Here is a 41,838-nt window from a genome sequence, read left to right as displayed (position 1 = left end):
GACCCTACATCGGCGTCAGATCAAGGATCCGGGGCCAACGTGTACACACATTCTTGCCTATAACCCCACTTTGATAAGCGGGCAGCATTCTCCTCACAACGCCCGCGGAGGTTGGTGAGGCGGGATTATCACTGGTTTAACGACCTGACAATGCCGCGGAAACGGCAACAGGGCAGTGTTGGATGAACCACGCCCCGAATGTGAGGGGCTGCCTCCGTTAGAAAGAGACACTCATGTCCTATGTGAAACCGTCGGACCTGGCTCTCCGCATGATCGACGCAGGCGCGCAAAAGTCGTTCATGTCCACCAGAGACACCTTGATCCGCGCCTATATGGGTGGTGCGATCCTCGGGCTAGCAGCAGCATTCGCCATCACTATCACCGCGCAGACAGGCAGCGCCCTCGTGGGAGCCATGCTCTTCCCCGTGGGATTCGTCCTCCTGTATCTGATGGGTTTTGACCTGTTGACCGGGGTCTTCACCCTCGTACCACTAGCGCTGCTGGATAAGCGCCGCGGGGTGACCGTGAAATCCATGTTCCGCAACTGGGGCCTGGTATTTCTTGGGAACTTCTTCGGAGCCTTCACCGTTGCGGTGCTCATGGCCATCTACTTCACCACGGGTTTCGCCACCCCACCCGATGAAGTTGGGGTCGCTCTGATGGAAATTGGCCATGGTAGGACCGTCGGTTACGCCGAATACGGCGCGGCTGGCATGCTCACGTTGTTCGTCCGGGCGATCCTCTGCAACTGGATGGTCTCCACCGGAGTGGTCGCGGCCATGATGTCGGACAGCGTCCCAGGCAAAGTCATCGGCATGTGGCTCCCCATCATGCTGTTCTTCTACATGGGATTCGAACATTCCATTGTGAACATGTTTCTGTTTCCCGTAGCGCTGCTGATGGGTGGAGACTTCACCGTCATTGACTATCTTATCTGGAATGAGATCCCGACCGTTCTAGGCAACCTGCTGGGCGGACTCATGTTTGTGGGACTCACTATCTACATCACCCACCGGCGCACAGGACCCAGCCGCGAACTCCAGGTGGAGGCAGAGAAGGTTCCAGCTGGCGCGTAAGCTCCAGGTCTGGGACTGCGCTGATCGGCCTCATCTTTCCTTGCCGACACGGAAACCCACGTGTTCGAAGGCAAAGAGGGATGGGGCCATCAGTCTTTGCCTTGCGGCCGAGCGCCCGCTCGTCGAAAGCGAAAGTTCAGATAGCGAGCCGGTATCCGCGTTTGACCACGGTCTGAACCACCGAAGAGATCTGAAGCGACTTGCGCAACCGGGACACCAGCATCTCCAGAGCACGTTCACTGTCGCAATGCGGCAACACTGCCAGCAGCTCGTCCCTACTGAGCACCGCACCATTCGCCATCACCAGTTCGCGCAGGAGCGCCAGGGGTGCTGGGGGCAGCCGCACCGGGGCAGCTTCGCTCTGCGGGAATCGCACCTGGTGACCGCGGATCTCCATGGCACCGTGTGCGGTTTCCGCCCTGACGATGTGGTGGGACTCCAAATGGTCGCAGACCTTCTTGATCAGGGCACCAAGACGCCACCGGTCCGGAATGATGGCTTCAACGCCCGCGTCTGCTAAAGGATTCGCAGTGACCGCCCCGACCGCGGCCGTCAAGACATCTGATTGCAGAGCATCCACGAGGTCATCACGTTTGCCGTACTGCTGGGCTACCCCAAGAAAAGCCTCCACTGCCGGGGCTGCGGTGAAGGTGACCATGTCCAGCTGACGCTCGATCACGGCGTTGATCATCTTCAACAGATCAGAGTCTTCAGCGGGTTTGGTCCAGGTGTACGGCATGACCGTACAAACATTTGCCCCAGCGTCCTCTATGCGGTGTACCTGACGATGGTTCAGCATGCCGTGGAGCTGAAAGGCGACCGTTTTCCCACGAATGTCCTTCTGCAGAAGCATGTCCAGCATGGTGTCGGTGCGTTCATCCTCAGCAGCCCCGTCATCGTCCAGACCCGCGGCGCGGATCGCACCACGCGCTTTGGGCCCTCGCACCAAAATACTGGCACCACTGAGCGCCTCGTAGAGCTCTGGCCACACGCCGTAGGTCTCGGCCGCTTCCGCCCAGCGGCGCATACCATATGCGGTGGTGATGATGACGTAGTCCGGTGCCGAGGCAATTACTGCGTTGGTCTCCTGCTGAAGAGTGACCGATTCCGTCAGTGACGCAATACGGAGCGCAGGAGCGTGGGTCACCTCCGCTCCACGTCTTTGGAACGCGGCGATCAGCTCTTCGCTGCGCCGGTCCGAGGTCACCCCTATACGGAACCCGGACAGAGTCTGCGGTAGCGACGGCGCAGCGACAGCTTCCCGGGGAAGCGCATCAGGTTTCTGCTGACGGTCGGGGACAGGTTCTTCGGGGGAGTGTGAGCTCAACGTGGATGCGGCTCCTTCTGGGTCAGAGGGCGGCGGTCGGGAAAGCTGCTGCCGAAGCTGCCTGTAGTACCCGCCCATAGACTGCGGAAGCTTCTCCAGTCTCAGGTCCGTTGGAAGCCAGTTTAACGACTTCACCGATGACCAGGACCGCTGGAGAACGCAATCGCTGGGTGGCGGCAACCGTATGAACAGCGTCGAGCTGACTCAGTGTGACACGTTGGTCAGCACAATAGCCGTTCTCGACAGTGCCAACGGGGGTCTGTCTCGACAATCCGTGTCTCATCAGGCCCTCCACAGTGTGCCCGAGGGTCCCGATTCCCATCAGGATCACGATAGTCCCACCCAATGTGACCAGTCCGTTGAACTCATCTTCGGTCAAGGGATCGTGGGCTGAAATGACCGTGAACGCTCTGTTGATTCCGCGGGCGGTGACCGGTATGCCTGCTGCGGCGGGAACCGACACTGCTGAAGTCACTCCGGGAACGACGGTGACCGGCACGCCCGCCTCCCGGCATGCTGCGACCTCTTCGCAGCCGCGTCCGAACACAAATGGGTCGCCGCCTTTGAGCCGCACCACGTGTTTTCCCTCTAGCGCCCACCGCAGGATCATTTGGTGAATGTTCTCCTGCGACACCCGGTGGTGTCCGGGACGTTTCCCCACGTCAAAGAGCTCAGCATGCGGGGCCCAGGAACGCAGTTCCTCGGTCGGAGCCAACCTGTCGTAGAGCACAACATCGGCGGTGAGCAGCACGTCTCGGGCCCTGACTGTCATCAGATCGACGGCGCCTGGCCCGGCGCCCACTAAAGTTACGCGGCCCACACTCATATCCCAGTCTCCTTTAAAGCGACGGCCGTGGATGAGGAAACACCATGGCCTTGGTTCCTAAGCTCTTCGCGGACCGGAATCGTGGGGCCGATGAGCACAAGATCAGCTGAGTCCCGCTCCTGATCGGTCGCAGGTCGGATTTGCCCACGTTCGAGAACGTATTTCAGGTCCGTGTCCGGGGATTCGGGCGCGTTGACAAAGCTGCGGAACCGGCGGAGTTTCTCCGGATCCCGCAATGTGGCCGCCCACTCGTCCTCATATCGGTCTACATGCTCGGCGATGCTGTGTTCAAGGTCTGCGGCTACTCCCAAGGAATCGTGAACCACGACGTCTTTGACGTGGTCAACGCCCCCGGGGAGTTCTTCGATCCACCGTGCAGTGCGCTGGAGTCGGTCAGCGGTCCGGATGTAATACATGATGTACCGATCGATGTAGGCCACCAGGGTGTCATCGTCGAGGTCCTTAGCTAGGAGCTGCCCATGCACAGGGGTAGCGCCACCGTTACCGCCGACGTACATGTTCCAACCGTCCGAAGTGGCGATGACTCCCACATCCTTTGCGCGGGCCTCGGCGCATTCCCTGGCACATCCGGAGACGCCGAATTTCATCTTATGTGGGGACCGCAAGCCCTTATACCGGTTCTCGAGGAAGATGCCCATGGCAACTGAATCTTGAACACCGTAGCGGCACCAGGTGCTGCCCACGCAGGATTTCACGTTCCGCAATGCCTTGCCGTATGCCTGCCCCGATTCGAAACCGGCGTCCACCAGGCGCGCCCAGATGCTGGGAAGCTGTTCGAGTCGTGCTCCGAAAAGATCGATCCGTTGTGCAGCTGAGATTTTGGTGTATAAGCCGAAGTCGGTGGCAACCTGCGCGATGACCGCCAGTTTTGCTGGTGTGATCTCTCCAGCTGGAATGCGCGGCATCACAGAGTAGGTGCCGTTCTTCTGCATATTCGCCAGGGCGCGATCATTGGTGTCCTGGAGCCCACCATGGCCAGTGCCGAGGATGTATTCGTCGTGCATGGCGGCGAGCATCGACGCGACGGCAGGTTTGCACACATCGCATCCGAGGTTCTCAGAGGAGTCGGCCGGGGTGCCGAAGTGGTCGACGATTTCCGTGAATGAGCGCAGTTGAGCGGCGCGGACCCCCTCGAAAAGTTCAGAGCGCGACTGCGAGAAGTGCTCGCACATTGCCCGTGTGACTTCCACTCCCTGGGCGAGCATCTCCTTTTCCATGACCTTCTTGGCTAGCGGAATACAGGACCCGCATTGAGTGCCTACAGTCGTGCAGGCCTTGAGCGCTCCCATAGTTTTGCAGGGCGCCGCGCCATCTCTACCTGAGACGGCTTCACGCACGGTGCCAGCGGAGACGTCCTTGCATGAACAGATCTGGGCGTCATCAGGTAGCTCAAGGTCAATTTCTGCGCCGCTGGGTGCCGAAAGGAAAGCGGCCGGCTCGGCGGGCAGTTCACGGCCCAACAGTGGACGCAACGAGGTGTAGGGGCCGGCATCTCCCACGAAAACTCCGCCCAGCAAAGTCCTGGCGTCGTCAGTGACAACCAGTTTCTGGTAGAGCCCCTGTGCGGGGTCGGCGTAGACGACTTCTAGCGCGCCTGGGGTCCCTCCGAAGGTGTCTCCGAAACTTGCGACGTCCATTCCCGCAAGCTTCAACTTGGCTGCCGTGTCAAAACCTTCAAAACTCGCCTGTCCGCCGCAGAGCTGGTCAGCGACCACCTCCGCCATCGCATTGGCGGGCGCCACCAGCCCCATGCAGATATCTTCGAAGCAGGCCACCTCGCCGATTGCCCACACGTTCGGCGCTGATGTGAGGCAGGTGTCATTGATGACGACGCCGCCGCTGGGACCGACCGTTAGCCCTGCCTCCACTGCCAGCTCATCACGTGGAGTGATCCCTATGGCTGCTACGACCAGATCGCAGGGCACATGGCTGCTGCGTTCAAATTCGAGGGTGTACCCATAGCGTCCGCCGTGGTTGCTGGACAGTGCCTTCGGGCGCTCTCCCAGTTGCAGGTTGTAGCCCTCCTGGGCCAGAAGCCGGTTGAGTGCTCGGCCGCCACCTTCATCCAACTGGGCGTTCATGAGATGTCCGCGTGAGTGCACGATGCTCACGTCGGCGCCCTGCCCCGCAAGACCGCCGGCGGCCTCCAGGCCGAGCAGGCCTCCACCGATCACAGCGCAATGCGGGTCTCTGCCCAGTTGGCGCTTGAGTTCTTCCACTCTGCGGACCAACCAATCCACATCATCAATAGTGCGGTAGACGGCGATCTCATCCTGCCCCGGAATCCCAGGGCGGGGGGCCGATGAGCCGGTGGCGAGAACTACGTCGTCGTAGGCGACCTCTTCACCGTCGGCCAAAGTGACAGTCTTGGCAGATGGGTCCAATGCCACTACGGGTTGGCCTGTATGCAGAGCTACTCGAGGGTCGTCCCACAGGGCGGCGTCTCCCAGCAGCAGAGTATTCTCAGGCTCATCGAACCTCTTCGACAGCGCCACCCTGTCGTAGGGCGCTGAGGATTCTTCGCAGTAGACACTGACATGCAGGCCAGGGCGCTCGCGGGAGAGCAGTGCTTCTGTCAGGCGGTGGGCGGCAGGTCCGCCGCCGACCACGACCACGTGACGCGTGAACGGTGGGGCACCAGACATTGGACGACCTTTCCCAGGTGGATTACCGAGCGTTGACTCAACCTTAGGGAGAGCGCGTTTCCGCGCAGTGTCCTTCATGTGAGGCGTATGTGACGGTGCCCTCACCAGCCTCAACTAAGGATGTGAGGCCAGCTTCATGCGGACGTTACACCGCAGTGTTCCGGCAGAAATTAGGTGCCACTACTGTGAAACCTGCACACCCAGCGAAACGTCGTCCCGAAAGGACCCACTATGGCTACGCAGGTTCTAGATCAGGTGATCGCATCATCGGACCAAGACTTCAGCGGCCAATGGAGGACAGTGTGTCCTCTGGACGAGCTGGAACCCTTCTGGGGTGAAGCAGCCCTTCTGTCCGGGGTGCAGATCGCGCTGGTGCGTCTACCGAAAGACCATGTCTGCGCGGTGGACCACTGGGATCCCCGCGCGCAGGCGAACGTGATGGCCCGGGGGATCGTAGGGTCATCCAAGGGTAAGACCACGCTAGCCTCACCGATCTACAAGCAGGTCTACGACCTCAAAACCGGTGAATGTCTCTCCGAACCGGGGCCGGCGCTGACCTCCTACCCCACCAAAGTGGTCAACGGCCAGGTGCTGGTCTTCCTCTGAGATGCCTGTGTTTGCTGGAGCTAGGACTGCCGTACTGGCCGCGATTTCACATGGGACGAACTACCCCGCCGGGCAGGACGCCGTCAAAGGGCTAGTCGAACAAACCGTGATCAAGGCCGCCGGGTCAGAATCAGTCACCGATATCCAGCTCGGGCATGTGGACGTCCAGCAACCTGACCCCGAGTCGGTCCTCTCCGGATACGCCCCGAAAGAGCCAGCTGTGCTGGTGCCGCTTCTTCTGTCAGCAGGCTTCCACGTCAACGTTGACCTCCGGAAGGCTGCCGAAGCAGCTGGGGCTGGGCGGCCCGTGGTTGTTGCCGGGGCATTGGGGCCCGATGCGCGGCTTGTTGACGCCCTTGAACAACGACTCAGTGAGTCCGGGGCTGACCCCGCCACCGATGTTTTCATTCTGGGAGCAGCTGGCTCGTCCAACGCCGGAGCCGTCCAGGATGTGAAAACTACTGCCGACATGCTTGCCGAACGCCTCGGCTGCCCGGTGCAGGACTCGTACCTGTCATTCGCGCAACCCACCGTCCACGACGCTGTTTCCGCGGCCCGGGCGGCGAACCCGGACAAACGAGTGGTGATTGCCAGTTATCTCTTAGCGCCAGGCTACTTCCAGAACATGATGACCCGGCAGGGGGCAGATATCTCCACAGGGCCCCTTTTGGATGTCGTAGGAGGTAACGCTGATGTTCCGCCCGGCTTGCCGGATATCGTGTTGGACCGTTTCCACCAGGGGCTCGCGAGGCTCTGAAGGTTCAGCAGGGGCATCCCCAGGTAGGATATTCCCCACCATGACTGAGAAGCCGTTCGACCCGTGGAACTCCGGGACGCCCGCCTACCGTGCCGCGCTGATCGCGGGCATGGCCTGCAGTTTCTTGGGCATCCTCACGCTCATTTTCGCCGCAGTCGCAGATTCTGGCCCGGCCCGCACCACCGGAATCGTGCTCATCGCCGCTGGCATCATCAGTCACGTGACCGGCATTGGTCTGCGCAAACGCCAGGCAGTGCACATCATCCGCGAGAGAAAGAGCCAGGGTTGAGCATCAACACTGCCCGGGAAGGGCACACCTACCCCGCCATCACCTATCAGGTGGGCCGGGAGGCAGTCCGAGAATTCTCTATTGCCGTCAAGGCGGAGCATCCAGCACACCACAACCTGGAAGCCGCTGCCGACCTCGGGCACCAAGACCTGCTCGCTCCGCCGACCTTCGGCGTGGTGATCTCCCAGCGGGCAGAAGCGGCAGTGGTCGCCGACCCTGAGGCAGGGATCGATTTCTCCCGCGTAGTGCACGCCGATGAACGATTCGTCCACCACCACCCCATTACCGCTGGTGAAACCCTCAATGCGGCCACAACCCTGGAGCGGATTCGGCTCATGGGCGCCGGTGCCATGGTCACCACCGTCACAGAAATCACGCACGACGGCGACCCACGCGCCACGGTCACTTCCACACTGTTGGTCCGGACCGATGAAGGAGACGACTGATGCCGCAGCTTGCCGACCTTGAAAAGGGCCAGAGCATCGGCCACCGCACCGTGGAGCTCTCCCGCGCAGACCTCATTCGCTACGCGGCGGCCTCCGGAGACCACAACCCCATCCACTGGAACGACCGTTTCGCCACAGAAGTCGGACTCGATGGGGTGATCGCACACGGCATGCTCACCATGGGGGTCTCCGTTGAACTCGTAGCCCAGTGGGCCGGGGACCCAGCCAAGGTGGTGGACTACCAGACACGATTCACCAAACCCGTACCAGTTCCCGAACCTCCCCACGGCTCCCCGGAAACCCCTACCGCTCAGCTGGAAGTCTCCGGCAAGGTAGGCAAACTCGACGCAGAAGCGAAGACTGCGCGGATAGACCTCACCGTTGAACTGGCCTCCGGTGAGCAGAGAGACAAAGTGCTCACCAAGGCCCAAGCCGTCGTCGTGTTGGACTGAGGGACCGACACGAAGCCGAAACACTGAGCCTGCATATAATCACTCCAGCAGCACGCACCCCTAAGGGCGTGCGACGACCACCTGACAAGGGAGACATCACATGCCCAGCATGAGTGAACACACGGACAAGCCCTGGCTGAAGCCATTGGCGCTGGTCTCCATCGCGGCACTGGCACTCACCGCCTGCGGTGACGACGATGCAGCAGACGACGCCGAGCCGGAGGCGGAGGTGGAAGCCGATGTTGAGCTCGACACTGAAGTCGCGACGCTCGAAGAAGGCGTGTTGCAAATCTGCTCGGATGTGCCGTACCCACCGTTCGAGTACTACGACACCGACGGAAACGTCGTCGGCTTCGACATCGACATCGCTACAGCCATTTCGGATGCTTTAGGTCTAGAGCTGGAAATCATTGAATCCTCCTGGGACGGCATCGAATCGGGAGTGGCGCTCAACGCAGAGGACTGCGACCTGGCGATCTCCGGCATGACCATCACGGAGGAACGTTCCGGAAACATGCTCTTCAGCGAGCCGTACCTGGACGACAACCTGGGTCTCCTCGCGACTGCCGACTCCGGCATCTCCTCCACTGACGATCTGGACGGCGTTCCAGTGGGTGTTCAGGCTGCCACCACCGGTCACGACTACGCTGAAGACGAGCTAGGCCTCGACGTTACCCAGTATGAGGACTCCGGGCTGATGCTCCAGGGTCTCGATGCCGGTCAGGTCGACGCGATCGTAGGCAATATCTCCATCATCGGCTACCAGGCAGGTGACGACGAGCGCTTCGAGTTCGTTGAAGAGATCGACACGGGCGAGCAGTTGGGCATTGCCGCGCAGTTGGAGAATCAAGAGCTCATCGACGCCGTCAATGAAGTCCTCGCAGAGCTCGACGCCTCCGGCACCATGGAGGAGATTGAGGATTCATGGTTCCGCTCCGAGACTCCGGAAGAGGCCGAGGATGAGGACGAAGCCGACGAAGACGACGCTGATGAGGACTGAGCGCCGCTAGGCGCAGTTCACTATGGCGCTATCCAACCGGGACAGGGCTAGGCTCTCCCTAGGAATCCAGGCAGCGATCTTTGCTGGGGTCGTCGTCGTGCTCATCATCATCATTGACTGGGCGGCGGTACAGCGGAGCTTCTTCAACCTTGAGCCCGTGATGGCCATGTTCCCTGAGGTCATCACGGTCGGGCTCTGGAACACCGTGCGGTACACGTTCTTCGGGTTCATCTTTGGACTGATCGGCGGCACAGTTCTGGCGTTGATGCGCATAGCCTCATTCCCGGTCTACCGGTGGATCGCCACGATCTACATCGAGTTCTTCCGCGGTATCCCAGCGATCCTGGTGTTCATCGCCCTCGGGTTCGGGGCCTCCTTGGCCTTCGGCCTGAACCTCTCTACACTCCAGACTGCGTCCACCGCGCTAGCCATAGTGGGTGCGGCCTATATTGCCGAGACCATCCGGGCCGGACTCCAAGCTGTGCCCAAGGGCCAGATGGAGGCCGCCCGGGCCCTCGGAATGCCTGCCTGGCGAGCCATGGTGACGATCCAAATACCGCAAGCTTTCCGGATTGTCCTACCGCCGTTGACCAATGAGGCGATCCTTTTGACCAAGGACTCATCACTGATCTTCGTGGTCGGGATGGCCGGCTCCGCTGCGGAACTGACAAAAATGGGCCGCGACGGCATCACCATGTATCAAGCGGGAATGACCCCTCTAGTTGTCGCTGGCATCTGCTATCTGATCATCACGGTCCCGCTGTCCATCCTCGCCCGGCGCATGGAGGAAAGATCCCCAGCAAGGTCTTCGCGGAAGCGGCAGAAGAAGGCCACCGCCTCACCCGTCACGTCAGGGGTTGCATGAGCGAATTGGTAGGAACCCCAGAACAGGTAATCAGTGACCCCGCCGGCGTGGTGATTGATGACTTGCATAAATCCTTCGGGGACGTTGAAGTGCTTAAGGGCATCGACATGACTGTCAGCCCTGGGCAAGTGGTGTGCCTTATCGGAGCATCCGGATCCGGCAAGTCCACGCTGCTGCGCTGCGTGAACCGTCTAGAGGATCCGGATGCCGGTCGCATCACAGTCGGTGACTTCGAGGCAACAGATCTGGATGTGAACTTAGATGCCATGCGGCGGCAGATCGGCATGGTGTTCCAACAGTTCAACCTCTTCCCACACCTCAGTGTCCTGGAAAACTGCACAATCACCCCGCGCCGAGTGCTCAAGCAATCACGGGATGAAGCTGAGCGGGAAGCGCTGCATCAACTGGACCTGGTGGGTCTGAAGCACCTCGCTGATCGGCGCCCAGCACAGCTCTCGGGCGGCCAGCAGCAACGCGTGGCGATTGCCCGCGCGCTGACGATGAAGCCAAGTCTGATGCTCTTCGATGAGCCCACGTCTGCCTTGGACCCAGAGACTGTCGGCGAAGTTCTCGCCATCATGCGGGACCTGGCCCGAGCCGGCATGACCATGATCGTTGTCACCCACGAGATGGGCTTCGCTCGGGAAGTGGCGGACCGAGTGGTGTTCCTCGACAAGGGTGTGGTGGTGGAAGAGGGGACTGCGAAGCAGGTTATTGGTGCGCCGACTCAGCCCCGGACGCAGGACTTCCTGCGTCGGGTGCTCAACCCCTTAGGCGAGTAGCGCCCCCAGTGCCACATGGGGCCACTCAGGAGAACCACAGCATGAACATATGTGTCACTTTATGACGCGTGTTCACCAGCATATACGGGGTCCGGCGCTATGCTGGCAACTGCATCACGAGTTGCGGCTGGCACGATCCACTTCGAGCCGCACACCAACCCCATGTTCACGGGTGGTCTGGATTCAGATGCGGCCCGCTTCTGGCGCCTCTAGGCGTCACTGCCCGGGGCGGGCAAGAGCAGTACTTAGAGGATGACTTCTTACGATGCGACGAATGTGTTCGTCAACGAGCCCCCAGGTCACACTTCACTGGTGCTGACCCACTAAGCCCTTGTGGGGAGGGCAAGATTTCCCCACACTCTCATTCACGTGAGCGGCCGGCGACCCATGCCTGCCGATCTGCATGCCCACACAAGGAGACACCCCCATGATTACTCGCATCACCACATCAACGGCATTGATCGCCGCCCTGGCATTCAGCCTCACCGCATGCGGTCAGGAAGAAGGCGGTGACGCCATCCCAGAAGATCAGACCTCCTTCACCATCGGTGTCGCCAACGAGCATGAGGCACACCGGGAATTGGCAAGAATCGCTGAGGAGGAGTACGGCTACGAGATCGAGCTCGTCAACTTCTCCACCTACCCGGAAGTTAATCCCGCGTTGGCTGCTGGAGACCTGGATGCCAACTGGTTCCAGCACATTGCCTACCTCGCTGAGCACAACACAGGCACGGGCGACAACCTGTTGCCGATCGGGCCCACTGAGATTGTTCCCCTGACTCTCTACTCCAACGAATACAGCGATGTGAGTGAGTTCGAGCAGGGCGACACCATTGCGATTCCCAACGACGCGGTGAACCAAGGGCGTGCCATCAACGTCCTCGTCGCCGCTGACCTACTCGAACTGTCCGAGGAGACGTCTCAGCCTGAGCCGAGGCACATAGACGAGGAAGCCTCCACCGTGGAGGTGCAGCCGGTGGACGCGGCGCAGACCGTCAACGCTCTGCAGTCAGTCGAGGGTTCGGTCATCAACAACAACTTCGCCCAAGACGCTGATCTCGACCCGCTCAACGACGGCATCTTTTCCGATGACGCTTCCGACCCGGCCGCATTCCCGTATATCAACACCTTCGCAGTCCGCGAAGCAGACGTTGACAATGAAGCTCTCCAAGAGATCGCATCCCTCTACCACGACGAACGCGTCCTCGACATCATGGACGAGCGCTCCAACGGAACATCCGTTCCCGTGGATGATGTCACCGCAGAAGAGCTGCGTGAAGCACTCACGGACTATGAAGAAGCGTTGAGCAACGAGGACTAAGACCACGGACTGGGACTGCCCATCTCAGCCCATCACACCGGCACCAAGGAAAGGAAAGAAGTGAGCACAGACGGCACCACTGATGCTCGCGCCGGCGGAGACCCACTCATTGAGTTCCGCCATGTGACGCGCAGATTCAGCAGTGGAAGGGGATCCGCGGTCACCGCCGTAGATGATGTCTCCTTCACTGTCGACAAGGGGGAGGTCTACGGAGTCATCGGCTTCTCGGGGGCCGGAAAATCCACTCTGATTCGCCTGATCAACGGACTTGAACGGCCAACCTCCGGCATCATCACCGTGCTCGGCCATGAGGTGTCGGGCCTCTCCGAGTCTAAGCTGCGCCATGTGAGGTCACGCATCGGAATGGTCTTTCAGCAGTTCAACCTGTTTCAGTCACGCAACGTGGCTGGCAACGTCGCCTACCCGCTGCGAGTGGCGGGCTGGGGGAAAGCCGATCGTGAGCGCAGAGTCCACGAACTGCTGGAATTCGTCGGATTGGCAGATAAGGCCAAGGCTTTCCCCGAGCAGCTCTCCGGTGGTCAGAAGCAGAGGGTCGGCATCGCCCGCGCCTTGGCGGTCAAACCGGACGTTCTTCTCGCTGATGAGTCCACCTCAGCACTGGACCCCTCCACCACAGGGGAGGTGTTGCGACTGCTGCGCAGAGCCAATGAGGAACTTGGTATCACCATCGTGGCCATTACCCATGAGATGGAAGTCATCCGGTCTATTGCAGACCGGGTGGCTGTCATGGACAAAGGGAAGATCATCGAAGAAGGCCGGGTATACGACATTTTCTCCAACCCCCGCGACGACGGCGAGGTCACCTTTGTCGGTTCGGCGCTGAAGGATAGGCCGACGCCGGAGGACATCGGCCGGATTCGTCAGCACACCACAGGCAGGCTCGTCACGGTCTCACTGAAAGACTCGTCAGCGGTAGGCAGCGTGCTGGGTCGAGCAGCAGAACACGGCGTCGCATTCGAAATCGTCCACGGCGGCATGAACACCACCAAGAACGCGAGCTTCGGGCTGCTCACTCTCGCCCTGGAGGGAGAGCACCACGCAGTGCAGAGATTCGTGGAGACGATGAAAGCTGCCACTCCAGTCCAAGAGGTCAGAGACGGGGAAGAGGTGCCGCGATGATTGATACATACCGGAACCTCGACTGGGACTACTACGGTCCTGAGCTGTTTGACGCACTCGGTGAGACCATCCAGATGGTCGTCTTCGCCTTCGCAATTTCTGCTTGGATCGGCTTGACGCTGGGTCTGCTGCTCTACACCACACGGGCCGGCGGTCTATTGGCAAACGCCCCAGTGTTTTGGACGGTGAACTTCCTGGTCAACACCATCCGCCCGATACCGTTCATCATCCTCATTGCCGCCCTGCAACCGGTGACCATCAGCATGCTCGGGACCGGTATCGGAAATACTGCAGTGATCCACGCCATGGTGTGGGCCTCCAGCTTCGGTATTGCGCGGATCGTGGAGCAGAACTTGGTCACCATTGACCCCGGAGTGATAGAAGCAGCACGTGCCATGGGTGCTTCACGGACTCGGATTATCTTCACGGTCATTTTGCCGGAAGCTTTCGGGCCGTTGATCCTCGGCTTCACCTTCGTGATCATCGCCATGATCGATATGTCCGCCCTGGCTGGGATCGTCGGCGGAGGTGGACTGGGCAACTTCGCGATCGTGGAGGGCTACCAGCGGTTCCGTCCGGAAGTGACCTGGCTGGCTGTGGCCGCAGTGATCGTCATGGTGCATCTGTTGCAGATCCTCGGCAACCTTGCCGCACGAAAGGTCCTGCGGCGCTAAATACCTGCCCCTCGGTGATCACTGGGCATGTCCCGAGGGGTGGATGGGTGGAGGCCCGGCAGCACGGTGCAGCTGCCGGGCCTCCTGTACGTCCAGCTGCAGGGCATTCCACAGTTAGGCTTGGGTGGTGAGCACAGCGCAGATTTTCGCCGACCACACCACAGCACGGGTGGGTGGTCCAGCAGGTCAGTGGATCGTGGCCCGGAGCGAAGCCCAGGCCATCGATGTCCTCCAGTCACATCCGCTTCCGGACGAAGCGGTCCGGACTGCCGGGCAGGATTCACTCCTCGTCCTCGGAGGCGGGTCCAACCTTCTGGTCAGCGACCACGGATTTCCTGGGACAGTTCTTCAGCTCGCATTTACCGGGCTCACCGCAGAACCTGTAGGTGACGACGCCGTCGATGTCAGTGTTGCCGCAGGCCATGACTGGGACGCCGTGGTGGCGTGGACGGTGGAGCGTGGGCTGCGTGGGTTAGAGACCCTCTCTGGGATCCCTGGTGCCACGGGCGCAGTTCCGGTGCAGAATGTGGGTGCCTATGGGGCCGATGTTTCACAGACCATCGTGGAAGTGCGGGTCTGGGACCGGTCCGCCGGAGACATCCTGATGCTGAGGGACAAGGACCTTGAGTTCGGGTACCGCGACTCACTGCTCAAGCGCACCACCATCTCAGGTTCGCCTCGATACGTGGTTCTGTCTGTGACGTTCCGATTGACCCACCAAGCTGGTCCACCGCTCTCCGGACCGGTCCGCTATGCGGAGCTTGCGCATGCACTGGGACTGGATCACACTGCCGAAGAATCGGCCCGTCGTGCCCCTCTGCCCTATGTGCGGCACAAAGTCCTGGAGCTCCGGGGAAGCAAAGGGATGGTGCTCAACGCAGCCGACCATGACACATGGTCCACCGGGAGCTTCTTCACCAACCCCATCATCGCGGCCTCGCGCCTGTCTGAGCTGCCAGAACGCACTCCCCGGTTTTCTGCCGGCTACAGCGGGGATGGTCAGGCCTTGGTCAAACTCTCGGCCGCCTGGCTCATTGACCAGGCTGGCTGCGGAAAGGGATTCGGCCTCTCTGATGGGCCGGAACTGGGCCGTGGTGCAGATGGGACCGGTCTTGCGGAGGGGCGAGCAGCGTTGTCCACAAAGCACACCCTGGCGGTCACCAACCGCGGAAACGCCTCCACTGAGGACCTGCTTACGGTGGCCCGTGCCGCGCGAGACCAGGTGCAGCAAACCTTCGGCATCACCCTGCACCCCGAGCCTGTGCTGATCGGCTGCGAACTCTGACTCTCTTGAGGCCCTTGACCCAGCAGGCTATGGTTCACGGCCCGACCGCTGGGATATGATCAAGGGATCAAGGTCGCCCAGCAATGGTGGTGAGAGCGATGGAAAATCTTCCTGACCGGGCACACGTTGTTGTCATCGGGGCGGGTATTGTCGGCAGCTCTATTGTCCGTCACCTAGCCGAACTAGGGTGGCGGGATATCCTGTTGATCGACAAGGGGCCTCTGCCTGAACCCGGAGGCTCCACCGACCACGCGTCGAACTTTGTCTTCCCGGTGGACCACTCCAAGGAGATCACCGAACTCACTCTGGACTCGATCCGCCAGTACACCGCACTCGGAGTACTGACCCAATGCGGTGGCATCGAGGTTGCGCGCACGCCGGAGCGTCTCCAGGAGCTGCGCCGGCGAATGACCTCGGCGACCGCCTGGGGAATCGATGCCGAGGTGATCAGTCCGGCACAGGTGAAAAATCTCATGCCTTGGATCCGGGAGGATCTGCTGCTCGCCGGATTCCATACCCCCACCGGTGCGATCGTCGACGCTGTGCGTGCCGGTGAACTGATGAGAACCCGGGCTCTGGGCTTAGGCGCCCTGCAGGTCGCTGACTGCACCGAGGTCACTGGGCTTGAGGTCGATGCCGAGCCGCACGGTGGCCTCAGGGGCCGAATCCGTGCAGTAGAAACCGACCGCGGCAGGGTCGAGGCTGAATACGTCGTTATTGCCTGCGGCGTGTGGAGCCCACAGATTGCCGCCCTCGCAGGGGCGAACATCCCATTGGTGCCAGCCGTCCACCAGATGCTTGACCTTGGCCCAATCCCTGAGCTCGCAGCCACTGAGGAGTGGATCTCGGTGCCATTGGTCCGCGATATGGACGCCCGCATGTATGCCCGCCAGCGGGGACCCGACTTGGAGCTGGGCTCATACGCACACCGGCCGATCCTGCATGAGCCCACTGAGATCCCCCCGCTGGGGGCCCCGGGCCAGAACTCGCCGACTCAGATGCCCTTCACCGAGCAAGACTTCGCGACGCAGCTAGCCCACGCCCGGCAGCTCTACCCCGAACTACTCGGTCAACACAGCCGCGACGGCGTCGAGGTCACCCAAGCGATCAACGGACTGTTGTCCCTGACCGCCGACGGTGCTCCACTGGTGGGAGAAACTGCAGAAGTTCAGGGACTGTGGTCGGCGGCCGCTGTGTGGATCAAGGAAGGACCAGGCGTGGGGCGCGCGCTGGCCGAATGGATGACTGACGGCGCCCCCGAGGTGGACATCCACGGTGCCGACATCACCCGCGTCTCCCCACACGGGAGGACGCGACGCCATGTCCGTGCCCGCGCGGCAGAGGGCTTCCCCAAAGTCTATGGAATCGCGCACCCGCGAGAGCAGTGGACCAGTAGCCGCCCGATGCGCACCAGTCCGTTCCACCCACGCACGCATGCCCTCGGCGGGGAGTACTTCGAGGTCTCCGGTTGGGAACGCCCTCAGTGGTACGCGGCCAACGCGCCCCTGATCGCTGAGTACGCAGGACGCATCGATCACCGGGTCCACGAGTGGGACTCCCGCTGGTGGTCACCAATTATTGAAGCTGAGCATCTGGCCATGAGGGAAAGGGCTGCGATGTTCGATCTCAGCTCATTCACCGTCATCGACATCTACGGCGCCGGTGCCCTGGACGGAGTGCAGCGGCTGGCCATGGCCAATGTGGACCGTGCTGTGGGCCGGGTCATCTACACTCCGCTGCTTGATGTCCGAGGCGGGTTCCGTTCCGACCTGACCATTGTGCGGCTGGCACAGCAGCATTTCCGGGTCATCACGGGAGCAGCCGACGGCGCTCGCGACCTCGCCTGGTTCCGCCGCCATCTGGGGGCTGAACTCGATGAGGGTCGCGTGGTGATCCATGACATGACCTCGGCTACCTGCGCGATAGGACTCTGGGGGCCCCAGGCTCGCAGTATTGTGCAGAGACTGACCGACGATGACGTTTCCCATGAAGGCTTCCGATTTGGCACAGCCCGGGACGTAGTGCTCGCTGGAATTCCCACGCTGATGGTTCGCATCTCCTATGTGGGTGATCTCGGATGGGAGATCCACTTGCCGGTGGAGCACGGCCTGGCGCTGTGGGACGCCCTATGGGAAGCCGGCCGACCGGAGGGGCTCATCGCTGCTGGGGCAGGGGTGTACGGCACAACTGGACGGTTGGAGAAGGCGCACAGGCTCTTCGGGGCTGAGCTCGCCCCGGATCGCGACCCAGTAGAAGCCGGTCTTGCCCTTCCGAAGGTTAAGGACGCTGACTTCCTGGGCAGGGACGCCTACTTGACGGCACGAGTCCAGGAGCCGGCAGCGGTGCTGTGCACTTTGGCCCTCAGAGGGGGAGGGGTTGCCGGACCCCGGTTCCCCAGCGGAAATGAGCCCGTCTTAGACGACGAGGGCTCACCCCTGGTGGATGGCCGAGGGCGGCGCAGCTATGTCACTAGCGCAGGGCCGGCGCCGTCGTTGGGTCGCTACATCATGCTTGCCTACCTGCCACCGGAGCGGGCAGTCCTCGGCACCCGGCTGCAGGTCGAGTACCTAGGGACGTTGCTTCCAGCCGAGGTGTTAGCAGTGGGCCGGACGGCGCCTTTCGACCCGGAGCATGATCGAGTCAAAAATTGACGAGTTCTCGCGCGCTACAGCGCAGTCACCAGACCAGAGAGGGTCATTGCTCAGTGATGGGGTTGCCCCTATACCCGAGTCGACGGGACAGGGCCCCAGCAGCACGGATCACCGACTCGCGAACCAGCGGAAGCCTGGCCGGCGGTAGCCGATAGGAGGGTCCGGCGACGCTGATGCCGGCGACAACTCTGCCACTGTGGTCGAACACCGGGGCAGCGACCGCGTTGAGTCCCTCCTCAAATTCCTCCACGGCGAACGCCCAGCCTTGGCTGCGGATGCTGTGGAGCTCCTCGGCGAGCGCCTCGGGGCAGATCAGCGTATGCTCAGTGAAGCCAGTCAGGCCAGCGCCAAGCAGGGCCGTGCGCTCCTCCTCCGGAAGGTGAGCCAGCAGCACTTTCCCATTCGACGTTGCGTGCAGGGCGGTGTGCTGGCCAATCCAGTTGCGCATCGCGACTGTACTGCTGCCCTCGGACTGACAAACATTGATCGCGACGCCGTCGCGGGTGACGGCCACCGTAGTGGTCTCCCCAATTTCCGCCGAAAGCTCATCACACACCGGTTGGGCCTCCACGCTGAGATCCAATCGCGTGGCCGTGGCGCCTGCTAGGCGCAGACAACCGACACCGAGCCGGTACCCGCCGGAACCATCAGGAGCTTCTACGAGGTCGTGGCGCACAAGCGTCCCGACAAGGCGCCCCACGGTGGACTTGTGCACCCCCAGCTCCCGGGCCATCCGGCTGAGACTGGTCTCACCCTCGCGTGCCAAGATGCTCAAGATCGTGAGGGCGCGGTCAACGGACTTCACCGGAGAGTCTGCGAAGGGGGTGGAGGGTGTGGTTTCGGTACTCATGATGTGTTGAGCATGCCGGTTGGGGGCCTGTATGGCAAGCGTCAGTGTCGCGCATGGTGCAACCTATTGCGTGATACGCGACACAATGTCATGCTGGAAGTGTTCCGATGATGTGACAGCAGGGAGGCTCTCATGACCCTCAACACGGAAACGCTTGCCAGTTCCGACGGCGCCGAAGCCGTCATCCCGGACCCCCGGATCCTTCTGTATCCCCGGCTCCGCAAATCCCCCTTCTTCTGGGCGTCCCGCCGCCACGGCGTAGCGATGTACAGCGTCTATAACCACACCTACCACCCGCGGCACTACGGTGATCCGGTGGCCGAATACTGGGCGCTGCTCCAGGGCGTGACGCTGTGGGATGTGGGCGTCGAGAGGCAAATCGAAATCACCGGACCCGACGCCTTCGCCTTCACGAACATGCTTGTGCCCCGTGATCTCAACAAATGCGAGGTCGGCCAGTGCAAGTACGTCTTTCTGACCGCTGAAGACGGAGGGATCCTCAATGACCCTGTTCTGCTGCGTCTGGGCCAGAACCACTTCTGGCTCTCCTTGGCTGACAGTGACATCCTTCTCTGGGCCCGCGGGTTGGCGCACAACTCCGGTATGGACGTCACGATCGAGGAGGCTGACGTCGGCCCCGTGCAAGTCCAGGGGCCGCTTTCGGGGAAAGTCATGGCCGCGATCTTCGGCCCAGAAGTACTCGACATCGGCTACTACCGGCTCAGGGAGTACACGCTGGACGGTATGGAGGTCATCGTCTCCCGGACCGGCTACACCGCCGAACTGGGCTTCGAAATCTACGTCAAGAACGCCTCACGTGAGGGCGTTCGGCTCTGGGATACGGTGTGGGCCGCTGGTGAACCTTTCGGAATGAAGGTCATAGGGCCCTGCCACATGCGCAGAATCGAAGCCGGAATTCTCGCCCACGGCTGCGACATCACCTACCAGACCAATCCGTTCGAGGTAGGTATGGGGTATGACTGGATGGTAGACCTGAACCAGGAGGCGGACTTCATCGGTAAGGACGCGCTGAGGCGCATCAAACAGGAGGGCGTCACCCGAAGGCTTGCCGGCGTGACTATAGGAGGACCCGCGCTGGGCACCTTCAACGATGGCTCAATGATCGAAGCCTTCCCCGTCTGGCGCAGCGGACACAGAGTCGGAGAGGTCACCTCCGCCTGCTTCTCCCCGCGTCTGGAGCGGAACATCGGCTACGCCATGGTGCCTGTCGGTCTCAGTGAAACCGGCACCGAGCTGGAGATCGAGACACCCTCCGGAGCGGTACCCGCAGTGGTGGTGCCAAAGCCGTTCGTCGATCCCACCAAGAACATCCCCAAACAGTCTTTCGACGCCGGCAACGGTCACCTGCTCACGGGGACCTGAGGGCGCCCACCAGTGAATCCCAAGCTGCCCGCTGACTCCCTGGTGTCCCCGGCCCACCGGCACGCCCTGCGTCAACTGCTGGCCCACCCCCGGTTTGAGGTGCTGCCGTTGGACGGGATCGTCGACGACGCCGTCGCCCACCTGCCTGTCGGCGCCACCGTCACCATCACAGCCTCACCGACTCGAGGACCCGGCCCCACGCTTGAGACCACAGAAGACCTCGCCAGTCAGGGTTTCCGGGCGGTGCCGCACCTTGCGGCCACTCAACATCGGGTGGGTTCACTTCCTCACACCATGGGCCGTCTGCAGGCTGCAGGGATCCAGGAAGTGTTCGTGGTCGGCGGAGACCAAGCGGATGGACTGGCCTCGCGGGGCAAGGGGACCGCCTCCCAAGATGCCGCATTTGCCAGTGGTTGGGAGCTCCTGGCAGCTGTGCACCGGCTGGCACCTGAGCTGAAACTCGGTGTGCCGGGCTACCCGGAGGGGCACCCCAAGATCTCCCAGCGAACTCTTGATGAGTCCCTCACGCAGAAGGCCGAAAGGGCCTCCTGCGTGGTAGGTCAGCTCTGCTTCGACCCGCAGACGGTAAGCGACTGGGCCACAGGGCTCCGTGCCCGCGGCGTGAACCTCCCGGTGTATGCCGGTGTTCCCGGCGCGGTGGGCTCAGCGCGGCTTCTTCGCATCGCCGGGAGGATCGGCGTCGGGGATTCTCTGCGTTTTCTCGCATCCGGCAAGGCTGGCCTGGCCATGCGGTTGGCCACTTCCGGCCATTTCGATCCCACACCGCTGGTGGCAGGTCTGGTGAGCAAAGGCGACGTCGTCTCCGGTCTTCACCTGTACACCTTCAACGCGCTAAAAGAGACGGAAATCTGGCGGCAACGACTGCTGACCTGGCTCGAAGAGGGAGATCATTGATGACCGCAACGGCCCACTCCACAAGCGACAGGGGCCCCGGCGAGCAGCCGAGTCTGACGCTGACCGCTCAGGACAGTCTTGGAATCTCCGCCAGGACACAGCTGCGGCCGATTCATGAGATCAGTGCAGCGATGGGCCTCGCCGAAGACCTCATCGAACCCTATGGGCGCGGAGTGGCAAAAGTGGACTTGGCGGCGATCGGCCGGCTCGCTGACTGTCCGGCGGGGAAGTACATCCTGGTCACTGCCATCACCCCAACACCGTTGGGAGAGGGCAAGACCACCACCGCCGTAGGCCTTGGGCAAGGACTGCAAAAATCTGGGCGTCGGGCCACCATCGCGGTCCGGCAGCCCTCCCTGGGTCCCACTTTGGGGATCAAGGGCGGTGGCACCGGAGGAGGTTGGAGCCAGGTGGTGCCCATGGAACGGCTGAATCTGCACCTCACGGGGGACCTGCACGCTGTCACTGCCGCCCACAACCAGTTGGCCGCCATGGTTGACAATCATCTGCACCGCGGCAGCCCTTCCGGTCTGCATCCGGAACGGGTGACCTGGCGGCGGGTGATGGACGTCAACGACCGCTCACTGCGGCAGATCGTCACCGGGATGGGCCCTGCCGGTGGAGGGGCGGCGTCGAACGGACCCCTCCAGCAGTCAGGGTTCGACATCACCGCAGCATCCGAAGTCATGGCCACCTTGTCACTTGCGCGCTCGCTGGAGGAGCTGCGCGACCGGTTGGGGCGGATTGTGGTGGGCACCACCGGGGACGGTGAACCTGTCACAGCCGAGGACATCAAGGCTGCCGGGGCGATGACCGTCTTGCTGCGGGAAGCGCTCCAGCCAAACCTGCTGCAGACTGTGGAACACACGCCAGCGCTGGTGCACTGCGGGCCCTTCGGCAATATCGCCACCGGGAACTCCTCAGTGGTGGCAGACCTGATCGGAGTGCGCACTGCGGACTACCTGATCACCGAGGCGGGCTTCGCTGCGGATATGGGAGCCGAACGGTTCTTCAACATCAAATGCCGGGTCTCGGGGCTGTCCCCGGACGCCGCGGTGGTGGTGGCCACCGTTCGCGCGCTCAAAGTGCACTCAGGTCGGCACCGGGTGGTTGCCGGGAGGCCTCTGCCAGAGGAGATGCTGAAGGAGAGCCCGGAGGAGGTCCGCGAAGGGGCCGAGAATCTGCGCGCCCAGCTGGGCATCATCCGCCGGCACGGCGTCACCCCTGTGGTAGCCATCAACGCCTTCCCCACCGACTTTGCCAGCGAGCATGAGGTGATCGCGCAGGTCGCCGCCGAAGAAGGCGCCCGGTGCGCAGTCTCCACGCACTTTGCCGACGGCGGTGCCGGGGCACTCGAACTTGCAGACGCGGTGGCGGAGGCCGCTGAGGAACCTGAAGCGTTCCGTCTTCTGTACCGGGACGAAGAATCGCTGGTTGAGAAGATTGAGACCATCGCCACCGAGGTCTACGGGGCGGACGGGGTCGACCTTTCCCCCCGGGCTGCCAAGGATCTCACCGCCTACACAGAGGCCGGGTACGGTCGGCTGCCGGTGTGTGTAGCTAAGACGCACCTGTCGCTGTCCGCGGACCCGAAACTGGTGGGGGCGCCGCGCGGATGGCGGCTCCCGGTCCGAGAAGTGCGGCTGTCTGCTGGGGCAGGGTTCGTCTACCCCATCTGCGGAACCATTCAGACCATGCCCGGGCTGGGGGCGAACCCCGCAGCAGAGAACATCGACATCGACGCCGAGGGCCAGGTCATCGGCCTGTTCTGATGTGGCGTGGTCACGTAGACCGGGATCACCTGCCGTCGCGGAAGTGCGCCAGACGTTGGGTGGAGAAGTTAGGCTGGCTGAATGTCACGGCACAGCCATCTCCAGTCGGTGACTGGGCTTCAAAACCGATCTGTGCGGTACTGCCCGGGGCGTCAAGAACGAAGATCCGCACCAGGCGCCAGGTCTGCGCATCGTTGGAGGCGTGATAGGCGTAGACACCATCAGTCCGGGACACGCGCAACCAGATGCTCCCGCCGTGGACGGTGAAGGAGTTGGCATCATCGGAGACCTCCCGGGTGACCACCGAAACGACCATCGGCTCGCCCTCTGGGGAGTACTCGAAGCACAGCTTTGCCCAGTGCCGTTCGTCCATCCAGAGCAGAAGCACACCAGCATCGAACATGGCGAGGAAGTCCACCGATACCCGCGCGCTGAATTGGAAGTCACCGTCTGGCAGGTCTGCCAGCAAAGTGGCGGCATTGAGAAGTGTCTCCGCGCCCACCTGGCCGTCAGAACCCGGATCAACAAAGATATCGCTGCGCGGTGCCGCATTGACTTTCACGGACTTCTCGGAAGGGTCCACAGTCCATGTGGAGTCTTCGGAGGCGGTCAGTGGAAAAGGAATTCCTGGAATGTGATGCGTGGCGCTCATGATGCTTCCCCTCAGGGATTGTCCCCTTGCACCACAGGACGGTCTGGATTGTTGGACCACTGGCTGAAGGACCCTGGGTACAGCACGGCCTCGAAGCCGGCGATCTCCAATGCCAGCGTGGAGTGGCAGCCGTTGATGCCCGATCCGCAGTAGCTTGCGACAGGCCTCTCCGGGTCTACCCCGACCTGTAGGAATCGGCTGCGCAGGTCCGCGGGTGCGAGGAAGTGGCCCGCTTCATCCACATTGCCCGTGGTGGGGGCATTCACTGCCCCGGGAATATGCCCTGGCCTGGGGTCGTAGGGCTCACTCTCGCCGGTGTAGCGTTCGGAGGCGCGGGTATCCAGCAGTGTGCCACGCTGTCTGAACTCGGCGGCGTCGGCCATGGTCAGGTATTGCAGGGTTCCGTAGCGCAGGGAGACGGTGCCGGACGTCGGGTGGACCTCACCTGTTTCAACGGGGTACCCGGCGCGGATCCAACTGGCCAAAGCGCCGTCGAGGACTCGAACATTAGAGAGACCAGCGTGACGCAAGAGCCACCAGGCTCGCGCTGAGGAGGTGTTCTTCGCGTCGTCGTAGACCACGACCGTGTCACCGTCGTGGAGTCCCCACCGGCGAGCGGCCGCTTGAAGGCGTTCCAAGGACGGCAGCGGATGCCGGCCTTCATGTGCTGGACGGCCGGGTTCGGATAGTTCAGTGTCCATATCCACGTACACCGCACCTGGCAGATGGCGGTGAATGTACTCCGACCTGCCATCGGCGCGCCCCAGTTTCCAGCGCACATCCAGAATCCGCAGGTTGGATGAATTCGAGGATACTAACCCGTGCAATTCTTCGGCAGTAATCAGAGGGTCCATCCCACTGACTTTACAAGGCTCCCTGATCTCCGATTTCTCTGGGGCCGGGGCAGGGATTGTCATGGACGTTAACGTGGATGCATGTTGTTGTGTCCGCTGTGACACATTGAAGGCAACCCAACTGAGAGGCAGGCCATGATGACTAAGGATCTGATGCAGTACGCCAACCCGAATGCTCTTGTGAGCACCGAATGGCTCGCAGAGCACAAAGATGACCCCAATGTGGTGGTGTTGGAGTCCAATGAAGATGTGCTTCTCTACGAAACAGGGCACATCCCCGGAGCCATCAAGATCGACTGGCACACCGATCTCAATGATTCAGTCGCTCGGGACTTCATCAATGAACAACAGTTCGCTGAGTTCGTTGGCTCCAAGGGCATCACTCCCGACACCACGTTGGTTTTCTACGGTGACAAATCCAACTGGTGGGCGGCTTATGCGCTCTGGGTCTTCACGTTGTTCGGTCATCATGATCTCCGACTGCTCGATGGTGGACGTCAGAAATGGATCGACGAGGGCCGGGAAGTCACCACTGAGGTTCCCACCCCCGTTCGTGCCGAGTACCCTGTTCCCGCCCGTCGCAATGATGACCAATGGCGCGCTTTCCGTGAAGATGTGCTCGCCCACATCGGAAACGGACCGCTGGTCGATGTCCGCTCACCGGCTGAGTACACCGGTGAAGTCACCTCTGCGCCAGGGTTCGAAGACAAAGAAGGCGCACTGCGAGGTGGTCATATCCCCACGGCCTCATCGGTGCCCTGGGCGCGGGCAGCCAACGACGACGGTACCTTCAAGTCCCGTGATGAGCTCGAGCAGATCTACAAGGACGAAGCCGGAGTGGGCGAGGCGGAAAATGTTATCGCCTATTGCCGTATCGGTGAGCGGTCCAGCCACACGTGGTTCGTGCTGAAGCACTTGCTCGGTTACAAGAACGTCCGCAACTACGACGGTTCATGGACCGAATGGGGTAACTCGGTGCGGCTGCCCATCGCCGTCGGCAGCGAACCTGGACGCTGAGGGGGCCAACCATATGACGCTGCGCACCACTGACCTCGGCACCGGCCGTCAAACACTGACCACTACCGCCTTCGGCTACGGTGCGATGTCGCTCGCGGGGGCCTACGGTCCCATCGACGAGCCGGCCGCCTTGAAGCTGCTTCAGGAGATTTACGACCGTGGTGTGACGTTCATCGACACGGCGAATATCTACGGTTTGGGCCTGAGCGAAACAATTCTTGGCCGGTTCCTTGAGGGCCGCAGAGATGACATCACGTTGGCTACCAAGTGTGGCATCGAGCCAAAAGGTGAGGCCGGCAAGCGCAGTGTCAATGGCCGCCCAGAGCATATTCAAGAGCAGATCGACCTGTCGCTGCAGCGGCTTGGCACCGACTACGTCGATCTCTACTACCTGCATCGACCAGACCCGGATGTACCCATTGAAGAATCTGTGGGAGCCCTCGGGGAGCTGATCAGCGCAGGAAAAGTGCGCAGCATCGGGCTCTCCGAGGTCACCGCACAAGAAATCCGGCGAGCACATCAGACGCATCCGATCACCGCGATCCAATCTGAATGGAGCATTTTCGCCCGCGACGTTGAGGAGTACGTTATTCCCACCTGCGCCGAACTCGGTATCGGGTTCGTCGCCTTCTCGCCAGTGGCGCGCGGGCTTCTCACAGATAGGTTCGATCCCGAGGCGCTGGGGGAGAGCGACGCTCGGCATAAGTTCCCCTGGTTCGCGCCAGAGAATCTTGGTCATAATCACCAGTTGGCGAACAAGGCCAGGCAGATGGCTGCGGATGCCGGTCTGCCGACCCCCGGACTGGCCCTAGCCTGGCTGTTTACAAAGGCCGCTGGTGCTGACTTGAAACTCTCGATCATCCCGGGCACTCGCTATGTTCAGCATCTTGATGAACTTCTCACCGGCCTCGACGGCCAGCTCAGCGTTGAGCTCGTGGCCGCTTTGGATGCGCTCGCGGATGAGGTGAGCGGTGATCGCAGTTTCTCGCCAGCGTGGGTGTCCGGAGGCCGTGAAGCGCTCTTGCCTCGAGCATCCGGAGCCCATTCCATGTGAACATATAAGTCACTTTTCTTGATTTGTGTTCACGTGAGTCTTTAGTGTGGCAGAGCAATCAACCATCCAGAGCGACTGAGGGGTCTGGCCCGATGACGTCGCAGCAACCCGGGGCGGGATTATCCTGCAATGCCCAGGCCGGGTGCTAACGCCAGAACCGATGGAGAAAGGCTGGCCATGCCCACCCCCGACGACCACACCCTGATTCTTAGCCTGTTCGAAACAGGCTCCCCAGTTCACCTCTCGACGCCCCCACCGCATCTTGCGGCGCGCTTTCAAGCCGGCACTTCCCTAGCCTCCATGCTCGGCACCAGCCCCCGGGAGCTCTTCAACGAACGCCCGCGCGCGTAGCTCCACGTAGTAGGCCTCAGATGTCGTCTTCGTAGGCGGGGCCGCCCTCAGCCTCCCAGCTATGCAATTGGCTGACCTTCAGCGCGGAGTGCTTCCGGCGGACGCCAGAGCCGCCATGGGAATCCTCTGCGAAGAAAACCACACCGAACTCTTCCAGCGCAACACGCAGAGAGTCGTTGTCTACTGCGCTCAGAGAGATACCGCGATGCTCGAAATCGCGGACCTGCTGGCTACCAAGGTTGGCGGCCTCAGCGATCACCTCAACTGAGACCCGTGTCAGGGCGCGACCGGCGCGAGCCAAATCGGGTGTCAGAGGTGATGTAAGTCTCTCCATCACCTCAGTCTGTCAAATTTTCCGTGTTCCGGGAACAGTTTGGAGCCCAGGTGGGCTCCCGCCCTATCGGAGGCGCTGCACTGCGCGGGCCACCATGGGGGAGCGGTGCTCCGTGACAGAGGCGATGCGTTCTTTGACGGCCTGTTGGTCAGCCTCAGGTCGCGACGGTGAGCCGGCGTCGAACGGCGGTGCAGGATCATACTCAATGTAGAGCTGGATCTCCCGAGCCACACTTTCGTCATAGAGCTCGACCGCCAAAGTGAGGGCGAAGTCAATGCCGCTGGTGACGCCCGCACCAGTGATGATTCGACCGTCCCGCACCACGCGTTCCCGAACCGGTTCCGCACCAAAGTCTTCGAGCATGTGCAGAGACGCCCAGTGGCTGGTGGCGCGTTTACCACCGAGCAGCCCCGCTGCGGCGAGGGTGAATGACCCGGTGCACACACTGGTGATAAGTCGGGCACCTGCTGCCTGCTCCGCAATGAAGCTCAGTGCGGCGTCGTCCTCAAAGAGTTCAAAGGCCCCCGCACCCCCCGGTACGAACAGCACATCCGCCTGAGGTGCCTCCTGGAACGTCGAGGTGGGAACGATCGAAAACCCGGAATCGGTGGGCACCGGGTTCTGATCCTTCCAGACGAAGTGCACCTGAGCGTCGGGAAACCTCGCGAAGACCTGGGCAGGGCCCGTCAGGTCCAGCTGGGTGACATTCGGAAAGAGCAGAGCAACAATCTGCAGCGGAGCCGTCATGAGAGAGGCAGGCCCGTCAGAGCTTGCCGATAGCGATCAGCAGCATCCGGCGCAGCGGCTCAGCAGCACCCCAGAGCAGCTGATCACCAATGGTGAAGGCTGAGATGTACTCCGGCCCCATCTCAAGCTTCCGGATGCGACCCACTGGGATGGTCAGCTCCCCAGTGGCGGCGACAGGTGTCAGCTGCTCCATGGTCGCCTCCTTCTCATTGGGCACAACTTTGGCCCATTCGCTGCCGGCGGCGATGATCTGCTCAATCTCCGACACGGGAATATCCTCGCGGAGCTTCAGAGTCAGCGCCTGAGAGTGTGACCGCAGCGCACCGACGCGGACGCAGAGCGACTCAAACGGAATACTGTCACCGCGGCGCTCCACACCCGGGGCAAGGGAATCGCCACGTCCTAAGATCTTATTGGTCTCATCCGAACCCTTCCGCTCCTCCTTGGACATGCCATTGCCCAAGTCAGCGTCAATCCAAGGGATCAGTGAGCCCGCCAAGGGGACGCCGAACTGGGAAGCGTCCAGCTCTCCCTGCTGGGCCTGCAGCACTCTGCGGTCGATGTCTAGGATGGCGCTGGCCGGATCGGCGAGCTCATCGGCCACCACACCGTTGAGGTGGCCGAACTGGTTGAGCAGTTCACGCATATGCCGCGCCCCACCACCGGAAGCCGCCTGGTAGGTCATGGCGGTACCCCACTCGACCAGGTTCTCTTTGAACAGGCCCCCGAGACCCATCAGCATGCAGCTCACCGTGCAGTTGCCGCCTACGAACTCCTTCACACCCGCCGCCAGGCCAGCATCAATCACATCCCGGTTGATGGGGTCCAGCACAATGATCGACTCATCTGCCATGCGCAACGCTGAAGCAGCGTCGATCCAGATACCGTCCCACCCGGCCGCGCGCAGCTTGGGGTAGACGTCATTGGTGTAGTCCCCGCCCTGCATCGTGACGATGATCGGCAGCTTGAGCAGCGCGTCAAGATCGTAGGCGTCCTGAAGTGTGCCAGTCTCCGCGGAGGCCCCCTGGAACTCCGGGGCGGGCCTACCCGCAGCAGAGGTGGAGAAGAAGACAGGGTTGATATGTGCGAAGTCGCCCTCGCTCACCATGCGCTGCATCAGGACCGAACCCACCATGCCACGCCAGCCGATCAGTCCAACCGATGGGGAAGGGTCGGAAACAGCGGAAAGGGCAGGAGAAAGATCAGCAGAAGTCATAGGCCCTAGCCTAGCGAACTGACCGCCTCGCTGTTCCCTGAGGTGCTATTGCGTGGCAGACTCAGCGGCGCCGGTAGGTTTCTATCCGGTAGCCGATCCCGGAGGTTGACGTGCTCCACCCCTGATCAGGTTCGGCATGCACCAGCTTCCACCGCTCCGAGTCCAGTACGGGAGCGAATGTGTCACCCTCGGACTCAAAGTCCAGACGCGTCACCGACGCAATAGTGGCGATCTCGCTGTTAACTGCCTCAGCGTAGACGGCCCCACCGCCCATGATCCACACTTTTTCGGCCGAACCGACCCGGCTCTGCGCCATCTCCACCGCCTCCGGCAACGACGACGCCGGCACGGCACCTGCATCCTCCAACTCACGTGAGGTCGCGGCGTCGCTGGTAATGACGATGTTGGTCCGTCCCGGCAGCGGACGGAACCGCTGCGGCAGGGAGTCCCACGTCTTCCTGCCCATCACGACCGGGCAGTTCCGTGTGCGGCTGCGAAAGTGCGCCATGTCCTCCGGCACATGCCAGGGCATGGTGCCGCCAGATCCGATCACGCCTCCGCGTGCTTCAGCCCAGATCATGCCGACCTCTACGGATCGGGTCATCGCTGTATTCCTTCCGTGCCGGTCACGAGGGAGGTGGTCACTCAGACGGCCACCGGCGCCTTGATGCTCGGATGCGGGTCGTAGTTGAGCACTTCGAAGTCCTCGAACTCGTAGGCGAAGAGTGATTCGGGTCTGCGCCTCAGGTGAAGCTGCGGGTAGGGCCTGGCCTCGCGGCTGAGCTGCTCACGCACCTGCTCCTCGTGGTTGCTATAAATGTGGCAGTCTCCACCGGTCCAAATGAACTCCCCAGGTTCCAGCCCGGCCTGCTGGGCGACCATCAGAGTCAGCAGAGAGTAGCTGGCAATGTTGAAGGGCACACCCAGGAACATGTCCGCGCTGCGCTGATACAGCTGGCAGGACAGCCGCCCATCGGCTACATAGAACTGGAAGAGGATATGACAAGGTGGCAGCGCCATCTCAGCAAGCTGCCCCGGGTTCCACGCTGTGACCACGTGTCGGCGTGAGTCAGGGTTTTCGCGCAGTTGATCCACAAGTGTGCTGATTTGGTCAATGTCCCCACCGTTGGGCGTAGGCCAGGAGCGCCACTGCACGCCGTAAATGGGGCCCAGGTCGCCGTTCTCATCAGCCCACTCGTTCCAAATCCGGACACCGCGCTCCTGCAGCCAGCGTGCGTTGGAGTCTCCGCGCAGGAACCATAGCAACTCCAACGCCACGGCCTTGAAGTGCACGCGTTTGGTAGTGATCAGCGGGAAGGAATCAGCGAGGTCAAAGCGGATCTGCCTGCCGAACACGCTGCGTGTTCCGGTGCCGGTGCGGTCAGACTTCTGCGCACCATGTTGGAGCACTTCTGCCAGAAGGTCTTCATAAGGAGTGGGGATCGGTGTCACGGTGGCGATTCTACGCCAGCAGCGCCTGATGCTTCCGGTACTCCGGATAACGGCTGAGGTATTGGTCAATGTAGGTGCATTCGGAGGTGAACCTTTTGCCCTCTGCGGAAAGCCTGTCCAGCAGCAGTGTCACCAGGGCCCGCGCGTACCCCTGCCGGCCGAAGCGATCGTTGACAATAGTGTGCATCAGCAGCCACACAGGCTGGCCACCTATGGTCTCCTCGGCGTAGCCAACGAACCCGATGAATGTGCGCTTACCCTGGACTGTGTCCCACAGTTCTGCCCTGCACCGGTCATGGTCGACCACCAGCTCAGCTGTCGGGTGAATGTTTTTCTGCTCGCTTCTGCGGTGTCTTCCCATACAGCAAGGGTAGTCGCCTGTTGTGAGTCATGTCACTGACGGTCTGCTGGGGGCAGGAATCGCCCGGCCCTCAGTCGCTCAGTCCTCGTGAGGCTCGTACACCTCGAGGGAGACGATGCGCCCGCCGCGGTCTACGGCCTGTTGGGCGACGACGACGCCCCCAGGACGCAGATACGGGTCTTCCGGGGGCAGTGCCCGGCCGATCTCGCGGTCAAGCAGCCACCTACTGAGCTCGCCGAGAACGATCGGCAGAACAGGGCGATGGGTGCACACCAAGGAGGGGTGCATCCACTCCAGGGAGCGGCGGATCCGCGAGGCAGCTTTGCCCGGATTCTGTTTGGCCCGCTTCTCGGTCAGAGATTTGCGGTACTTGATCCTGTGGTGGTGCTCCTTGACGTACGGTGCGATGGTCTCCGCGCACCGTTTCCACGGGCTCGAATGGATCTGCCGTGGCCGCCAGGCTGTCAGCAGTCGCTCTACGGACCGTGCCTGTCGCTTGCCCGTGGCGGCCAGTGGGCGTTCGGCTTCCGCCTTGGCCCATGAGGAACGTGGTTTCGCTTTGGCATGGCGGAGCACCACGAAAGGAACTGTGCGCAGCGAGTTCTGCCCGTGGAGCCGCTCCAGTTCGTCCAGCGGCTCCAGGTCTCCAGGGTTCGTCAGCATCTGCCGAGCCTGCTGAGGTTCAGCCCAGAGAGCGTCGTCGGTCTCATCCCCATCGGGCCGGGGGCGGCCCTCCAGGACCTCGGCCGCCCAGTACCAAACCTCTTTCTGCTGAGTCACTGGGCCCTGCTTGCTCTTCTTGGACACTTGGTAACGAGTGATCGGCAGCGGAACGCCTAGGCGTACCTTCAGCTGGATCTCCTCAGCGACTTCACGCACTGCGCATTCGGGGAGAGTCTCGCCGGGGTCAAGCTTGCCTTTGGGGAATGACCAGTCGTCATATCGGGGGCGGTGAATGAGCAGGACCTGGAGCTTGCCCCGGTGCAGCCGCCACACCAGCGCGCCGGCGGCGAGAACATCAGCGTCTGTCCCGTCATCATCAACGGAGGCGCTACGCCGTCGAGGTACCTCAGTCATGTACTCCGAAGTGGTCACGTGTGAAAGATATCAGGACGGAGCTGCTCAGTGTTTCTGCAGGCCGGACACTTCACTTCAGGAGGAGGCTTCACCAGGTTCATTGGCGGGTCCGTACTGCGTGTCGATAGTGCTGATGCTGAACCCGAGCTTCTTATACAATCCCGCAGCTGCGGCGTTGTCAGCATCTACATACAAAATGACGGACTCCACGCCCTGGTTGCGCAAATACTCGATGCCGGCCACAGTCAATGCGGCGCCAAGTGCCCGGCCCTGAGCTGCTGGGACCACGCCCACGGCGTACACTTCGCCGACCTGCTGGCCGTGGGCCTCCCGGTGGATTTTGGTCCAGTGAAATCCGATCAGGCGTTCCTCCGCGGACCCCGCGTTATCCCAGGCCAGCAGGAACCCTTCGGCGGAAAACCACTCCTCAGCCATACGCGCCTGGAGGTCCTCAACTGTGAGGCGCCCCTGCTCGGGATGGTCAGCGAACGCTTCAGCGTTGGCGGCTAGCCAGGCGTCGTCGTCGACCCCGGGCCGGAAACTTCTCAACTGCACACCGGTGGGAAGGTCGCGGCGCGGTAGCTCCACCGCATTGTCCAGGTGCATCTGCCACAGCTCACGCACCGGTTTCCACCCGAAGCGCGCAGCCAACTTCGGCCCACCCGGATGCCCACCATGAGCCCACGCCCGGTGGCTCACGCCCGGTTGTGATGCCGGATCGGACGCGTTGAGCACTGTGACGAGGCGCTGAGCCAGCCCCTGTTGGCGGAAATCAGGTTCTATGACCAGCTCCAAAGTGTGGGGGGCGGCGTCGTGCTGGGTTTGCTCAATGTCTCCCAGGACGACGACGCCTGCGCCGACCAGCGTGCCCCGGGTGGAGTCTGCTGCCGGAGCCCACGCGTAACAGACAACGACCCTGGAGTCCCCGTGGGTGGGTTTGTTCAGCTCCACCCAGGTCTGGTCGCCGAAAGGGGGTGCACCGTCAACAGACTGGGCCGCGGTGGCCAACTCGCGCAGAGCGCGAAGCTGATCAGCAGTGGGTGGGTCCTCAAGGAGGTCGATTGTGACGTCATTGCTCATGGTGTGAGCCTAGTGGTCTTGACCGGCTTAGGCAGTGTCGATGTCTTCACCGGCGGGGGTCTCGTGGCGGTCGGTTCCTTCCGCCAGCAGCCGGTAGCCCACATTGCGTACGGTCCCGATGAGTGATTCGTGCTCTGGGCCGAGTTTGGCGCGAAGGCGACGGATGTGCACATCCACGGTGCGGGTGCCTCCGAAGTAGTCGTATCCCCACACGTCATGGAGGAGCCGGTCACGGGTGAAGACCTGCCCGGGGTGCAGAGCCAGGTGTTTGAGCAGCTCGAATTCCTTATAGGTGAGGTTGAGCAGCTTGCCGTGAATGGTGGCCATATAGGTGGTCTCATCGATCACGATCGCCCCCGCGCGGATCTCTCCAACGGGTGCTTTATCTTCGGCTTCAACAGATGCCATGCGGATTCGGGCATCGACTTCTCCCGGTGAAGCCGCTGCAAGCACAAAGTCATCGGCCTGCCAGGCCTCATTGAGTGTGGGAAGCCCGGTTTCGGTCACCACCACGATCACGGGGGAGAGCATCGAGGACTTCACCAGCTGGCACAGGGACCTGGCGTGGGCCAGGTTGTTGCGTGCGTCAATGAGCGTGATGTCCACATTCGGTGCTCGGACGATTGAAGCGGCCTCACAGGGGAAGGGGCGCACTCGGTGATTCAGCAGTTCCAGAGACGGCAGAGTGTCTTCCGGGGTGTCCGACAGCAGCAGCACCTGGGCCATCGGCTGATCCTCCCTCGGCTTGATTTGTCAGTCAGTGTGACACGTAGGACCGTTTCGGCGTGCGGAATGACATAGTGAAATGAATCACAGGGCCCCTCTTTCCGCATGGTGAAAAAAACTATTGCGAACGTAGAAGAGTATAGCCATGCTTGCGGCTCTGGCAGGATGGAGTACGTGAAATACCTGCCTGTCGCGCTCGCCGCACTGGTCGGCGCTGCCTCGATTGCCATCGCTTCATGGATAGGGGTCGCCGCCCTGCTGGTGGTCGTGTGCGCCCTGTGTGGCGTGGTGGCGCTGGGCTGGCCGCAGCTCATGGGAGTAACCGCCAGAAAGTCACTGTCCACCGTCATTATGGCCGCCGGCGTCGTCGCCGCTGTCGGTGCCGCCATCGTGACGCAAGTGGAATCTCTGTTCTTCTGGTCCTCAGTGTCGCTGGCCTTCGGGGTCATGGTCGTTTTCATGGTGCAAGTCGTCCGGGGGTCCGGACGGCCGCACAGGCTTGAGTCGACTCGGGGCGCCTGCACCGGGGTGGTCATCACGACCACCGCAGCAGGGTGGATCGCTGGCCTGCGATATCCGGCAGGAATGATGGAGGCTGGCGACGGGGCAGGACTCTCGGCTCTCCGGGTTCGCGGGTTCGTCCCCTATGAGGACTGGGAGTTCCTGGCAGTGACCGGACCGGGAGGTGAACTGTCGGTCGTGGCACTGTCTGCCTTCGTCATGTGCGTCGGCACTCTCGCTGCATGCGTCCCGGCACGGGATGCTTTGGTTCTTCCACTGATCGTGCTCGTATCCACTGCCTCTTCCGTGGGAGTCTCACTGGTGTGGGGTGAGCTGACGCTCCTGTTCGCCGGAGTGCTCGGTGTAGCCGGCGGCGTGCTGCTCGCCAGCTTCCGCCGGTTCCTCTTCCTCCAAGGAGCACCGGAGAAGATCCTGTCTCGGCTTGCAGTCGGAGCCGCCCCCATTGCGGCGATGGGAGCGCTGGTGTATTTCACCGAGCGGCTGCTCTTCGCTTAACTCAGATAGGATGGGTTCATGAGTGATGCACAGATTCTTGCGCTAGAGGTCTTCTTCATCGGCCTGCTGATCCTGTCCGTGATCGTGATCGGCTGGATCAGTTTCGTTGTGCTGTCCCGTCTTTTCAAGGGCCAGCGCTGAGACCTGACGGATCGGCCCCCACGTCGCCCCTGCTGGACCGCAATGGTGCGGTTGCTGCGGTGGGACCCGACGCGGGCACAGCCGCTCACTACGGCAACCCCACCAAGGAGCAGCGTGCCTTGGAGGCAGGCTCGGCCCTTGTCGATCTTTCCAACCGGGCCGTTGTGACGGTTTCGGGACCTGACCGGCTGAGCTGGCTGACCACTCTGTCCTCACAGCAGGTGACTGCCCTGTCCCCTGGGGACTCGTCAGAACTGCTGCTGCTGGACATTGCCGGCCGAATCGAACATGCACCAGCCATCGTTGATGATGGTGAGACCGCTTGGTTGATGACTGAGGCGAACCGAGGTGAGGCTTTGGCGCAGTGGCTGGAGTCCATGAAGTTCGCCCTGCGTGTGGAAATCGCCGACCGCACCAATGACCTTGCTGTTCTCGGCAGCACACGCCCGCTGCCGGAGGACTCGTCCCTTACTCCAGCCGCGCGCTGGACGGACCCCTGGCCGGGACTAGGACCCGGAGCTGAGTCATACGCAGCGATTGACGAAGCTGACCACCCAGGCCAAGACTGGCAGTGGCACCTGACGGTGGTGCCGCGGGAGGAGCTCGACGACGTCGTCGCTTCCGTTGAGAGCCGCGGCTGGCAGCTTGCCGGCTCACTTGCGGCAGAAGCGCTGCGTATAGCCGCTTGGCGGCCACGCCTGGCGTACGATGTTGACGCCAAAGCCATCCCGCATGAACTGGACCTGATCCGCACTGCTGTGCACCTGAGCAAGGGGTGCTACAAGGGTCAAGAGACTGTGGCACGTGTCCACAATTTAGGTCACCCTCCACGCCGGCTGGTCTTCCTCCACTTGGACGGTTCCGAGCACACGCTTCCGTCTGCGGGGTCAGATGTGCTTGCACCCAAGAATTCCTCGGATCGGGAAGCACTTGCCCAGGAACGCGCCGTCGGAGTAGTGACCTCCGTGGCCCGGCATCACGAGGCAGGACCAATTGCCCTGGCCCTGGTGAAACGCAAAGTTGATCCTGCTGCGCAGCTTGTGGTCCGCGACGTGGAACAAGGTGCCGCCCAGCCAGACGGCACCGAAGAGCCGGCACCACAACCGGCTTATTATGCTGCTGCTCAGGAGTTGATTGTCCGGCCGGACGCGGGAAAGAACGTAGGACGCCCGCAGGGAGATTTCCTCCGCGGGCCCCGCCGTTAGAATCAGCGTCCGAAGAGAATCTTCGCTTCTTCGTAGCGTTCACTGGGGACTTCTTTAAGGCCGTCCAGAGCTTCACTCAGATCCACCTTGACGATTTCGGTGCCCCGAAGTGCCGCCATATGTCCCCACGCCTGCTCATGCACAAGGTCCAGAGCCTTAATGCCGAATCTGGTGCCCAGCACACGGTCATAGCCGGTGGGGTTTCCGCCCCGCTGAATATGACCCAGAGTGGTGTTGCGGGATTCAATCCCGGTGCGCTCTTCAATCTGGGTGGTGATGAACTCACCGATACCACCGAGGCGGGGGCGGCCATCTTCCTCTTGTCCCTTGCCAGCCAGCGCTTCCTCAGCGTTCTCAGGAATGAAGCCCTCAGCAACGACCACCAGCGGTGAGCGTCCGCGGGAGTGGACCTGCTCCACCCACTCACACAGTTGATCAATGCTGACCTGCTGCTCCGGGATGAGGATAGCGTGGGCGCCGGCAGCCATTCCGGAATGCAGAGCAATCCAGCCCACATGGCGGCCCATCACCTCAGAGACCATGCACCGGTGGTGTGACTCACCGGTGGTTCGGAGCCTGTCCATGGCGTCTGTCGCGATGGAAATGGCGGTGTCGAAGCCGAATGTGTAGTCGGTGGCCTTCAGATCATTGTCAATAGTCTTAGGGACTCCCACCACAGGGATGCCGTCATCGGCCAGCCTCTTGGCTCCAGCTAGAGTGCCCTCACCGCCGATCGCGATCACCGCGTCCACATCATGGCGTTTGAGCTGCTTGGCGATCTTCTCCGGTCCGCCCTGGGGGTGGTTGTACGGATGAGTCCTCGATGTCCCGAGGATTGTGCCGCCCTCACGCGCGATGCCTCGGACATCCTGACGTCCGAGATCAATGTAGTCAGCCTCGATCATGCCTTTCCACCCGGCTTTGAATCCCACGAACTCATCTCCGTAGGACTTGATGCCGTGGAGCACGGCTGAGCGGATAACCGCGTTGAGACCGGGGCAGTCGCCTCCGGAGGTCAAGAGTCCGATGCGCATGGATGACTCACTTCCTTCTCGCATGGTGCGAAACGTGGTGGTCCTGACATCCTCGGCAGGGGGTTCAGCTTCAGTCTATTACCGGTGGAGGTGTTACTTGCTGCCCAGCAGTTTCTCGATACGTTCGATTCCCTCCACCAAGTCTTCATCACCCAGGGCGTAAGACAGGCGGAGGTACCCGGATGGTCCGAAAGCTTCACCAGGGACCACTGCAACCTTGGCCTTCTCCAGAATCAGCTCAGCGAGCTCCGTCGTCGAGGTTGGCGTGGATCCGTCAATCTCCTGGTTCAGCGCGCCTCTGGCATCCACATAGGCGTAGAAGGCACCCTGGGGCACTGGAGTTTCGAACCCAGCCACCCGATTCAACTTCTCCACAATCGTCTTGCGTCTCCGGTCGAAAGCCTCGCGCATCTGCTCGACCGGTTCTGTCGGCCCGGTGATTGCGGCAAGAGCCGCGCGCTGGGAGACGTTGGCGACATTGGATGTCAGATGTGTCTGCAGAGTGGTCGCAGCTTTGATCACATCCGAAGGGCCCACCATCCAACCCACGCGCCAGCCCGTCATGGCGTACGTTTTGGCTACTCCGGAAAGAATGATCACCTGGTCAGCGAGTTCCGGAACGGAAGCGATCGAGGTGAACGGTACGTCATCGTAGGTGAGCTTCTCGTAGATCTCATCGGTGATGACCCAGAGCCCCTGCTCGGCGGCCCATCGGCCGATCTCCCGGGTCTCCTCCGGTGAATACACGGCCCCGGTCGGGTTCGACGGCGACACAAACATCAGTGCTTTGGTCCGCTCGGTGACTGCGGACTGAAGCTGATCCACGGTCACTTTGTACCCCTGCTCAGGGCCGGCGAAGACCTCGACCGTGGAGCCTCCCGCTAGTTTGATGGCCTCCGGATAGGTCGTCCAATAGGGAGAAGGGACGATGACCTGATCGCCGGGATCCAACAGTGACGCCAGGCTCGCGTAGACGGCATGCTTGCCGCCATTGGTCACCAGAACCTGGGAAGCCTCCACCGCATAGCCGGAGTCACGGGTGGTTTTTTCAGCAATTGCCTCCCGGAGCTCAGGAAGACCTGCAGCCGGGGTGTACTTGTGGTTCTTGGGGTCCTGAGCGGCCGCCACAGCAGCCTCAACAATATGGTCCGGAGTGGGGAAATCCGGCTCACCTGCGCCAAAACCAATAACGTCCTCGCCGGCAGCCTTCAGAGCCTTGGCCTTGGCGTCCACCTTCATGGTGGCTGACTCTGCAATCGACCCGATACGGGCGGAGACTCGGCGGTGGGGAAGCGGCATGACAGATGCGTCCTTTCTGGGGCGGGCACAGGGGACCTACTCGTCCCAACCCTATCTGGCGGCGTCGTTGTCGTATAGCGTCATGTGCTGGTGCAGTTGGTGTTATGCCGAGCGTCGGCGTAGACTTGGCTGCCGGTGTCTAGAACACCTCTACTGGGCATGCCCTCGCACGTACAGGGATAGTGCCCAATAGGGCAGTGGCGCAATTGGTAGCGCAACGGTCTCCAAAACCGTAGGTTGCAGGTTCGAGTCCTGTCTGCCCTGCGTTGGACGGTGCTGTGTTTCGCGCAGTACTGCTTCACGGGTGAAGGCCTGTCAGCTTCGGCCGGCTGGAATCTTCGGACCAATGCCTCTCAGGAAGCCTGTAGGGGGAGCAGTCACAACGTACAGAGCAATCAGATGGAGTCTTCGTGTCCCAGACACCAGTGACAGACACCGGGGGTCCCTCCGGCGGTGAATCACGTCCGAAGAACCCACTGGCCCGAGCGTGGCGGTTCCTGAAGCAGGTTTTTGACGAGCTGCGCAAAGTCATCGTTCCCACACGTCGGGAACTGGTGAACTATACGGTCGTGGTCCTGGTGTTCGTGCTGATCGTGATCGGCATCGTTTCCCTGCTGGACTGGGGGCTGGACAATCTTTCAGACCTCGTGTTCGGCGGCGGCGCAGGCGCATAACTGGGCTACGACCACCAACTGAATCCGGCTCGCGCCGGCGTACGCAACACACTTACCTAGGAGAAACGTGTCTGATCAGGAACTGACGCAGGACGACGCAGCTGAGGCTGCAGAGGCTCCCGCGGAGGAGGAGAAGACTTACGAAGAGCGCGCTGAAGAGCTCAAAAGTGAGCTTCGGCGCGGCCTGGGTGACTGGTACGTGGTGCACACCTACGCCGGTTACGAGAAGCGTGTGAAGTCCAACCTCGAGACCCGTATCCAGACGCAGGATATGGAGGAGCAGATCTACGAGATCGACGTCCCCATGGAAGACGTCGTGGAGATCAAGAACACTCAGCGCAAAGTCGTCAACCGCGTCCGCATTCCCGGTTACGTTCTGGTGCGCATGGAACTCACCGATGAGTCATGGGGCGTGGTTCGCCACACTCCAGGTGTGACCGGATTCGTCGGTAACGCACACGATCCGCAGCCCTTGAGCAGCGATGAGGTCTTCCACATGCTCGCCGAGCACCGCTTGGGCAAGCCAGGGGAGCGCAAGGTCGAGATCCTCGATGGAGAAAGCGGCGCCGCCCCCACTCCAACCTCAGACGTGAAGGTCGACTTCGAAGTCGGCGAGTCCGTCACTGTGACCGACGGGCCCTTCGCGACCCTGCCGGCGACCATCTCCGAGATCAACGTCGACGCTCGTACACTGGTGGTTCTGGTTTCCATCTTCGAACGGGAAACTCCGGTGACGCTGAACTTCAACCAGATAGAGAAGATCTACTGACCCCAGCCTCATACCGCTGCATGGCGGAATGAGAGCCAACAACACAAGACTTCGTCGTCGTTCTCCGTGCTTTGGGAGACCGGTGGCGACCTGAGCGGCTCGGCCAGATCCGCTCACCCCTGCAGACCTCGCTCCTGAGGGTGCAGGACGCACGGAAACTAGTAAAGGACAGATTATGGCCCCGAAGAAAAAGGTCTCCGGGCTGATTAAGCTTCAGATCCAGGCTGGTGCCGCCAACCCGGCACCACCGATCGGACCTGCGCTCGGTCAGCACGGCGTCAACATTATGGAGTTCTGCAAGGCGTACAACGCTGCGACAGAAAACCAGCGCGGCAACGTGGTGCCTGTGGAGATTACCGTCTACGAAGACCGGTCCTTCACCTTCATCACCAAGACTCCACCAGCTGCAGAGCTGATCAAAAAGGCCGCAGGCGTCAAAAAGGGTTCCGGCGTTCCACACACGGATAAAGTCGGCAAGCTCACCAAGGCTCAGGTCGAGGAAATCGCTCAGACCAAGATGGAAGACCTCAACGCCAACGATATTGAGGCTGCCTCCAAGATTGTTGCCGGTACCGCCCGTTCCATGGGCATCACCGTCGACAGCTAATTCAGCGACACAAGACATATAAGAGAGCCCGGACACTCCGGGAATGTGGGAAGGGCCGAGCGCGGCCCGCGTACCACAACTGCTAAGGAGAACAACGCAGATGGCAAAGCGCAGCAAAGCATACAACGCAGCAGCCGAGAAAATCGGCGAAGACACTATCTACAATCCGTTTCAGGCCGTTGCTCTGGCCAAGGAGACTAACCCCTCCAAGACAGATGCCACCGTTGAGGTCGCCATGCGGCTCTCAGTGGATCCCCGCAAAGCCGACCAGATGGTTCGCGGCACTGTGAACCTTCCTCATGGCACCGGTCGGACCGCCCGCGTGGTTGTCTTCACCCAGGGTGACAACATCGCCAAGGCAGAAGAAGCCGGCGCTGACTTCGTTGGCGGCGACGAGCTGATCGCCAAGGTCCAGGAAGGCTGGGTGGACTTCGACGCCGCCGTCGCTTCCCCGGACATGATGGGCAAAGTCGGACGTCTCGGCAAGGTGCTCGGTCCTCGTAACCTGATGCCGAACCCCAAGACCGGCACCGTGACCCCAGATGTGGCAAAGGCCGTCACTGAGATCAAGGCAGGCAAGATCGACTTCCGCGTGGACAAGCACGCCAACCTGCACTTCGTGGTCGGCAAGACCAGCTTCGACCCCAAGCAGCTGGCTGAGAACTACGCAGCCGTGCTGGAAGAGATTCTGCGGTTGAAGCCTTCATCGTCCAAGGGGCGCTACATCCAGAAGGCCACCGTGTCGACCACCTTCGGTCCTGGAATCCAGGTTGACCCGAACGTCACCAAGGTTGTCGTCGGCGAGTAGCTCACACCTCCGCACAGGAGCCCTGTTCCCAGTGATGGGAGCGGGGCTCCTTGCGTGTAGAACCAGTGTGCTGAACTGAGGCTGCTAAGCCGTTCAACACAGTTCCCACTGGTCATCTCCAGGGGGAGCGCGGGCAATCAAATGGGACTTCTGAGAAGCTGTTCGCAGAGTCCCATCGAGATGCCCAGCTGAGGTGCAGGAGGACTCGTAGGCGTCCTGGTGACTCATCTCAAGATGCCCGGGAAGTGTGAGTCGTTGACTCATTGAGTTTTGCCCGGTT

General features: G+C 61.6%; 45 protein-coding genes, 1 tRNA gene and 1 riboswitch. Of the genes, 28 read left to right on the top strand and 18 right to left on the bottom strand.

All coding sequences use genetic code 11. From position 1 onward, the window contains the following. Window positions 1-233: 233 nt before the first annotated feature. Window positions 234-1,076: a formate/nitrite transporter family protein gene (locus tag FEF26_RS11715; RefSeq protein WP_138253724.1), complete on the top strand. Its 843-nt coding sequence runs from the start codon at window positions 234-236 to the stop codon at window positions 1,074-1,076. Window positions 1,077-1,212: 136 nt separating this feature from the next. Here the strand turns inward: FEF26_RS11715 and FEF26_RS11710 are convergent, their stop codons facing one another. The 3 genes from FEF26_RS11710 to nirB are packed head-to-tail and all read right to left on the bottom strand — an operon-like array spanning window position 1,213 to window position 5,895. Continuing rightward, on the bottom strand, window positions 1,213-2,403 hold the full coding sequence (locus tag FEF26_RS11710; protein WP_138253723.1) for a uroporphyrinogen-III synthase: 1,191 nt from the start codon (window positions 2,401-2,403) through the stop codon (window positions 1,213-1,215). A 22-nt stretch (window positions 2,404-2,425) separates the two neighbouring features. After that, entirely contained in the window at window positions 2,426-3,229 is an 804-nt protein-coding gene (cobA, locus tag FEF26_RS11705; protein WP_138253722.1) for a uroporphyrinogen-III C-methyltransferase, read from the bottom strand. Beyond that, window positions 3,226-5,895 (bottom strand): nitrite reductase large subunit NirB, encoded by a 2,670-nt coding sequence (nirB, locus tag FEF26_RS11700; RefSeq protein ID WP_138253721.1) that lies wholly within the window; start codon window positions 5,893-5,895, stop codon window positions 3,226-3,228. The genes cobA and nirB overlap by 4 nt, the downstream gene beginning before the upstream one ends. A gap of 231 nt (window positions 5,896-6,126) precedes the next feature. On the opposite strand from nirB, the gene nirD reads away from it, so the two are divergent. The 13 genes from nirD to FEF26_RS11635 all read left to right on the top strand — a co-directional run bounded on the left by nirD (window position 6,127) and on the right by FEF26_RS11635 (window position 18,163). Then, complete coding sequence (gene nirD, locus FEF26_RS11695; RefSeq protein WP_138253720.1) at window positions 6,127-6,501, top strand: nitrite reductase small subunit NirD; 375 nt, start codon at window positions 6,127-6,129, stop codon at window positions 6,499-6,501. Between the two features lies 1 nt (window position 6,502). After that, window positions 6,503-7,258, top strand: a complete 756-nt coding sequence (locus FEF26_RS11690; RefSeq protein ID WP_138253719.1) for a sirohydrochlorin chelatase — start codon at window positions 6,503-6,505, stop codon at window positions 7,256-7,258. Between the two features lie 40 nt (window positions 7,259-7,298). Then, a complete protein-coding gene (locus FEF26_RS11685) occupies window positions 7,299-7,547 on the top strand; it encodes a hypothetical protein (RefSeq protein WP_138253718.1) in 249 nt (82 codons plus the stop codon). After that, the gene (locus tag FEF26_RS11680; RefSeq protein ID WP_138253717.1) at window positions 7,544-7,993 is read left to right on the top strand and encodes an FAS1-like dehydratase domain-containing protein; all 450 of its coding nucleotides are present in this window, start codon (window positions 7,544-7,546) and stop codon (window positions 7,991-7,993) included. Before FEF26_RS11685 ends, FEF26_RS11680 begins: the two co-directional genes overlap by 4 nt. Next, the gene (locus FEF26_RS11675; RefSeq protein WP_138253716.1) at window positions 7,993-8,445 is read left to right on the top strand and encodes a MaoC family dehydratase; all 453 of its coding nucleotides are present in this window, start codon (window positions 7,993-7,995) and stop codon (window positions 8,443-8,445) included. Before FEF26_RS11680 ends, FEF26_RS11675 begins: the two co-directional genes overlap by 1 nt. Before the next feature lie 109 nt (window positions 8,446-8,554). Then, window positions 8,555-9,445, top strand: coding sequence for an ABC transporter substrate-binding protein (locus tag FEF26_RS11670; RefSeq protein ID WP_166433016.1), 891 nt, complete (start codon window positions 8,555-8,557; stop codon window positions 9,443-9,445). Between the two features lie 22 nt (window positions 9,446-9,467). After that, on the top strand, window positions 9,468-10,310 hold the full coding sequence (locus tag FEF26_RS11665) for an amino acid ABC transporter permease (RefSeq protein ID WP_138253714.1): 843 nt from the start codon (window positions 9,468-9,470) through the stop codon (window positions 10,308-10,310). Then, on the top strand, window positions 10,307-11,092 hold the full coding sequence (locus tag FEF26_RS11660) for an amino acid ABC transporter ATP-binding protein (protein ID WP_138253713.1): 786 nt from the start codon (window positions 10,307-10,309) through the stop codon (window positions 11,090-11,092). Before FEF26_RS11665 ends, FEF26_RS11660 begins: the two co-directional genes overlap by 4 nt. Before the next feature lie 427 nt (window positions 11,093-11,519). After that, window positions 11,520-12,413 carry a MetQ/NlpA family ABC transporter substrate-binding protein gene (locus tag FEF26_RS11655; RefSeq protein WP_166433015.1) on the top strand — a complete coding sequence of 298 codons (894 nt, stop codon included), beginning with the start codon at window positions 11,520-11,522 and terminating at the stop codon, window positions 12,411-12,413. Window positions 12,414-12,473: 60 nt separating this feature from the next. Next, a complete protein-coding gene (locus FEF26_RS11650) occupies window positions 12,474-13,553 on the top strand; it encodes a methionine ABC transporter ATP-binding protein (RefSeq protein WP_138253711.1) in 1,080 nt (359 codons plus the stop codon). After that, window positions 13,550-14,227 (top strand): methionine ABC transporter permease, encoded by a 678-nt coding sequence (locus FEF26_RS11645; RefSeq protein ID WP_138253710.1) that lies wholly within the window; start codon window positions 13,550-13,552, stop codon window positions 14,225-14,227. The genes FEF26_RS11650 and FEF26_RS11645 overlap by 4 nt, the downstream gene beginning before the upstream one ends. A gap of 127 nt (window positions 14,228-14,354) precedes the next feature. Continuing rightward, a complete protein-coding gene (locus FEF26_RS11640; RefSeq protein WP_138253709.1) occupies window positions 14,355-15,512 on the top strand; it encodes a UDP-N-acetylmuramate dehydrogenase in 1,158 nt (385 codons plus the stop codon). A 98-nt stretch (window positions 15,513-15,610) separates the two neighbouring features. Beyond that, the gene (locus tag FEF26_RS11635; protein WP_138253708.1) at window positions 15,611-18,163 is read left to right on the top strand and encodes a GcvT family protein; all 2,553 of its coding nucleotides are present in this window, start codon (window positions 15,611-15,613) and stop codon (window positions 18,161-18,163) included. Window positions 18,164-18,206: 43 nt separating this feature from the next. Here FEF26_RS11635 and FEF26_RS11630 read toward each other — a convergent pair whose 3' ends face one another. Then, window positions 18,207-19,013 carry an IclR family transcriptional regulator gene (locus FEF26_RS11630; protein WP_138253707.1) on the bottom strand — a complete coding sequence of 269 codons (807 nt, stop codon included), beginning with the start codon at window positions 19,011-19,013 and terminating at the stop codon, window positions 18,207-18,209. Window positions 19,014-19,145: 132 nt separating this feature from the next. On the opposite strand from FEF26_RS11630, the gene FEF26_RS11625 reads away from it, so the two are divergent. Genes FEF26_RS11625 through FEF26_RS11615 form a run of 3 tightly spaced genes read left to right on the top strand, consistent with a single transcriptional unit; the run spans window position 19,146 to window position 23,083 of the window. Further along, entirely contained in the window at window positions 19,146-20,396 is a 1,251-nt protein-coding gene (locus FEF26_RS11625; RefSeq protein WP_138253706.1) for a glycine cleavage T C-terminal barrel domain-containing protein, read from the top strand. A 12-nt stretch (window positions 20,397-20,408) separates the two neighbouring features. Continuing rightward, window positions 20,409-21,311 carry a methylenetetrahydrofolate reductase gene (locus tag FEF26_RS11620; RefSeq protein ID WP_138253705.1) on the top strand — a complete coding sequence of 301 codons (903 nt, stop codon included), beginning with the start codon at window positions 20,409-20,411 and terminating at the stop codon, window positions 21,309-21,311. Further along, window positions 21,311-23,083, top strand: coding sequence for a formate--tetrahydrofolate ligase (locus tag FEF26_RS11615; protein WP_138253704.1), 1,773 nt, complete (start codon window positions 21,311-21,313; stop codon window positions 23,081-23,083). The genes FEF26_RS11620 and FEF26_RS11615 overlap by 1 nt, the downstream gene beginning before the upstream one ends. A gap of 25 nt (window positions 23,084-23,108) precedes the next feature. Here FEF26_RS11615 and FEF26_RS11610 read toward each other — a convergent pair whose 3' ends face one another. Beyond that, window positions 23,109-23,735, bottom strand: a complete 627-nt coding sequence (locus tag FEF26_RS11610) for a DUF1349 domain-containing protein (RefSeq protein ID WP_138253703.1) — start codon at window positions 23,733-23,735, stop codon at window positions 23,109-23,111. A gap of 11 nt (window positions 23,736-23,746) precedes the next feature. Then, window positions 23,747-24,589: a sulfurtransferase gene (locus tag FEF26_RS11605; protein WP_138253702.1), complete on the bottom strand. Its 843-nt coding sequence runs from the start codon at window positions 24,587-24,589 to the stop codon at window positions 23,747-23,749. 135 nt (window positions 24,590-24,724) lie between these two features. Between FEF26_RS11605 and FEF26_RS11600 the strand changes: the two genes are divergently transcribed. From FEF26_RS11600 to FEF26_RS15765, 3 genes are all read left to right on the top strand, one after another. Next, the gene (locus FEF26_RS11600; protein ID WP_424991741.1) at window positions 24,725-25,606 is read left to right on the top strand and encodes a sulfurtransferase; all 882 of its coding nucleotides are present in this window, start codon (window positions 24,725-24,727) and stop codon (window positions 25,604-25,606) included. 13 nt (window positions 25,607-25,619) lie between these two features. After that, on the top strand, window positions 25,620-26,660 hold the full coding sequence (locus tag FEF26_RS11595; protein ID WP_138253701.1) for an aldo/keto reductase: 1,041 nt from the start codon (window positions 25,620-25,622) through the stop codon (window positions 26,658-26,660). A 59-nt stretch (window positions 26,661-26,719) separates the two neighbouring features. Then, a riboswitch (SAM riboswitch) is annotated at window positions 26,720-26,827 on the top strand. A gap of 10 nt (window positions 26,828-26,837) precedes the next feature. Continuing rightward, on the top strand, window positions 26,838-27,011 hold the full coding sequence (locus FEF26_RS15765; protein ID WP_166433014.1) for a hypothetical protein: 174 nt from the start codon (window positions 26,838-26,840) through the stop codon (window positions 27,009-27,011). 16 nt (window positions 27,012-27,027) lie between these two features. On the opposite strand, the gene FEF26_RS11590 is transcribed toward FEF26_RS15765, so the two are convergent. The 9 genes from FEF26_RS11590 to FEF26_RS11550 form a co-directional block, all read right to left on the bottom strand. After that, window positions 27,028-27,345, bottom strand: coding sequence for a hypothetical protein (locus FEF26_RS11590; protein ID WP_138253700.1), 318 nt, complete (start codon window positions 27,343-27,345; stop codon window positions 27,028-27,030). 63 nt (window positions 27,346-27,408) lie between these two features. Continuing rightward, complete coding sequence (locus FEF26_RS11585; protein WP_138253699.1) at window positions 27,409-28,092, bottom strand: DJ-1/PfpI family protein; 684 nt, start codon at window positions 28,090-28,092, stop codon at window positions 27,409-27,411. A 16-nt stretch (window positions 28,093-28,108) separates the two neighbouring features. Next, entirely contained in the window at window positions 28,109-29,308 is a 1,200-nt protein-coding gene (gene asd / locus FEF26_RS11580) for an aspartate-semialdehyde dehydrogenase (RefSeq protein ID WP_138253698.1), read from the bottom strand. Between the two features lie 61 nt (window positions 29,309-29,369). Further along, the gene (locus tag FEF26_RS11575) at window positions 29,370-29,912 is read right to left on the bottom strand and encodes a dihydrofolate reductase (RefSeq protein ID WP_138253697.1); all 543 of its coding nucleotides are present in this window, start codon (window positions 29,910-29,912) and stop codon (window positions 29,370-29,372) included. Window positions 29,913-29,953: 41 nt separating this feature from the next. After that, a complete protein-coding gene (locus FEF26_RS11570) occupies window positions 29,954-30,760 on the bottom strand; it encodes a thymidylate synthase (protein WP_424991740.1) in 807 nt (268 codons plus the stop codon). Between the two features lie 10 nt (window positions 30,761-30,770). Further along, window positions 30,771-31,121: a GNAT family N-acetyltransferase gene (locus tag FEF26_RS11565; protein ID WP_138253696.1), complete on the bottom strand. Its 351-nt coding sequence runs from the start codon at window positions 31,119-31,121 to the stop codon at window positions 30,771-30,773. A 78-nt stretch (window positions 31,122-31,199) separates the two neighbouring features. Next, window positions 31,200-32,198: an NUDIX hydrolase gene (locus FEF26_RS11560; protein ID WP_138253695.1), complete on the bottom strand. Its 999-nt coding sequence runs from the start codon at window positions 32,196-32,198 to the stop codon at window positions 31,200-31,202. Between the two features lie 75 nt (window positions 32,199-32,273). Then, the gene (gene mshD, locus FEF26_RS11555; RefSeq protein ID WP_138253694.1) at window positions 32,274-33,278 is read right to left on the bottom strand and encodes a mycothiol synthase; all 1,005 of its coding nucleotides are present in this window, start codon (window positions 33,276-33,278) and stop codon (window positions 32,274-32,276) included. 27 nt (window positions 33,279-33,305) lie between these two features. Then, window positions 33,306-34,004: a winged helix-turn-helix transcriptional regulator gene (locus FEF26_RS11550; RefSeq protein WP_138253693.1), complete on the bottom strand. Its 699-nt coding sequence runs from the start codon at window positions 34,002-34,004 to the stop codon at window positions 33,306-33,308. A 174-nt stretch (window positions 34,005-34,178) separates the two neighbouring features. Between FEF26_RS11550 and FEF26_RS11545 the strand changes: the two genes are divergently transcribed. From FEF26_RS11545 to ygfZ, 3 genes are read left to right on the top strand one after another with little or no spacing between them, the layout of a single operon-like run. Then, window positions 34,179-35,021 carry a hypothetical protein gene (locus tag FEF26_RS11545; RefSeq protein WP_138253692.1) on the top strand — a complete coding sequence of 281 codons (843 nt, stop codon included), beginning with the start codon at window positions 34,179-34,181 and terminating at the stop codon, window positions 35,019-35,021. Window positions 35,022-35,039: 18 nt separating this feature from the next. After that, complete coding sequence (locus tag FEF26_RS16275) at window positions 35,040-35,162, top strand: hypothetical protein (RefSeq protein WP_279536490.1); 123 nt, start codon at window positions 35,040-35,042, stop codon at window positions 35,160-35,162. Window positions 35,163-35,221: 59 nt separating this feature from the next. Beyond that, window positions 35,222-36,367, top strand: coding sequence for a CAF17-like 4Fe-4S cluster assembly/insertion protein YgfZ (ygfZ, locus tag FEF26_RS11540; protein WP_243730556.1), 1,146 nt, complete (start codon window positions 35,222-35,224; stop codon window positions 36,365-36,367). Between the two features lie 2 nt (window positions 36,368-36,369). Here the strand turns inward: ygfZ and FEF26_RS11535 are convergent, their stop codons facing one another. Both FEF26_RS11535 and FEF26_RS11530 read right to left on the bottom strand, forming a co-directional pair. Continuing rightward, the gene (locus FEF26_RS11535) at window positions 36,370-37,401 is read right to left on the bottom strand and encodes a 6-phosphofructokinase (RefSeq protein WP_138253690.1); all 1,032 of its coding nucleotides are present in this window, start codon (window positions 37,399-37,401) and stop codon (window positions 36,370-36,372) included. Between the two features lie 93 nt (window positions 37,402-37,494). Beyond that, window positions 37,495-38,700 (bottom strand): pyridoxal phosphate-dependent aminotransferase, encoded by a 1,206-nt coding sequence (locus FEF26_RS11530; RefSeq protein ID WP_138253689.1) that lies wholly within the window; start codon window positions 38,698-38,700, stop codon window positions 37,495-37,497. A gap of 191 nt (window positions 38,701-38,891) precedes the next feature. Between FEF26_RS11530 and FEF26_RS11525 the strand changes: the two genes are divergently transcribed. The 5 genes from FEF26_RS11525 to rplA all read left to right on the top strand — a co-directional run bounded on the left by FEF26_RS11525 (window position 38,892) and on the right by rplA (window position 41,558). Next, window positions 38,892-38,964, top strand: a tRNA-Trp gene (locus tag FEF26_RS11525). Window positions 38,965-39,110: 146 nt separating this feature from the next. Continuing rightward, on the top strand, window positions 39,111-39,374 hold the full coding sequence (gene secE, locus FEF26_RS11520) for a preprotein translocase subunit SecE (protein ID WP_166433013.1): 264 nt from the start codon (window positions 39,111-39,113) through the stop codon (window positions 39,372-39,374). A 67-nt stretch (window positions 39,375-39,441) separates the two neighbouring features. Further along, window positions 39,442-40,143: a transcription termination/antitermination protein NusG gene (gene nusG / locus FEF26_RS11515; protein WP_243730555.1), complete on the top strand. Its 702-nt coding sequence runs from the start codon at window positions 39,442-39,444 to the stop codon at window positions 40,141-40,143. A gap of 175 nt (window positions 40,144-40,318) precedes the next feature. Continuing rightward, complete coding sequence (gene rplK / locus FEF26_RS11510; RefSeq protein WP_138253687.1) at window positions 40,319-40,750, top strand: 50S ribosomal protein L11; 432 nt, start codon at window positions 40,319-40,321, stop codon at window positions 40,748-40,750. A gap of 100 nt (window positions 40,751-40,850) precedes the next feature. Continuing rightward, window positions 40,851-41,558 carry a 50S ribosomal protein L1 gene (gene rplA, locus FEF26_RS11505; RefSeq protein ID WP_138253686.1) on the top strand — a complete coding sequence of 236 codons (708 nt, stop codon included), beginning with the start codon at window positions 40,851-40,853 and terminating at the stop codon, window positions 41,556-41,558. A 93-nt stretch (window positions 41,559-41,651) separates the two neighbouring features. Here the strand turns inward: rplA and FEF26_RS15945 are convergent. Next, the coding region (locus FEF26_RS15945) for a hypothetical protein (RefSeq protein ID WP_208012912.1) at window positions 41,652-41,838 on the bottom strand (187 nt) is incomplete at its 5' end.

This window comes from Nesterenkonia salmonea (assembly GCF_005771525.1).
In the GTDB taxonomy this organism is placed as follows: domain Bacteria; phylum Actinomycetota; class Actinomycetes; order Actinomycetales; family Micrococcaceae; genus Nesterenkonia; species Nesterenkonia salmonea.
Note: the sequence above shows the minus strand (reverse complement) of the source record. Positions and strands in the feature narration are given on the sequence as shown.

Coding starts and splice junctions, on each gene's coding strand:
- FEF26_RS11715 (WP_138253724.1), top strand. CDS start 234: ATGTCCTATGTGAAACCGTCGGACCTGGCTCTCCGCATGATCGACGCA.
- cobA (WP_138253722.1), bottom strand. CDS start 3,229: ATGAGTGTGGGCCGCGTAACTTTAGTGGGCGCCGGGCCAGGCGCCGTC.
- nirB (WP_138253721.1), bottom strand. CDS start 5,895: ATGTCTGGTGCCCCACCGTTCACGCGTCACGTGGTCGTGGTCGGCGGC.
- nirD (WP_138253720.1), top strand. CDS start 6,127: ATGGCTACGCAGGTTCTAGATCAGGTGATCGCATCATCGGACCAAGAC.
- FEF26_RS11690 (WP_138253719.1), top strand. CDS start 6,503: ATGCCTGTGTTTGCTGGAGCTAGGACTGCCGTACTGGCCGCGATTTCA.
- FEF26_RS11685 (WP_138253718.1), top strand. CDS start 7,299: ATGACTGAGAAGCCGTTCGACCCGTGGAACTCCGGGACGCCCGCCTAC.
- FEF26_RS11675 (WP_138253716.1), top strand. CDS start 7,993: ATGCCGCAGCTTGCCGACCTTGAAAAGGGCCAGAGCATCGGCCACCGC.
- FEF26_RS11670 (WP_166433016.1), top strand. CDS start 8,555: ATGAGTGAACACACGGACAAGCCCTGGCTGAAGCCATTGGCGCTGGTC.
- FEF26_RS11665 (WP_138253714.1), top strand. CDS start 9,468: ATGGCGCTATCCAACCGGGACAGGGCTAGGCTCTCCCTAGGAATCCAG.
- FEF26_RS11660 (WP_138253713.1), top strand. CDS start 10,307: ATGAGCGAATTGGTAGGAACCCCAGAACAGGTAATCAGTGACCCCGCC.
- FEF26_RS11655 (WP_166433015.1), top strand. CDS start 11,520: ATGATTACTCGCATCACCACATCAACGGCATTGATCGCCGCCCTGGCA.
- FEF26_RS11645 (WP_138253710.1), top strand. CDS start 13,550: ATGATTGATACATACCGGAACCTCGACTGGGACTACTACGGTCCTGAG.
- FEF26_RS11635 (WP_138253708.1), top strand. CDS start 15,611: ATGGAAAATCTTCCTGACCGGGCACACGTTGTTGTCATCGGGGCGGGT.
- FEF26_RS11630 (WP_138253707.1), bottom strand. CDS start 19,013: ATGAGTACCGAAACCACACCCTCCACCCCCTTCGCAGACTCTCCGGTG.
- FEF26_RS11625 (WP_138253706.1), top strand. CDS start 19,146: ATGACCCTCAACACGGAAACGCTTGCCAGTTCCGACGGCGCCGAAGCC.
- FEF26_RS11615 (WP_138253704.1), top strand. CDS start 21,311: ATGACCGCAACGGCCCACTCCACAAGCGACAGGGGCCCCGGCGAGCAG.
- FEF26_RS11610 (WP_138253703.1), bottom strand. CDS start 23,735: ATGAGCGCCACGCATCACATTCCAGGAATTCCTTTTCCACTGACCGCC.
- FEF26_RS11605 (WP_138253702.1), bottom strand. CDS start 24,589: ATGGACCCTCTGATTACTGCCGAAGAATTGCACGGGTTAGTATCCTCG.
- FEF26_RS11600 (WP_424991741.1), top strand. CDS start 24,725: ATGATGACTAAGGATCTGATGCAGTACGCCAACCCGAATGCTCTTGTG.
- FEF26_RS11595 (WP_138253701.1), top strand. CDS start 25,620: ATGACGCTGCGCACCACTGACCTCGGCACCGGCCGTCAAACACTGACC.
- FEF26_RS15765 (WP_166433014.1), top strand. CDS start 26,838: ATGCCCACCCCCGACGACCACACCCTGATTCTTAGCCTGTTCGAAACA.
- FEF26_RS11590 (WP_138253700.1), bottom strand. CDS start 27,345: ATGGAGAGACTTACATCACCTCTGACACCCGATTTGGCTCGCGCCGGT.
- FEF26_RS11585 (WP_138253699.1), bottom strand. CDS start 28,092: ATGACGGCTCCGCTGCAGATTGTTGCTCTGCTCTTTCCGAATGTCACC.
- asd (WP_138253698.1), bottom strand. CDS start 29,308: ATGACTTCTGCTGATCTTTCTCCTGCCCTTTCCGCTGTTTCCGACCCT.
- FEF26_RS11575 (WP_138253697.1), bottom strand. CDS start 29,912: ATGACCCGATCCGTAGAGGTCGGCATGATCTGGGCTGAAGCACGCGGA.
- FEF26_RS11565 (WP_138253696.1), bottom strand. CDS start 31,121: ATGGGAAGACACCGCAGAAGCGAGCAGAAAAACATTCACCCGACAGCT.
- FEF26_RS11560 (WP_138253695.1), bottom strand. CDS start 32,198: ATGACTGAGGTACCTCGACGGCGTAGCGCCTCCGTTGATGATGACGGG.
- mshD (WP_138253694.1), bottom strand. CDS start 33,278: ATGAGCAATGACGTCACAATCGACCTCCTTGAGGACCCACCCACTGCT.
- FEF26_RS11550 (WP_138253693.1), bottom strand. CDS start 34,004: ATGGCCCAGGTGCTGCTGCTGTCGGACACCCCGGAAGACACTCTGCCG.
- FEF26_RS16275 (WP_279536490.1), top strand. CDS start 35,040: ATGAGTGATGCACAGATTCTTGCGCTAGAGGTCTTCTTCATCGGCCTG.
- FEF26_RS11535 (WP_138253690.1), bottom strand. CDS start 37,401: ATGCGCATCGGACTCTTGACCTCCGGAGGCGACTGCCCCGGTCTCAAC.
- FEF26_RS11530 (WP_138253689.1), bottom strand. CDS start 38,700: ATGCCGCTTCCCCACCGCCGAGTCTCCGCCCGTATCGGGTCGATTGCA.
- rplK (WP_138253687.1), top strand. CDS start 40,319: ATGGCCCCGAAGAAAAAGGTCTCCGGGCTGATTAAGCTTCAGATCCAG.
- rplA (WP_138253686.1), top strand. CDS start 40,851: ATGGCAAAGCGCAGCAAAGCATACAACGCAGCAGCCGAGAAAATCGGC.